This is a genomic window from Armatimonadota bacterium (assembly GCA_036504095.1).
GTDB lineage: Bacteria > Armatimonadota > DTGP01 > JAKQQT01 > JAKQQT01 > DASXUL01.
Window position 1 is genome coordinate 1 of sequence record DASXVS010000002.1, and the last position, 57,671, is coordinate 57,671.

Below are 57,671 nucleotides of genomic sequence, written 5' to 3' on the forward strand. Positions count from 1 at the left end.
CGTCGGGTCGTGGCTGTGGCTCTGGCTTCCTTCAGACCCCACCTCGCGGTGACGCCCTTGCCGTCGCTTAACGGTTCCGATTCCCTTTACCGTAGAGGACTTTCACCTCCGAGAACGGGCGCATGCCCGGCGTACATGAAAAGGGTGGGGGCCGAAGCCCCCACCCTCCACATTTTTACCACTGTTCGTGCGGGACTTTACCGAACGCCGATGAGGTGAACGGTTCCGTCCGGGGAAGTGGCGATCAGGTAGTCCGCGCCAGGGGTCTGGCCTGTGGCGGACATCGGGCCGCGAACCGGGCTCATCACGGCGATCATCTGCTGGTCGTCGCCGTTCAGCGGCTTGCAGGAGAGGATCTCCTTGTTTTCGGTCGCGCGGTAGAGAACGTTGTTCGACGAGACCGGCATGCTCTGGGATCCGCCCGTGTTGTCCGGGTTGAACAGGCCGGGCAGCGTGTAGCCCATGAAGGAGCCGGCGTTGTCGAACGAGGAGATTCGGCCGTCAGACGTTCCTGCCTGAATCAGGTTGGAGCGCTTTTCGTAGAAGGCGCTCAGCGTCAGCGGGCTCGACAGTTCGAATGGATGACCATCGGATACGCCCGTGGCGACGTTCAGCTTGAGGAGCGTGGTGCCGGTGCCGGTGCCGACGTAGACCGCGTCGCCAACGGTCAGCGGGGAGGTGGTGGTCGGGGTGGCGACGGTACTCTGAATGGACAGGTCGGAGTAGCGCACGGTGAACAGGCCGTCGTTGCTGCCGACGAAGATCAGACCGTTCATCGGTACCGAGGCGGCCGATGTCGAGATGGCGCCGTCGCTCAGTTTGACGGTCAAGGGAGCGGTGAGGGTCGTCGGGATCTTGTAGAGAAGGGTCTGGTTCAGGTCAGAGCGGAACACCGGAACCACGATAGTGTCGGTAGGTTCGCCGGTGAGGGTCTTGTCCACGACGGCCATGCCGGAGTAGATGTGGGCGTTCGGGTCCAGCTGTACCGAATTAATCAGGGCGCCCGTCTTGAGGTCGAACGCATAAACTGTTCCGGTGTCGGTGCCCACGTAGAGAGCGTCCTTCAGGACGGCGGAGCGGCCAGGAACCTTGCCGCTCAGGGTTTTGCCGCCTTCCCAGCCGGGGGCGTCATTGCCGGTGGCGGGGTCAAGGACGAACAAAGTGCTGCCGGAGGCAACAATAGCGCGGCGGGCATCATCAGTCTGGGTTGCCGCGGTTGCGGAACCTTCGATTGCGGTGCCGAGCAGGCGGCTCTGGATAGGAACGGTGAGGGTTCCGCCGATCAAGCCGCCGTGAAGCGTGCCGAAACCAACTTGGACCCTGGTGTACTTGCCCGTGAACTTCCCGGGGTTGAACGCGGCGTAGTCCGTGGTGTTGAATGGCGGGACAGAGCTCTCGGCGCCGGCCTTCGCGTTCAGCACGCCACTCAATTGGGCGTTTGCGGCGGCGTCATAAACGGCCACGATGTTGAACGTGCCGGATTCAACGTTGGCGGTGATGCCGCCGGAATATGTGATCCGGAACACGCCATCGTACATCACTGTTGTGCCGATGACCGCGGTTGCGGTACCGTCGAGGACCACGGTGTACTTGCTGAGGTCGCGGTCCAGAAGCGGCGGGGCGCCGACGGCGAGGTATGCGGCAAGCGGACCGCTCGCATGGAACGGGTCGCCCACTTCAGCCTTGTTGACGTCCAGGTTGCCCGGGGCCTTGCTGTTGATGATCGTACCGTCGGCGATGCTGGCACTGAAGCCGAGAACGCCGCCCTGCAGGGAACCGCTTACGATGCCGGTTGCGGAGCCGAGGACAGTGGGTTTGTAGGTACCGGTGAAAACTCCCGGGTTGAAGATCGCGTAGTCTGTGTTGTCCCACGGCGTCTGGGTCGTCGCGTTGCCGTTCGTCGCGATCAACTGCGCCGTGAGCTTCGCTGCCCCTGTGAACGGCTCGTTATAACTCGCCAGGAGACTCAGGCTGCCGGTTTCGATCACCAGGCCGGACGGGAAGTCAGGGGCTGTATACGTCAGCGTGAACGTGCCGACGTAGGTCACCAGAGTTCCCGTGACGTTCGTCACGGTGGCGTTGAACCCGAGGGTATAGCTGCTGAGGTCGTTATTGTTCAGCGGCGGGCCGCCAATGGTGTAATAGGAAGCGAGCGGCGCCAATAGCGAGAACGTATCGCCAACTTCTGCGTGCGCCGTATCGGTGTTGCCGGGAGCCTTCTGGTTCTGAACGGTGGTGTCCGAGATGCTGGTCGCAAATCCGATGTTGCCCGCGTTCAGGTTGCACGCCAGAGAGCCGTGGGTGTAGTCACCAGGGGCCGGCTTATAAACGCCGTAGAACCGGCCGGGATTATACAGGGAAAAATCTGTGTTGTTCCACGGAGCAGGAAGCGGCAGCTTCGCATCCGCGAGCAGAAATCCGGTCAGAACGGCCGACCCGTCCGGCCCGTAGACCGCGCGCACGTCCAGTTCGCCCGTCACAATGGTGAGGGATACGGAACCGGTGTACTTGAGAGTGAACGTTCCTTCGTATCGGACCTGGTTGCCGGTCACTTGTGTGGCCGTACCGGTCAAATCCGCGGTGTATTTGTTGAGGTCATTGTCGTTGATCGCCGGGGCGGCGCCGGACGAGCGATAACTCGTGAACGCTGCACCGGTGACCGTGAAAGTGTCTCCGACTTCCGCCACGTTTACGTTGGTGTTGCCCGAACCCTTGACGTTAGTAACCGTAGCGTTCGCGACCGTGAAGCCGAACCCATCCGCCCAGGCGCGATTAACGCATAACCCGGTCAGAAGGAGCAAGGCAGCGGCCCATCTCATCTTCATCGTCTGACTTCCTTTCGAGTGGCTGGTAAGCACCGGGCGCGCCGTCTTGCGCGCCCGCAATCTGAAAGAACACGTGGACCGCTTCAACCGACATCACGACGGAAGGCAGCCCAACTTGCCGACTATTCCTGCATCGGGAGTTGCGCGCCGCAAACTCAGGGCACGCACTCGCGCAGCGACCTTATATGCGGAAATCAGAGGGTTGGCGAACGAAAGGGACCCGTCGCATTTTGACCGGCCCGGGATGTCACGACGACGCGCTTCTTTGCACGCCGAGTGAACACGCAACCTGGAAGGCTGAGTATGATGTCTGTTCGCTCCGTCCCCGGCCGCGAAAGATCGCCGCCGATCCCGCCCGCTATCTTCAGCGTGACTCCTGCTGCAAAGGTTCCATGTCACGCCGAATGCCATGAGCACACCAGTAATGGTAACGTCTAGCGCCCTGAATGTTCTAATGAAAGCAAAATTTCAGGGAACTATTTGCGCTCACGTCCACGCGTCGGTTGCGCCCGGCGCCGTATCCAACAGTTTGACGCGCCGACACCCCGTGTGGTTCTTCCCTTTTCGCACAAACCCGCCGCAAAATACGGTATGCCCTTCAACACACCCACCTGCCGCCTGATCGACGCCTCCGAGCACGACGCCTGGAACGCCTTCGTCGCCGCCGATCACTCCGGCGACCTTCTCCAGTCAACCGCCTGGGGCGAACTCAAAGCCGCCAGCAGTTGGGAGCCCTCGGTCATCGCCGCGTTTCGCGAATCCCGCATCGTCGGTGGCATGATGCTGCTCCGCCGCGCCCTTCCGTTGGGCAAAGCGCTGTTCTATGCGCCCCGCGGGCCGGTGTTGGATTGGAACGATGCCGCCGTGGTGAACGCCGTCGTGTCGACCGCGCGCGAATATGCGATATCGCGCGGCGGCATCGTCGTGAAGGTGGACCCGCCGTTCGAGGACGAATCGGCGGCCGCGACGCTGATCTCCACGGGCTTCAAGCCGGTTGGTGGTTGCGGCGGGTTTGGAGGCACACAACCACGCTGCGTCATGCAGTTGGACCTCCAGCGACCGCTTGACGACATTATCGCTTCCTTCCACCAGAAATGGCGCTACAACATCCGCCTCGCGGCAAAGAAGGGTGTTACGATCCGGATGTCGCAGGATCGCGCCGACCTTCCCACGTTCTACGCCGTCCTCCGCGAAACGGCCAGGCGCGATGGTTTCCTGGTTCGCTCCCAGGCTTATTTCGAGTCGATGTGGGATGCGCTGGTCCCGCGCGGCTGGATGCGCCTGTTCCTGGGCGAGGCCGAAGGCGATACCGTCTGCGGCGCACTGACCTACCTCTTCGGCGACAAGGCCTGGTACACCTACGGCGCCAGCTCGAACCTGCACCGCGAGAAAATGCCCAACTACCTTATGCAGTGGGAGATGATCCGCTGGGCACACGAACAAGGCTGCCGGTGGTATGATTTCCGCGGCGTCTCGTGCACGCCGGACGATCCGGATGACAAGACGGCCGGCTTGAACCGCTTCAAGAGCGGTTTCAACCCGCGTTTCGTCCGGTATATCGGCGAGTTTGACCTCCCGCTCTCCGGACCGGCTTACTGGGCTTTCACGAAGGCTCTGCCAAAGGCGCGGGCCATGATGAAACGCACCCGCGGCCGCGAATCCGCGGAGGCCCCGGAATGAGCGCCCTGCCTACCGCGTGGGTCGAGGTCGATACCGACGCGATCCGGCACAACTACCGCGAGATCAAGCGATTCGTGGGGCCGGACGTGGACGTCATGGCGGTCATCAAGACCAATGGCTGCGGTCACGGTCTGGAACTCGTCGCCGAAGCCCTCAGGAACGAGGCCGGCTGGTTCGGCGTGAGCACCGTGGAGGAAGGAATTCGGGCACGCTCCGTCGCTCCGAACAGTCGAATCCTGGTCTTTCACCCGTGCGGCCCGTGGAACGCAGCGGCCTTGGTTGAGCACGACCTCATCGCCACAGTGGACTGCGAGACCGGCGCGTCTGCACTTGCCGAGGCCGGCCGCCGGGCCGGCAGACTACCTATGGCGCACCTCAAGATTGACACGGGGATGAGCAGGTTCGGGGTCCGGGCCGGCGATTTCGAGACGATGCTTCGCGTGATCGCGGTTCCTGGAATCGCCTGGGACGGCGTCTATACGCATCTCTCCATCGCGGCCGCGCGAGGCAACGGGGCGCGCCTGCACCTGACGGCGTTCGATGCGGCTCTGGCACGCCTTCAGGAAGCGGGCTTTCAACCTCCGGTTGTCCACGCCCTCAACAGCGCGGGCACCCTGCGGTTCGCCGAACACCGATACAGGCTTGTCCGTTGCGGCACCCTTATCTATGGGCAGTATCAGCCCAACGTTCCCCATTCTCTGAACCTGAAGCCCACCTGGACTCTGAAGGCCAGAATCGTTTCCCTGCGTGAATTGCCGGCCGGTACGGGCGTCGGTTACGGCGCCGAGGGCATCACCAGGCGTCCCAGCCGCATCGCCACGCTGCCCATCGGATTCGCTGACGGCCCCACCCTGCTCCCGAGAAGTGCATTCGAGCGCGAAAGAGGCGTCCGCGCCTTGGTGAAGAAAGCCCTGGGGCGGGACCGGATGATGGTGCAGACCGAGCACGGCGCGGCCCCCGTAATAGGCCGGGTAGCTTCTCAATCCATGATGCTGGACGTCACCGATCTTCCCGTTGTCAAACTCGGCGACGTCGTTGAAGTACCGTCTCGGCGCCTCGTGGTCGGCGAGCACATCCCACGCGTCCCGATCACCGGAGGAACGGGCTGACTGCCGCGGCCTACCCACCCAGTTCGGCCATCAGGCGCTCCTCGGCGTCTTCGTTGGAAAGGTTGTGTTTCGCCCGCAGGACGGAAACGCCCACCACGGGCGGGTATGCCTGGTCAGCCAGCATTCGCGGATGGATGTATTCCATCACTTCATGAAGCAGACGGCATGCCGGCTCGTAGTCCAATCCGGCGAGGCGCTTGATATACCGCGTGGATCGGTCGATGAGTTTCAGGTTGCTGGGGACGACCCAGACCATCGTGTTGCCCATCACGCGCCCCAACCGCACCATCGTGCACGTGCTCAGAGCGTTCAGCATCATCTTGATGCCCGCCCGCGTGACGCCGTCTAGCAGGAGATCGGTCTCAGGCACGGCCAGCGCAACCGCCGCCGTAAGGTCCGGAACCGATTTCAGCGCGTCTGAAACGACGCTCGCCGGTCCTGCCGCGATGAGGCCGATGGAAGCGCCGGTTTGTTTGGCCGTATGGATCTGCGTCCGGAGGAAGCTGCCGGCATCCTTCAGGCCGGACAGTTCACCGGGGGCGGCGATCGCGATGGCGCTGTCACCTGCGTCGAGCTTGCGGTACTGCAGCCCGTCCAGGCCCACTTTGAACTTCATCAGGTCGTCAAACCCGATTTTATGCACGATGTCGATCGTGCGGTCGGCCATTTCGCCTTCCACCATCGATTTGACCTGTTCGTCCGACCAGCCGATGCAGGCCGGGGTGCGTTTCAGGATGTGTTCCCATGCGCGCGGCGTATCCTCGTAGGGCATGAACAAAAATGCCCACGATTCGGATGCCAATGTGTCATCGAAGCGGCGGAACGGCGGGGTGCAGTACGTTGGCGAACGTTCCGTCGTGTCGGTGAGCACATCGATTCCGAATCCGTCGGCGAAGTAGTTGTTCTTGTGGCCGGACCGGTAGACGTCCTCCTCCATCGTCACGAGTTTGGCGAGGCTGTCGCACAGGCCGTCCGAGCACAGCGTCGCGTGCATCTCCCTCAGTTTCGCCAGGAACACCGACGGGACACCGGCCGAATCCAGCGCGCAGGGGCCGCCCGGCTCGATTTCGGACATGAGGTCCCTAACAACCATCTCCAGGACCGTGCAGAGCACTGCGAGTTGTATGGTGGTCGCCTGCATCCGCGTGGAGCCGGTGATGGCCATCGGGCCGGTGGTGAGGTTGATCTTCTCGATGCGCGGTTCCTGAATCACCTCTCGGCTGCGCTGAACGTGTTCGCAAAGGATATCATCCGGGTTGTTGTACACGAAGTAGACCTTCGCGCCACGATCCAGGGCCTCCCACGCGGTCCCGATGACGAACGATGTCTCGCCGCCTTCCGTGATGGCGAACACGACGTCCCTTTCGGACACGTCGAGGTCCGCTAATTGCTGCCGTCCGAACTGGGTGAAGTCTTCAAATCCCTCCACGGATTTGATGAGCGCGAAATCGCCGCCTGCCATCGCCGAAAAGGCACGATCCTCCCACTGGGAAGCCACCGCAACCCCGCGCGCCGCCTGTTTCTGCCAGAAATCGCGCCAGATGGAGTTCAACTGGATGCTCAACCTGCCGGTAGAGCCGCACCCGGTGAAGACGACCTTTCCACCCGCTTTGAGGGCATCGCGCAGTGTGGCCGCAATGCCGTCGAACCGGTCGGAATCCACGAGCGCTTTGTACGTTGCGACGACGTCTGCGTCCACGTCGAAGAGCAGGCGCAGAGCCGCGGGGACGCTGGTGGAGGCCGTGTCGCTCAGATGAAGCGTGATGGGGTGAACGGACTCGGTGACGAGGTCGCCCAGTTTGAACTGCGGGGCGACCTTTAGAAAGTCAGCGGCGCGCTGATCTGAAATATGAGACATGGGTACTCTTTTCTGGAAAACAGGCTGCCTGGCTCGGAGCAGCGAAAGGATGGCTAGTCGTCGTATAAAAAGACGGAGCGGCGGGCACTGTCGTACTCAGCGAGTTCGGGCTGCCATTCCGCGATGATCTCGTCCGGCGCCCTGCCGGCGTCCACATCTTCGCGAAGGCCGGGCCCTCCACCCAGCAGATCGACAAACGGCGGGCGGCCTTCCGTGAATGGAGGCAGCCACTGGAAATCAGCACGGTACTGTGACTTAAGGGTGCTCAGAAGCTTGACCCCGGTAGCTACGGGCTTGAAGGCCTCGCGGTCCACAACGTGCAGCTGGCAGCCGTGACACGGCACTCCCTTGTGCTTGCTGCTGTCGGGGATGAAGTGGAGGGCGCGCCATCGCACGCCGGGAATATTCTGCCCGTTCAGTGCGTCCGCGAGCGCATCGGCGTCAATGTACGGCGCTCCCACGACCTCGAACGGCTTCGTCATCCCGCGCCCTTCGCTCAGCGTCGTACCCTCGATGAAGCACATGCCGGGATAGGCGCGTACGGTGTCCAGGGTGGGGATATTTGGGGACGGCATCACCCACTGCAGGCCGGTTTCTTCCCAGTGCATGCTCCGCTTCCAGCCCTGCATCTTTATGACCGTGAGGTCGCAACTCACACCCAGTGCGTCGCGGTAATAGCGGGCGAGCTCTCCCGTGGTCAGGCCGTGCCGGTTGGCCAGCGGGTGCATCCCGACGAAGGAGGTACAGCCAGGCTTTACGATGTTGCCTTCCACCTCGATCCCGCCGAGTGGATTCGGCCTGTCCAGAACGACGATAGGGATCCCGTTCTCGCCGGCCGCTTCCATGCAGTACGACATCGTATAGAGGAACGTGTAATATCGCGCCCCAACGTCCTGCAGGTCGAAGATCAGGGCATCGACACCCTCGAGCATCTCTGGAGACGGTTTGCGCGTCGGCCCGTAGAGGCTGAAAACAGGAAGGCCGGTGCGGGGGTCGGCGCCGCTGTTCACATGGGCGCCGGCCGCGGCGTCACCGCGGACCCCGTGCTCAGGGCCATACAGGGCGACGATGTTCAGTCCCGCCTGTCGCAACGCATCCACTCCGGATTGGAGCGAGCCGGTAACGGCACTGTGGTTGGTGATGAGGCCAATCCTGCCCGAAGGCGCTTCGCCGGGGTGGTTTAGGAGATAATCCAGTCCGGTGGTCACCATGGTATTCGTGATTCCTTGTTCATGCAGGCAGACTGCGATGGCTCACGTGTAGGTTACCACGCGGAGACACGGTTGTCAAAAGGACGAGGCGCAAACGACCGGCCCAAGGCGCAGGGTACCGGCATTTGCTCAAACGGTTTCCCTGCCGCCCTTCAATCCGGTAGACTATTAGGAGCAAGGCCGTCGCCCCAGGCGTGGAACCCGCGTGAGGGTGCGCTGTTGTGTCCGGAGCGGTCGGCGGGAAAGACCGCCTGATGATAGAACTACTCAACGTATGCGTCCGGTATCCGAACGGCGTCGATGCGCTTCGCGGTATTACCGTAAGCGTGGATCCGGGCGAATTCGTTTTCCTGGTTGGTCCAACCGGCTCCGGTAAATCGACCTTCCTCAAGCTCCTTTACCGCGAGGAACGGGCGCTGTCCGGCACGGTGTATGTGGCCGGTGAAAACGTGGAAACCCTGCACAGGCGGGAGATTCCCCGTTTCCGCCGCCATATCGGCGTGGTGTTCCAGGATTTTCGGCTCCTCCCGTACAAGACCGCCTGGGAAAACGTTGCGTTCGCCCTTCAGGTGACGGGCGCGCGGTCGCGGGATATCAAGGAGCGCGTACCGGCGATCCTGAATATGGTCGGCCTCAGCGCGAAATCGAAATGCCTGCCGGAGCAGCTTTCGGGCGGCGAACAGCAGCGCGTCTGCATCGCCCGTGCCCTCGTGAACGCCCCGCCGCTCCTGCTGGCCGATGAACCCACAGGCAACCTCGACCCGGCAACCTCTCTCGAGATATTCAACCTGCTCGATGCCATTCACCGCGCCGGAACCACCGTGGTGATCGCCACCCACGACGCGCAGATGGTGGACCGCCTGCAAAAACGCGTCCTGGTCTTCGAGGACGGCCTCGTGACCAGAGACGATCGAACCGGCGGCTATGAGGCGCTGGACAGCACACTGGCAAACGGCGGCGCCGTGCAGGCCGGGCGCATCGAGGCGGCCGGTGGAGCACTGGCTCCCGGAGGCGCGATCGAATGAGACTGAACAGCCTCGGTTTTCTGTTGAGCGAAGCGTTCGCCGGGCTGGTTCGCCACCGCCTGATGACGTTGGCCGCGATCAGCACCTCCGCCATCTCATTCACCGTAATGGGCTCATTCCTCGCTCTGCTATTTGCGCTGAACGCGATGTCGTCCTCGATGCTTTCCGATCTCGGCGTGGCGGTATACATGAAGCCGAATACTGATCGGACCGACACCCTCAACACGCGCGAAGCCATCAGCGAGATGCCCGGCGTGGCTTCCGTGATCATCGTCACAAAGGAAGACGCATGGTCGCGCATCAAACGGGACCTTGGCTCGAACGTGCCTCTCGAAGGCGTGAAGGACAATCCCCTTACCGACGAACTGCACGTTCGCCTCGTAGACGTAGACCACGTCGCCGCGGTCTCGCAGGCGGCGGCCAGGTTGAATGGCGTCGACCAGTCCAAGATCATGTCGGATGTGGTCCGTAACGTGCAGGCGACGGTCAAACTGCTGAAGCAATTGGGCATCGCCGCGGCATGTCTTCTGATGATCGCCACTCTGGCCGTGATCGCCAACGTGATCCGCCTTACAGTGTTCGCTCGCCGCCGTGAAATCCACATCATGCAGATGGTCGGCGCAACCAACGGGTTCATCCGACTGCCGTTCCTGTTGGAAGGCATCATCTACGGCGTGGGGGGAGCAGCGGTGGCCGGAGCTATTGTCTTCCACGGCGGACAGAGCGTTCTCCGCCTGATCCACAGCACGCTGCCGTTCCTTCCGATAAACGATTCCGTGGTCCCGGCGAACGCGCTGGCGATTGCGCTGATTTCCAGCGGTGCCCTTGTCGGTCTCCTCGGCAGCGCGGCGAGCGTGCGCAAATTCCTGCTCTCCTAGCCCTATGAAGCGCCTTCTCCTACTGCTCTTATGCATGGTGCTGACGATCGGGACGGTCGGGTTCGCAAAGCCGGGGCGCAACGACGCTCGCAAAGCGAAGCGGCGGGCCCTGGCGGCGAGATTGCATTCCATCAAGGCAAAGAAGATCGCCGTGAAACAACAGCTGCACGCAGCGCAGGTCCGCAAGCGCACCTGGGTAGAGCAGTTGATGGACACCCAGCAGCAGTTGGGTGAAACTAAGGATCGCATCGACACCGCGTCGTCGCGGCTGAGGGCAACCGGACGGGATCTGCGCCGGTCCAAACGCAGCCTCGACCGCGTGCGGGCGCGCCTCAAGGAGCGCAACAGACTCCTCACGCAGCGCCTCATTGCCACCCAGCGCTACGGCACCGTGAGTTACGCCGCCGTGTTCTTCCACTCCACGGACTACTGGGACTTCCTTTCGCGCCGGCGCCTGATGACCAAACTCGTCCAGTATGATGTCCGCCTGGTAAGGGGGATCCGGGAGGACGAGACTGCCGTGCTGCAGATCCGCACCCATCTGCTGGCCAAGCAGGCGGAGCAAAAGGAACTGGTAGCCTACCTCGACCAGCAGCGCGTCCTTCGCGAAGGGTTACGCGAGGCACAGGCAGACCAGGTTCACGAGGCCTCGAAGGATGTTGCCCGTTACGAACAGATGCTGGAAGAACTGGACAGGAACAGCAGCGAAATCGCATCGTTCCTCCAGCGCCTCCAGGCGACTCCCGCGGGGCGCGCGCGCATGGCTATACCGTACCGCGGCGGGCTCATGATGCCGGTCCGTGGGCGCATCACCTCCGGTTTCGGCATGCGGTATCACCCTATCCTTCACCGCTACAAACTGCATACCGGCGTCGATTTCGGCGTGGGAATCGGAACGCCCATCCACGCGGCCGGCAACGGCGTAGTGGTACACGCCGGCTGGTGGGGCGCCTACGGCAACGCGGTCATCATCGATCACGGCGGCGGCGTAACGACGCTTTATGGGCACATGAGCGCCGTGAAATGCCATACCGGCGAGGTGGTGCTTCGCGGCCGCGTCATCGGCCTCGTGGGCAGCACCGGCTGGAGCACCGGCCCGCACTGTCACTTCGAAGTCCGCCGCAACGGCGTGCCTGTGAACCCGTTGGGAGGCTGAACGGGCGGTCGCGAACTGACAATTGAAAGAGGGAAACGCGATGTCTGAATCAATGCATAACACCATCATCGGTGAAGCGCTGCCGAATATCCCGTGGGAGGACCGGCCGGTCGGTTCGAACGAGGTCTGTTGGCGGTACAGCCGCAACCCCGTTATTCCACGCAATCTGCTGGCGGACAGCAACAGCATCTTCAACAGCGCAGTGGTTCCGTACAACGGCGAGTTCGCCGGCGTGTTCCGCTGCGACAACACTGCCCGCGAGATGCGCATCCACGCGGGCCGCAGTCACGACGGCATCAACTGGGACATCGAGCCGGACCCCATCCCGTTCCAGTCCTCAGACCCCGAAATCGGCGTTGTGGAATATGCCTACGACCCGCGGGTATGCTGGATCGAGGACAGGTACTGGGTCACCTGGTGCAACGGATACCACGGCCCCACCATCGGGGTCGCGTGGACCAACGACTTCCATACGTTCCACAAAGTGGAGAACGCCCTGCTGCCCTTCAACCGCAACGGCGTGCTTTTCCCCCGACGCATTAACGGGAAGTACGTGATGCTGAGCCGGCCCAGCGACAACGGGCACACCCCTTTCGGCGACATCTTCCTCAGCCAAAGCCCCGACATGGAGCACTGGGGCGGGCACCGTTTCGTGATGGCAACGACCGGAAAATACCCCTGGCAGAGTACCAAGATCGGCGCCGGCCCCATCCCCATCGAAACGACCGAAGGCTGGCTGATGATCTACCACGGCGTGCTCACGTCGTGCAACGGCTTCGTGTATTCGTTCGGCGCGGCGCTGTTGGACCTGGATGAGCCATGGAAGGTGATACACCGCACCGCGCCATACATCTTTTCGCCGCAAGCGCCGTACGAGCTTGCAGGCGACGTCCCCAACGTCACGTTCCCCTGCGCCGCGCTGACCGACGCGCCGACGGGACGCATCGCCATCTACTACGGCGCCGCGGACACCGTCACCGGCCTCGCCTTCTGCCAGGTGGACGAACTGATAGGGTTCATCCGGGCGAACCGCATGGGCTGAGAACCTAACCCCCGACCCCGTTCCCCTATTCGCTCGCTGCGCTCGCAGGGAAGGGGGAGGAAATCTGCTTTCGGCGCCCTTTCCCAACGCGCGCGGCGCGGAAATGGGGAAGGGGCTGGGGGTTAGGTCTGGGCCGCGCACATAATGACCTATGCGCACGCCTGTTCCACCCGAGCCGCAACCCCTGTACGCCGCCGTCGTTGTGGAGACCGAGACCTCCCGCATCCCGCAGCCGTTCACCTATCGCGTCCCGCCTGCGCTCGCCGGCGAGGTCGAGATCGGCGCGTCGGTGCTCGTGCCATTCGCCGGGCGGGACTTACTGGGTTACATTATCGGCCTGTCCAACGCCGCGCCGGAAGGCCTGGCTGTCGTAAAGGACGTCATCGAGCGGGTCCGCATAGAGCCGCTATTCGATGCCGGCCTTATAGACGTCACGGACTGGATTTCCAAGTACTACCACTGCTCGGTCCGCGACGCCTTGCGCCCGTTGATCCCGCGGTTCATGACCAGCAGCCTCAAGACCATCGTCTCCGTCTCTCCACCGGTTCGAGAGATTCTCGCGTACTCCAAGGTGCTGAACCTCGGCCAGGAGGTCCAGTTGTTCTTCGAGCAGCAGGGCGAGACGGTGACGAACGTCCTGCAGGGCCTGCCGATGAAAGTGACGCCGAAGCAGAAGCAGGTTATGGAACTGCTGACCGCCAACCTGGACGGCGTGGAGATGGAGGACCTGAAGGAGCGCCTGAAATCGCAGCGCCTTAGCGACACGTTGAAGAAACTGAAGGATCGCGGCCTGGTGAACGTGGTGAAGAGCGTAGTGGCGCCGCAGGCCCAGCCCAAACGCCGCAAGGCCTATCGCTTCGTCCGGATGCCGGACGAAGAGGAAGCAAAATCCCTCAATATCACGGCCAAGCAGGCAAGGGTCCTCGCCGAACTGGAGAGGTTGCGCAAGCTGGACTTCGGGCGCGCAAAGCCCGTGTTGCAGCGCGAAATCCGTTGGCGGCTGGGTGTGAGCATGGTCCCGATGGATGCGTTGGTGGAGAAGGGCCTGCTGGAGGTCGTCTATGTGGAGGTCCGCCGCGACCCCTGGCCGTCATCCGGAAAAGCTTCGGCGCCTCGGCAGCTCACCCCGGACCAGGAGAACTCGTACCAGGCCATTTGTTCCAGCGTCGACCGCCGTCGAGGCGAGCGATTCCTCCTGCACGGCGTCACCGCGAGCGGTAAGACGGAGGTCTATCTCCAGAGTATCCAGACCGCACTGGACGCGCATCAGCAGGCCATCGTTCTGGTGCCGGAGATCTCGCTCACGGCGCAAGTGATGGACATCTTCCAGGCGCGTTTCGGCGACCGGGTTGCCGTGCTTCACAGCGCGCTGAGCATCGGTGAGCGATACGACGAGTGGCGCCGCATCCGCAGCGGCGAGGCGAGCGTCATCGTGGGCGCGCGCTCGGGCGTGTTCGCGCCCGTGCCGAACCCCGGCCTCATCATCCTCGATGAGGAGCACGAGGGCAGCTACAAGCAGGACCGCGCGCCGCGCTACCACGCGCGGCACGTGGCGGCGAGGCGGGCACGAGTTTCCGGCGCCACGCTGGTCCTGGGCAGCGCCACCCCTTCGGTCGAGTCGTTCTATCTGGCGGATAAGGGCCGGATGAAGCTGCTGGAAATGCCGACGCGCATCGAAGACCGCCCGATGCCGCCGGTCCACATCATCGACCAGCGTGAGGAGTTCGCTGTTGGGCGCGGCCTCTTCTCCGGCCGACTCGAGGACGCCATCTGCCGCCGCCTCGCGCACAAGGAGCAGGTAATCCTCTTCCTGAACCGCCGCGGCTACAGCTCCAGCATCCTCTGCCGCGATTGCGGGTTCACCGCCAAATGCCCCAATTGCAGCGTGTCGCTGACGTATCACGCGCCAAGCGGGTCGCGCCGACCCTATCTGCAGTGCCACCACTGCGACCACCACGAGCACGCGCCAACCATCTGCCCGCAATGCAGCGGCACGCGCATCAAGTATTTCGGGCTGGGCACGGAGCGCATCGAAATCGAGACGCAGAAGATGTTCCCGGACGCCCGCATCCTGCGCCTCGACCGCGATACCACCAGCCGCAAGGACGCCCACCGCCGCATCCTGACACGGTTCCGCAACGAAGATGCGGACATCCTCATCGGAACGCAGATGGTCGCGAAGGGCCTCGATTTTCCGCGCGTGACGCTGGTCGGGGTAGTGGCAGCGGACACCGGGCTGAACATGCCGGATTTCCGCGCCGCCGAGCGCTCGTTCCAACTGCTCACGCAGGTCGCCGGCCGCGCCGGCCGCGCCGATCTGCCCGGCGAGGTCATCGTCCAGACCTTCAACCCGGACCACTACGCCATCCAGGCCGCCATCAAGCACGATTACCACCAGTTCTACCGCGAGGAGATCGTATTCCGCGAGGCGCTGAAATACCCGCCGTTTTCGTATCTGGCAAACGTCATCGCCACGACCGACAGCTACGACGGCGCCGGAACGGCAATCGACGCCGTCGCCGAGGCCGTCCGAACCGTAGCGGACCCCAACGTCGTCCAACTGTTGGGGCCCGTCGCCGCGCCGATCGCGCGGCTCCAGAACCGCCACCGCCGGCACCTGCTGTTGAAGGCGCCGGACGCCGCCGTGTTGAGCGCCACACTGGAGGACGCCTTGAATCGCCTGGATGAAAGCGTGCTCGACACCCTGACCGTGGACGTGGACCCGCAGAGCCTGTTGTAGAACGATGAAGTAGGAACGATGAACGATGAATTCCCGGACGGAGTGGTACAATGTGCGTGGGAGGGACGGCGATGGTTGAAGCGCTACAGGAATTCGAGGGCACTTGGGAAGAGCTGGCGGAGCACGCCGAGGAATTCAACGGCCGGCGCCTGCGCGTTGTCGTGCTGCCGGAGCCGGAACCCGCAGGCGAAGGCGACGGGCTCACGATCGAGGAGAAGATCGCGGCCCTCTTCGCGGACGTGCCGGAGTCTGAGTGGGCAAAACTACCACCAGACTTGACCGATAACCTCGACCACTACATCTACGGCACACCAAAGCATTGAACACCGTCTTAGCGGATACACTTTATTGGATCGCTGCTAGCCGAGCGTCAGACCCCTGGCATCGACCGGCGACGGCAGCCCGTCAGGCGCTTGGAGATGCACAGATCGTGACCACGGAGGAAGTGCTCACGGAATATCTCAATGCTATGTCCGGCGCGGGCGCCGCCCTTCGTTCGCGGGCAGCGCGAGCCGTCCGTGAGATATACTCCAGCCCGGCAATCCATGTCGTATCACAGTCGCAGCAGACCTTTTCAGACGGCCTCGACCTCTACGAACGACGTCCTGACAAGTCGTACAGCCTTACGGATTGCATTTCCATGAACGTAATGCGGGCTGAAGGCATCACAGATGTCTTAACGAATGACCGCCACTTCGCGCAAGAGGGCTTCAACGTCCTGATCGAGAGATAACCTCGCACCCAAATCCGCATTCATCGTTCATCGCTCCTCATTCATCGTTTCCACTGTCTCCTGGCTCCTGATCAATGCCAAAACTAACGCTAGAACTACCGATATACACTTTTCAGATCGACTTCTCCGGCCACGTGAGCAACCTGGTCTACGTTCAGTGGCTGGAGGTCTGCCGCCTCACGCTGCTGGAAGCAGCCGGCATTCCGGTCCACAAGGCGGCTATGGACGGTGTGCTGCCGGTGCTCACCGACACCGTTATCGCGTACAAGGCCCCGCTTTACCTCGGTGACCGGATGTGCGCGGAATTCTGGGTTTCCGAGCTACGGGGTGCTTCCGCGTGGGTTGATTACCGAATATACAATCAGGGAGGCGTGTTGTGCGCCTCCGCCCGGCAGCGCGGGCTGTGGATTGACGCGGAGACGAAGCACCCCACGCGCATTTCCGCGGAGCAGCGCGCGCTGTACGCGCCATTCCTCGGCGAAGAGTGACCGCTTATGACGCAGAAGATACCGTGTCCCGAATGTGCGGAACTGAACTACGAATCGTCACCGGCCTGCTGGAAGTGCGGCGCCACCCTGAAGCGCAGGCCGCCGGTTCCTCCCGCGGCTGAGACCCCGGAGCCGCCGGAACCCCCAACCGCCCCGTCGCCAACCGAACCTCCAACGCCCCCCGAGCCCCTTCCCGAACCGCCTGGTTGGCCGGGCAACCCCGCCGCAGCGGCGGAACCTGATCCAACCCTTATTCCCCCACCACCCTCCGATGGCCCTCAGCCCTCAGCCTTCAGCCCTCAGCCCTCTCCAAAGCCCGCCGAACTCGAGGCCGCGGCGCTCAAGGAAAAGGACTTCGTCACACCGCCGGTGGACGTGGAAGAAAAGCCAGGTTCCCCAGGCGAGTGGCTCGCCTATGCGTGGGCCGGCGTCATGGCGTCCGGGTCGGCGTTCCGGGAATCGCTGAACGAATACGACGCCCGGCGCGGGCGCAAATCGGGCGGCGTGTCGTCCTACGGGTGCGTGATGATCGTGCTGGTCTGTGCGGCCATCGCGGTGCTGGCCGGCATCCTCGTGCCATTCCTGACGCGGGCCGCGCGGTAGGCCGGGAACGTTCGCTCCGAGCAGGTCGTCTGCTTTCATAAGGAGATCCCAACCCCCTCACGCCGTCGGCGCAGCGGATAAGGGCATCGCGCGCGACCTGTACGGCGGAGGCGGCTGCTACGTTTTCTGCGACGGCCATGTCGAGTTTATGGCGATCAAGGACAGCGTGGGGTTGGGGAAGGTGGTTCGCACAATAGCGATCACTCCACCGAACTGCTGGGCGGGGGGCAACGTGCACAATCGGTGGAATCCCCGCTAAGCGCGCCACGAACTTGATCTTCGGAAGATGGAGGTTGGATGCCGTCCTGGCGCATCCAACCTCCGACTGTGCCGGGCAGAGCGGCCCGACCTACCAAGCTGGAAGTTGGAGAATGGATGTTGGAGGTTGGATGCCTCGACAGAGCATCCAACCTCTCGTCTCCTGTCTCCTGTCTCCTGTCTCCCCTCTCCTGCTTCCTATACTGTCCGTATGACACAAGACACTTCATTCCGCGCCTTCCTCGAAGGCCACCTGAACACCGTGATGCCCCTCGCGAAGGAGCTGAACCTCGTTTCCTGGGACGCCGCCTGCACCGGATCGCCGGAAGCCGAGGCCAGCCTGGAAAAGCTCGATATCGCCTACCAGACCATCTACGCCGACCCCGCCAACTACAAACGCCTGAAAGCGATGGCGGCCGGCCCTTGGGACGATCCGCTGCTTCAGCGCCAGCACAAACTGCTGCTCGATGAGTTCACCGGACTGCAGATCGCCCCGGAGGACATCGTGGCCCTCGCGGCGCTGGATACGAAGCTCCGCACACTTTTCAACACGCACCGCGGCAGCGTGGGCGGCAAGCCGGTATCCGACAACGAAATCAAGCAAATCCTGCACGAAAGCGATGACTCCGCGCTGCGAAAGGAAGCGTGGGAGACGAGCAAATCCATCGGCGCCCTGGCCTCGGAAACGATCCTTGAGGCGGTTTGCCTCCGCAACAAAGTGGCCCGCAAGCTGGGTTACCCGGATTTCTACACGATGCGGATTTCGTTGGACGATCTGGACGTGGAGAGCGTGTACACTGTCCTTGGCGAGTTGGAAGCAGCTTCGGACGGTCCGTGGACGCGCGCCAAAGCCACCCTGGACCAGCGGCTGAGCAAGCGGTTCGGCGTGCCGGTCGACGGCCTCTGCCCGTGGCACTACCAGGACCCGTTCTTCCAGGAAGCGCCGGCCTCGGATGCGGATCTCGACTCGTTTTTCCAGGGCAAGGATCTGGAGGAAGCCGCGAAGGCCTTCTTCGGCGAAATGGGCCTGCCCGTGGATGCGATCCTCGCCCGCAGCGACCTCTATGAGCGGCCCGGCAAGAATCAGCATGCCTTCTGCACGGATATCGACAAGCGTGGAGACATCCGCACGCTCTGCAATCTGACTTCCAATGCGCAGAGCATGGGAACCCTGTGCCACGAACTGGGCCACGCGACCTATGACGACGGCCTGAACAAGGACCTGCCGTGGGTCCTCTCCGGCGCCGCGCACGGCCTGACCACCGAAGGCATCGCGATCCTGATGGAGTATTTCCCGCGCAAGGGGAAATGGCTGGAGACCTACGTCGGCGCCGATCCGGCCGCCGCCGCGCGGGCTGAAGCGCTTTCAGCGCGCAGTCAGGCCGTCGCCGACCTCGTAACCGTGCGCTGGTTCCTGGTCATGTGCCACTTCGAGCGAGGGCTGTATGCTAACCCGGATCAGGACGTCAACGCCCTCTGGTGGAACCTGGTGGAGCGGTTCCAGCGCGTGAAATGCCCCGACGGACGGAATGCGCCGGACTGGGCGGCAAAGATCCACACTGCGCTCTGGCCGGTCTACTACCACCTGTACCCGCTTGGCGGCGTCGCGGCCAGCATGTGGCGCGCCGTGATGCGCAAATCGTATCCGATGGCGGCGGAAGGCCTGGCCGATCCCGCGTTCGGCGCCTACCTGCGCGAGGAGGTCTTCGCACCGGGAGCCAGCGTGAACTGGCAGGCCCTGATCGAATGCTCTACCGGTGAACCACTCACCACCCGGCATTGGGCCGAGGAGTGGGATTCCGCCGTCTAGGGTCCGGAGGCCAGTGAACAAACCGGAACCATGTTGTTAAAAACGGATAATCCCATCCGCAAGAGCGCAATGGTCTGGGCCGCCTCGCCGCTGCTCCTGTTCTTTCTGGCTTACCGTGCCCTAGGGCCTGACCCCAGGCATACAGCCACGTCCCTCCCGATGCTGGGCGTCCTGCTCGGCATACTTCTGGTAGTCTACGCCGCGCGGTGTGTGCGCCTCCTCCGGATGAGGCGAGAGGATGCGGGCAACTGGGTCGGGTTCCTCTTCCTCTCGCTGTTCGTCCTGTGCGCCCTGCTGCTCAGTTTCACGACAGTGTACCGGACCGTCGGCCTGTACCCGCCGGCCTCAGACGCCCCGGTGAAGTCGGGGGCAGCCGTTGCGAAAGCCGACGGTTCCCCCGTCTGCCGGGAACCCGGACCCTGCCTCTACTTCGCCGTTACCACGTGGACAACCGTGGGCTATGGCGACTACACACCGACCCCAGCAGCCCGAACGTACGCTGCACTGGAAGCCATGATTGGCTATCTCTTCATGGCTTTCTTCATCCCCACCCTGATCCACGCCACGACGACATTCGGGTGTCCCGAACGGGATTAGCCCGCTTCAACCGCGAAGCCTCACCATCACGCGGAACTACTAGACCTTCTTTATGATTGCTATAACACGGGTCTATAACCCGTGGCCATGCGCCCAACCGGCAAATGGCACAGATTTGCAGCAAGTTCACTCAGAGGAGGTTTGATATGGCGAGTTATATGCTCGTACGGCATAAGGTTCGAGACTTCTCGGAATGGAAACCGGGATACGACGCACACCAGCCAAAGCGCCTGGCAGCGGGTCTCACCGACAAGAAACTGCTCCGAAGCGCGGATGATCCGAACGAGGTTATTCTGCTGTTTGAGGCGGCTGACCTCGACCGCGCGAAGGCCTTTGCGGAATCCGCCGACCTGAAGGAAACCATGCAGAATGTCGGGGTGATTGATAAACCGGACGTTTACTTCCTCAACGGCTGAACAGGAGATGGGTATGTCAACGGAAGACGAAGTGCGAAATGCGTCCGAGCTGTTCTACGCGGCGTTGAATTCTATGGTGAATGGGGATGCGACTCCCCTTGCGGGCATTTGGTCTCACAGCGCGAGTGTGTCCGCGATGCATCCCATCGGCGGCCGGCACGTTGGGTGGGATCAGGTTCGCGGATCTTTCGAGCAGGTTGGCCGGATCGCTTCTCAGGGGAAGGTTGGCCTGGAAGATCAGATTCTTCAGGTCGCCGGGGATGCGGCCTGGGAAGTGGGGATTGAGCGCGGTCAAGCCATGATGGCTGGCCACCATGTTGATATCGACCAACGCGTCACGAACATCTATCGCCGCGAAGGCGGGGTGTGGAAAATCGTCCATCACCACACGGATGTCTCTCCGGCGATGCTGGGTGTTGTCAGCGGCTTGTAGGGGCCGCCCGCGGGCCCGGCCGTGGTAATCATCATTCTGAGTGTGGCGCCTGGTACCAGGCGCCACACTCAGCCCCGCCGGATGCACCGGTGTCTGTACAGACAACCTGCCGAAGGAGCACTCAGCGCTCATCGTTTCCCGGTCATTCCCCGATGCGTTTCAGGAACTCCGACACCGGTTCCCCCTCGCGGATCTGAGTAATGCCGTACAGCCTGATTTTGGCGGCCAGCGTCTTGCCAATCGGTTCCGTTGCCCCGGAAGGAACGTAAGTCGCCCCCCGGCGCATGCAGAGCACGTACTCCAACGCGAGGCGCGCGCGGTCCACCTCTTCAAGAACGGGAGGATTGCCCGCGGCAGATTTCTCCGCGTCGTTGAACAGTCCGATCCCCTTGTCCAGCGTTGCGTCAGCCAGGTACGCGGCGGTCGGTGGGTCGTAAATGCGGACTTCCATCTTGCGGTCGGCGCGCGGTCCGGCGTGCAGCAGGTCGAGCCATTCCTTGACCATTGGCGCGGCGGGTCCATAGACGCCATCCAGGTATTCCGAAATGAGCGGCTTCGCCTTCAGGGATGGGTTCAACATCAGCTTCGCCGTCAGCCACGCCTTCAGTTCGGCCATCTCTCCACCGCCGCCCGGAGCGTAGGCGCCTTCATAGAACAGGCCGACGACTCCCGTCTTCTTGAACAGCGGGATATCCGCCGCGAGTTCGTCGAGGTCCGGCAGCGGTTGCAGGTAGTTCGCAAAGTTGGTGCAGTAGTGCCATACGTAGAGCTGGTCGGTGATCTTCGCCCATGCCTTGAGATTGGCGAGGGCCGACTTGTTCGCGTCGCACCCGTCCAGCCCGTGTCCGAAACAGGCGCTGATGGGGGCGATCCGGATTCGCACGTTGGCGCGCGGCTTCACCAGTGTGGGCGGCTTTTCCGACCACTGGTAGGCCAGCGTGTCGATGAGAATGTTGGGATACTCCTTGCCCACCTCCTCGGCCACGTCGTTGACGAACCGGAGTAGCACGCCGCTGGGCGCCCCTTCCTCAGTCTCCACCGCCTTGCAGACCGGGCATTGGCAGTTGCCGTCCGTATCGTTCTGGGACACAGAGAAGATGGTAGCCTCGGGGTGCTCGCGGACCCACGTTTTCACCTGTTCGACCGCGATCTTGAGCACATCCGGGTTCGTCAGGCAAAGCTGCTTGTCCGCGACGCGCTTGCCGCCGATCATACTGAAATACTCGGGGTGGCCAGCGAAGTACTTGTCCGGCGGGACCAACTGGCTGAACGTGTGCACGAACGGGTAGTAGACCATCCGGCCGCCCTGCGCATCGGTAAGACGCTGGCTGTTGCCGTTAGTACGGTTGCGCGCCGCCCATGAGGCGTCGAAAGCCTCCGTCCAGAACGGCTCCCGGTACTCAAAGGCCGGCTTCTGGCGGATGTTGAGCGTTGGGACGGTGATGGTGGCAGCCTTTGGGACCTTCGTCACGCGCGTGTTGTACCAGCGCACACCCAGAACTTCCTCCAGGAGGGCATAGCAGCCATACAGGGCGCCGCGCTTGCCGCCGCCGGAGATGACTATGGAGTTCCTCTCCGTGCGGATGCGGAACTCCTCTTCGCCAAGCTTCGAGTCCGCGTAAACGATGATGCTTGCGGAACGGCGAAGGCTTTCCTGTTCCTTGGGATCGCCTGGCACATTGCCATCGATAATAGTAACCGTGGCGCCGGAGATCTCGTGGATGAACCGCTGGATTTCCTCCGCGCCGAGGCGCATCGAAGGCGTCCGGTCGGAGGGCAGGGCAATGTAAGCGGCGGGCACGCCGTCCTTCACTATGGTGATCCCCTTCGCCGCGACCGGCGCGACGGCGAGGCAGACGAACAACTGCAACATCAGCAGGCGTGTCATCGAGCTTATCCCCTTTCGCTTGCGGAACCCGAAACTCTACGAGCGTGGTATAATAATGCTATCGGTTGCCAGGGAAGCCCATCAGGAGACCACCGATGATCGAAACAATAGAAAGACCACCCAACCCGGAGATTCCCGAAACGAACGGCGCCATGCCGGAACGCAGGTTCACGCGCGCGGAATACCACCGCGCGGCGGAGACAGGCGTGTTCGCGCCGGACGAACGTCTTGAACTCCTGTGGGGAAGAGTGGTGACGAAAATGAGTCCGATGAGCAGCGCCCATGCGATGGGTATTCGCGCGGTTGCGGAAGCACTCGACGAAGCATTCGGAGAGGGCTTTGACATCCGGCAGCAACTGCCGGCCTTCGCGGGGGAGAAGAGCGAACCCGAGCCGGACATTTGCGTTCTGCCGGGATCGTGGCGGGACTACCCCGCCCATCCCCAGTTGAACCGAGCCGTTCTGGTCGTCGAAATCGCGGACACCTCGCTCCGCTTCGACCGAGGAATCAAGGCGGCGCTCTACGCGGAAGCCGGCGTGCGCGATTACTGGGTGCTGAACCTCACCAACCGTACGCTGGAGGTATTCCGGGACCCGGCCCCCTTGCCGGACACGCCAAGCGGATTCGCCTACCGTACCTGCACAGTGTATACGACAGACCTCACTGTATCCCCACTGGAGCGCCCGGACGCCGTCATCCCCGTGCAGAGCTTGTTCCCCGGCGAGTGAAGCGGGTGGACGGAGCGATCTGCCACCGTTGTTCCGACCCGTACGGGCCGGAACCCCCAACAGGCTACGCGATCGCGCGGCGGGCGCGTCTCTCAGCAATCTTCGCGCGGATGGCGCCGGCTACCCAGACTCCCATAAGCGTCCAGGCGATGTAGATCAGCAGTTCCAGAATGATCATCCAGTCGCCATAGACTACGTATTGGGGGTGTAGCGTGGACGAGGTCCTTACGCTGAACCCGGACTGCCAACCGTTCCAGATGTGACCCGACCATTCTGAACCGGCGGTCCGGCGTAACATGCCAACCAGCTGCCACGAATCGAAAGCGCTCAATACCGATGCTACGAGGCCCCCTGCCAGAACAGCCCGCCGTGGGAAAACCGCAGTCACGACGAAACCAGCGATGAGGAAGACGGCCAAGCCGCCTATCATCATTTCCCCCATAAGCGCGTGCATGACGCCCAAGCGCGGATTGATTGACACGTAGTAGATGCTGTACACCCGCTGCGCGATCAGAAGAAGCGCCACCGTCCACGCGATCACCTTCATCGGCTGAAGATACGCCAGGCGGAACCGCAGCGCCACACGCCAGGCGGGGCCGAATTCTGCGACGGCCAGGCTTTCGGCTTCGCTGCGACCCATGCCGTTCGACATGTGAGCCGATGCCCGATCCTGAAGATGCGCTTCAGTTTCGGCGATGATGCGTTCCATTACCTCCGGGCGAAGGTGCAGCCGGTTACGAAGGTCGGAAACGTAGGAGGCGATGTCGTTCTGTGTTTTCATAGTGCTCCTTGAAGTACGGCGTCCACGCCTTTGGAAAATGTGCGCCACTCTTGACGCTGTTTCGCCAGCGATTTGTGCCCGGTTGTGGTGACCGAATACACGCGGCGTTTGCGACCGGCCTCGATGGACCAGTCGCTCTCCAGTAGACCCAGCCGCTCCAGACGGTGCAGAGCCGGGTAGATGGTCCCTTCCTGGAGATCGAACGCCCCGGCGCTCCGCGCGCGAAGCCGCTCGATGATTGCATAGCCGTGTGCAGGCTGATGCTCGATGGCCGCCAGGATCAACGCGTCCAGGTGACCTTTCAGTGATTCGTTGCTCATACCTGAGATTATAACACTTGGTAACGCTAGGTGTCAAGGACTCTCCAACATTATCAAATGCTGCGCTTATGGACCGCACTCAACACAGGTTTTGACATGCCCACCCCCCTTTGCCACAAAATGGGAAGTTGTGCCAGAAAGGGTCTGGGGTATAGGGTCTAGGGTTTAGCGCCCATACCCTAGACCCCATACCCAAGACCCTTTACCCTAGACCTGTGTTCGAATCATTAACCGAAAAACTGAATGGCGTGTTTGGCAGGCTCCGCGGGCGCGGACGGCTGTCCGAAGACGATGTGAAGGGCGCGCTTCGTGAGGTCAAGTTGGCATTGTTGGAGGCGGACGTCCACTTCAAGGTCGTGAAGGACTTTATCGAGGCCGTGCGCGTTCGCTGCGTAGGGGCCGAGGTGTTGGAGCGTCTGGGCGCCGTCGAGACGGTCGTCAAGATCGTCAATGAGGAGTTGACCAGGCTGCTCGCGGGAGACGGCACGAAGCCGTCGGCGCTGCAGTTCGCGCCGAAGGGCATCACGGTCTACATGCTGGTCGGCCTTCAGGGCTCCGGCAAGACGACCACGGCGGCCAAGATCGCTGCTATGCTCCGAAAGAAGGAAGCCAGGCGCCCAGTCCTGGCCGCCTGCGACGTATATCGTCCCGCCGCTATCCAGCAGTTACAGACGCTTGGCAAGAGCCTGAACGTCCCGGTCTTCAGCCTCGGCGACAAGGCCGATCCGGTGGATATCGCGAAGGCGGCGATAGAGGACGCGAAGGAACGGGGCGCCGACCTCGTGATCCTGGATACCGCAGGCAGATTGCACATCGACGAAGTGCTCGTGAAAGAGATACAGCGCATTGAAGAGGCTGTCCAGCCAACGGAAATTCTGCTGGTCGTGGATGCGATGACGGGGCAGGACGCCATCAACGTGGCGCAGCATTTCTCCGAAGCCGTGGGAATCACCGGCCTCGTGATGACGAAAATGGACGGCGATGCGCGCGGCGGCGCGGCCATCAGCATGCGCGCGGTGACCGGCGTGCCGATCAAAGTTGCCGGCGTGGGCGAGAAGCTCGATCAGATCGAGGGCTTTTACCCCGACCGCATGGCCGGCCGGATCCTGGGAATGGGCGACGTCCTCTCGCTCATCGAGAGGGTCGAATCGGAGATCGATGAAGAGCAGGCGCTCGCGATGGAGAAGAAACTCCGCGAGGCCCGCTTCGATTTTGAGGACTACCTGGCGCAGCTTCAACAGGTGAAGCGTTTGGGGCCAATCGAACAGGTACTTGGCATGATACCCGGTCTTGGCGCCAAGATGAAGGACGTGCAAGTGGATGAGAAGCAGCTCGTCCGCATTGAGGCCATCATTCAGAGCATGACGCGGCAGGAGCGGCGGCACCCGGACCTGTTGAACGGGAGCCGAAAGCGCCGCATCGCCATGGGCAGCGGGACGTCCGTTGAAGAAGTGAACCGCCTGCTGAAGCAGTTCACCCAGATGCGGCAGATGATGAAGAGCTTCGCCGGGATGGAGAAGCAACTCAAAGGGAAGGGCAAACGCCTTTCGAAGAGGGTCTAGGGTTGAGGGTATAGGGTCTAATTCGGAAAGTAGCGCGGGCGCCTCGCCCGTATTCCGAAACCCTAGCCCCTGAACCCTATACCCTAGACGCTAGACACGGTTCGGATCGCCAGGGAAGGTGATCCCAACATATGACTCTCCCGCCCGTCTGGGCGGTGACTTAGGAGGAGACACAGTTGGTCAAGATTCGCCTTAAGAGGCTGGGCGCCAAAGCGCGCCCGTTCTACCGCATTATCGCCGCGGACAGCAAATCGCCGCGCGACGGTCGCTTCATCGAAACGCTCGGCACCTACGATCCCCTCACCGATCCCTCGACCATCAAGGTCAAGGTCGATCGCGTGCTGCACTGGATCGGCGTTGGCGCACAGCCCACTGACGGCGCGAAGAGCGTTCTCCGGACGGCCGGGATCCTGGACGAAAAGGGCAAAGTGAAGCCGGCCCCGCAGGGCGTAACCGAATAAGGTTCCGAGTTCCTGGTTCCTAGTTCCGAGATGCGGAACTCGGAACTAGGAGCTCGAAATCCGGAACCAAAAACTATGGAAGAACTCGTCGAATATATCGTTCGGTCGCTGGTCGATTACCCGGATGAAGTGTCCGTGGAAGCCGTTGAGGGCGACGGCGGCGTGACCTATGAAGTCTCCGTGGCGCAGGGCGACGCGGGGAAGGTCATCGGCCGTGGCGGCCGCATCATCCAGAGCATCCGCGCGGTTGTGAAAGCTGCCGCCGCAAAGACAGATCAGCGCGCATACGTTGAAGTAGTCGGATAGGGCTAATGGACACGGGCTGAGGGCTGAGGAGGGACATCCCCTCCGCCCTCAGCCCGTGTTCATCAGCCGTCACAATATGGAGAAATACATGCAAGTTAAGCGTCCTGTTACGGTGATCGCCATCGTCACGGAGCAGTTCAAGCAGCAACTCATCAAGGAGATCGAGGAATCCATTGGTCAGGTGGACGCGGGTGTGCAGGCGCTGGATTCCCAGGCCCGCCGCTACCTCCTTCAGCTTCAGACCGCGGACTTATCCCAGGCATCCGCGTTCCGACGACAGGTGGATGCCGAAAAGGCGAAGCAGGAGGGCATGAAGACTGAACTTCAGGCGCGCCTGAAGGAAGCCGAAGCCCTCACCCTGGATAGTGAGTTCCCGCGCGGCACCCTCGAATCCTACGTTGAGATCCAGACCGGCGATAACCTGATCGAAAAGATCGGCCGCGCCGAAATCATCGTAAAGGATGACGTTGTCATCGAAGTTCGAGGATAAGTCGAAGGGCTGAGGGCTGGGGGCCGAAGGCTGAGGTGGAATACCTCGGCCTCAGCCCTCAGCCCTCAGCTCTCAGCCCTACCATGCTGGAATCTGAAGTCGAAATTGGCCGCATCGTCGGCGTGTTCGGCATTAAAGGCGAGGTTAAACTCGAGCCGTACTCGGACTCGCCGAAACGGTATAGCGCACTCCGCACCGTTACCGGTTGCTGGCCGGACGGATCGCGGCGGCCGCTCATCGTGGTGGCGGCTCGTAAACACAAAGTCCACATCCTTCTGCAGATTGAAGGCGTGAACGATGCCACCGACGCAGACGGATTGCGCGGTGTGACACTGACGATTCCGCTATCGGAACGGCCCGCCCTCCCGCCGGGACAATACTATGTTTCGGATCTCATCGGTTTGATGGTCGTCACTACCGCCGGCGATGAGATCGGACCGATTACGGACGTACTCCAAACACCGGCCAACGACGTGTACGTAACCGAACGCGGAATGGTGCCCGCCGTGAAGGAATACATCAAGGATGTGGACCTCGAGAGGCGCCGCGTCGTGGTGGCTGCCATCACCGGCATGTTCGAATAACGGTCGCCGGGTCAATGGGTCATTGACCGTTCACTGCACCGCTGACGCGTCTACCCATTGCACCGGAAGCTTATTGACTCATTTACTCATTTGACCACTTTCGTGGATTGGAGACTGCATCCATGACAACGCGCATTGATCGCATCGGTGTGGCCCTGGCGGCCGCCTTGCTGGCGGGCGCATCGCTCGCCCAGACTGCCTTCCAGCCCATCCCCCCGGAAGACCAGCCCAAATATCGCTTCGATTTCAAGAAGAACTTCTTCCCCAATGACGCCGCCTTTCAGAAGGCCGTGAAACAGCTGGGGACTGACGTTGCGGAGATCGAGAAATTCAAGGGCAAGGTCACCGACTCGCCCCGGAACCTGTACCGCGCCACGAAACTCAGCGACGATTTTGGCGTGCTGTTCGGCCGTGTGTACGTGTATCAGTACCTCCAATACGCCATCAACACGAAAAACACCGGGCCTCGAGACCGCGCCGCCGAACTGGAGACGCGCATCATCCCGCGCCTGGCATTTCTCGTGACCGAGACTCAGAAACTCACGCCCGCGCAACTGGACAAGTATGTGAAGGCGTATCCGCCTCTGAAGCCGTACAAATACGCGATCTCCGAGGCGCTCCGCTCAAAGCCGCATACCCTGAGCCTGAAGGAAGAGGAGTTGCTGGGAAAGACTGCCAACCTGATGACCAAATGGCAGGAAGATCAGTATGACCTCCTGCTGGACCGCTACGCATGGGGGAAGGTCAAGGACACCGATGGCCGGGAACTGGATGTGCGCCAGGACGCCCAGCAGATCGGGAACAGCAAGAGTCGAGAGGTTCGCAAAGAGGGCTATGAAAAGGGACTGGCCGGGTTCCAGGCGCAGCGCGACCTTTTCGCCTTCGACCTTATCAACCGCGTAACCACGCGCAACAAACTCGCCCAGATTCGCGGGTTCAAGAACAACCCGGACAGCCGCTACTTTGACATGCACCTGTCGTACGCCGATGTGGACACGGCGTTCAACCAGATTCTGGAAAGAGGCGCCCTACGCAAACGGTTGCAGGAAATGCAGCGCGCACGCGTGAAGTCATTCACCGGTTATGACACGGTCCACTCCTACGACATGTCGCTCGTGCCGCCGGGCGTTGACCGTCCCCGCTTCACCATCGCGAAGGGAACGCAGGAAATCGAGGACTCAACGCGATACCTTGGCAAAGAGTGGAACAACGAGCTTCACAAGCTGCTTGATCCGGCAAACGGCCGCCTGGACATCGTCGCCGGTCCGAACCGCGTGCCCGGCGCGTTCACCTATCCCATGCAACGTGGGGAAAGCCCGTTCTTCTCGTATGGTTATGAAGGCTACCTTCAGGATGTCAGCACGCTGGCCCACGAAAGCGGCCACGCGGTCCATATGAGCCTCATGAACAACGCGGGCGTGCTGCCGTCGAACATGGGTGGCCCGTCGTACTTCACCGAGAGCTACGCGATCCTCGATGAGATCGTGCTGAGCGACAAACTCTATCGCGAAGAGCAGGACCCGGGGCGCAAGGTCTACTACCTCGAACAACTGCTGTCCCAGATGATGTCGTTCTACAGCAACGTTCGCATCGCGGCCATCGAGAAAACGGTCTACGAGAAGGTCGACAAGGGCCAGGTAAAGACCGCCGACGACCTGGACAAGATAACCCATGACATCGGGGCCAAGGTTTCCATCTGGCACGATCTTGAGCCCGACACCAACGCGCTCTGGGAACAGGTGGAGCATTACTATCGCTCCGGCACCCAGTACGAGAATTACGTGTTCGCCGACCTCCTTGCCCAGACCTACTTCACGATGTACCAGAAAGACCCGGCAGGATTCGCGAAGCGTTTCACCGCGCTCGAACGCAACGGCTTCAACGACACGCCCGCGAACCTGCTCAAGAAATTCATGGGCATCAACATGAGGGACCCCAAGACCTACGCCGCGGTGTTCCAGACGCACGAGAAGTACCTGAACGACCTGGAAGACCTGTACAAGAAGGTTCCCGTCCAGAAAATGCCGGCCGAATAGGACGCGGCACGCCTGAACCCGAACCGGCCCGCTTCCTTACTGGGAGCGGGCCGGTTTGCGCCTGTGGTCCGTAGGGGCGGGAATGTCGTTTCGCATATACTCACGAATCCTGCCCTCGCTACCTGGGGTGGCGAATCTGACTCACCACTCCCCAAACACCGCGTAGGCGTTTGCCGAGGTGGCCTCGGCCACGGCTTCTATCGGAAGGCCCTTCGCACCCGCGACGGCATCCGCAACGAGCGCGGTAAAGGCCGGTTCATTGCGCTGGCCACGGTGCGGATGGGGCGTCATGTAGGGGCAGTCGGTTTCCAGCAGCAATCGGTCCATGGGAATAAAGCTCACCGCTTCGCGGAGGGCTTCCATCTTCTTGAATGTCACCGCGCCGCCGATGCCCAGGTAACAGCCCAGGTCCAGCCATTTGCGCGCCCAGGTTATGTCGCCAAGGAAGCAGTGCATTAACACGGGGCCTACCCGCCCCTTCCCGCCGCCCTCCGCGGGACCGTTGTCAGCCAGCGCCGCCTTCAGCACAGCATACACGTCGTCCTCCGCCTCGCGCGTGTGAACCACCACCGGCAAGCCGCAGGTTGCGGCGAGGCTCGCCTGGCTCTCAAAACACGTCTTCTGTACCGCGCGAGGCGAGAAGTCGTAATGGTAGTCCAGCCCGATCTCTCCGATCGCGCGAACCCTTGGACGAGCGGCCAGGGTCTTGAGTTCGTTCAAGTCGGCGTCGGTGAACGATTTCGCATCGTGCGGGTGCACACCGATGGTGGCGACGATGCCGGGCCAGCGTTCCGCGAGCGACACGGCGGCGCGGCTGGACGGCATGTCGGCTCCGATGGCGATGATGCGCTCCACTCCGGCCTCGATTGACCTTTGCAGGACCTGGTCGCGGTCATCATCATACTCGGCTGCCTGGATGTGCGCGTGGGTATCTATCAGCAAGGTCCCGTGCTCCTCCGGTACCCGGCGCGATTCGGCGTCGCTTGCCCGCGTCGGCACTCTCCCGTCATGATAGGCAGGTGGACATCTTTCATTCTTACGTAACGCGCGAGATACCTTCGGCCGGGCTGGGCTTGCTCCTCGCAGCGGGCAGCGTGGAGACCTGGCAAGGCGACGCCCCGCCCCCGCGCGCCGAATTGCTGGAGCGCATGGCCGAGTCCGATGCGCTGCTCTGCCTGCTGGCGGACTGCATCGACGCCGAGGTCATGGACGCCGCCCCGCGCCTGAAAGTCATCAGTAACTACGCCGTCGGCACCGACAATATCGACGTGGAAGCCGCATCGGAACGCGGCATTTGCGTCTGCAACACTCCCGGCGTTCTGACGGACGCGACAGCCGATCTCACCTGGGCACTCCTGATGGCGGCCGCGCGCCGCGTTGTGGAGGGCGACGCCCTCGTCCGCTCCGGCAACTGGATATCGTGGGATCCACAGCTCCTTCTGGGCCAGCCCTTGTCGCAGCGCACGCTGGGAATCGTCGGTCTGGGGCGCATCGGTTCCGCGGTCGCCAGACGCGCCATTGGATTCGATATGCGAGTGCTCTATACCGCGCGCCATCGCAACGAGGGGGCGGAGCAGCAGACCGGCGCCTCTTACACCGATCTGGAAACGCTGCTCCGAGAGAGCGATTTCGTCTCCATCCACTGTCCGCTCACCCCGCAGACCCGGGGGATGATCGGCGCGCCCCAACTCGCGATGATGAAGCCGACGGCCGTCATTGTGAATACTGGGCGCGGGCCGGTGGTGGACCAGGTGTCGCTGGTTGAAGCGCTGAGGGAACGCCGACTGTTCTCCGCGGGGTTGGATGTGTACGACGTGGAGCCGCTGCCACCGGAACACCCGATTCTCAAGCTCGAAAACGCCGTACTGCTCCCTCATCTGGGTTCAGCGGACGTGCCGACACGCCGGAATATGGCGCGGATGGCGGCGGAGGCAATCATCGACGTGATGTCCGGCAAGATGCCCGCACACCTCGTCAATTACGACGTCTGGGACCATCGGCGATAGCGATGAACGTTGAAGAAGGTTTGGCGCGCAACATCGTCGACATTCATGGAGAGACCGGGGCAGAATGGGTCAGCCGGGTGCCGTCTCTCCTCGCGGAGATTGGCAAGCGCTGGTCGCTCACGTTCAGTGCTCCGTTCCCCAACTTGTCCTACAACTACGTCGCGCCGGTAACGCTTCCGGACGGCGCACACGCCGTGCTCAAGCTGGGCGTGCCGGACCGGGAACGCCTGGCTGAATTCGCCGCCCTGCCGCACTACGGCCCGGCGATGGTGCGGGTTCTGGCTTCGGACGCCACCCTCGGAGCGCTGCTCCTGGAACGCCTCGAGCCCGGCGAACCGCTCTCCAGCCTCACGGAGTCGGGAAGGGATGACGACGCGACCATCATCGCGGCCCACGTGATGCGCGCGCTCTGGCAGCCCGCCCCGGTCGGCCTGACTGTCCCCACCGTGAGCGCCTGGGCCACGGGATTCGCGAAGCTGCGGGAACGTTACGATGGCGGAACCGGGCCGCTGCCATTGGATTTCGTGGAGCAGGCCGAACGTGATTTCGCCGAACTGATCGCCGCCGAACCTGCCGTCCTCTTGCACGGCGATCTGCACCACGGGAACGTCCTCTCGGCGGGGCGGTCGCCCTGGATCGCCATCGATCCGAAGGGCCTCGTTGGCCAGCGCGGTTACGATGCGGGCAATTTTCTGCGAAGCTACGTCGAAACGCTGGCGAACCCCGCCCGCGCGCTCAAGCGCCGGATGGACATCCTCTCGGACGAACTGGGTATGGAACGCGAGACGCTTCGGCGCTGGGCCATCGCCCAGGCGGTCCTGTCCGCGTGGTGGAGCATCGAGGACCACGGTGACGGCTGGCAGGGGGCTATCGAGGTGGCGCGGGTACTCGCGGGGATGGGTGGATGAATGGGAACCGCGCCCACGCGGCGATGAGCGCCTGGCCACCCCAGTAGAGCGCCATGATTGCGATGCCCGGTGCGGAGAAGCCCAGCCTCCACTGGGCGAGCGCTATAAGCGTGTCACTGGCCCCAAACAATACCGCCCCCAGCAAGCCGATCCACGCCAGGGGATGGTTCGTCGATGGCCACGCCTGCGCGGCGGATCTCCACATCATCGCGCAGATGACCGTCAGGTAGAGCGCCACGGGGAGGGTCATCCCGCCCAGAGCCGGCAGGATGGCGAAGAAGGCGATCGCGCCCCACACTATGAACGGCGCCGCATACCCGGGCCGGAGACTGCGGTCGGCTTTTATGAAGGCGCTGATATACAAAGCGTGTGCCAGCATGAAGGCGCCGACGCCGGGAAGGAACCGGCCCAAATCCAGCAAGGCATCACCGACGGCGGAGGCCGCAAGTCCCAGGCATATGAGCGGTGATCTTCGCCCGACGATGGCCGCCAGGCACATCACCGGAGTCACCTTCAGCGCAACGCTCCACGTTCCACCGATTCCCGCCACATAAGCCCAACCTGCGCCGGCCGCGAGCAGCATCAGAAGCAAACGCGGAAACGAGGAAACCGGGAATCTGCGCTTGAGTTTCCCGGTTTCCTGATTCCCCAGTGCCACTACTTCTTTGCGCACCATTTCACGGCGTTATACAGGATCTTCCGGACGTTCTGGTTGAAGAACGTGGGAACGCTCTCGTGCCCGGGGCGGAAATAAAAGACGCGCCCAATGCCTTCGCCCTGGCCAACGCCCTTGCCGGGGCCTGAGGTGAAGTCAGGGTCGATGCCTTTGCCCACCGTCCAGCACGCACCGCTGGGGAAATACTCTCCTCCGAACGGGAAGTATGACTGCAGGACGACCACTGATGGCGGTGGAACGGCGAATGGCGCCCCGTACATCTCCTCACCGTCCAGCACGAAGTCGTCCACACCGGCCGCGATGGGGTGCTTCGGGGCGCAAACGGTGATCTCCTCCACTTCCGGCGGCTCGTTCTCGCGCCATCCGCCCTTCAGATGGCCGGGCGCTTCCAGAATGGCGCCAAAGGTCTTCGAGTAGTGCGCGGAGTGCAACGCGATGAAGCCCATTCCGTTCTCGCGGACGGCCTTCTTCACGATCGCCACGGTCTCATCGCTTACCTGCGAATGGCGGACGTGCGCCCACCAGAGGAGGACATCGGTGTCAGCGAGCGCTTCGGCTGTGATGCCCTGGTTCGGGTCATCAAGGTTGGCGGTCTTGACCACGATTCCGTCTCCGCCGAGTGCGCGAAGGCCTTCGGCCACAGCGCCGCGGATGTTTTCAGGGTAGATCGCCTTAGGCGCGTGGCCGGGGTTCTCATCCCAGACCAATACGCGAATCTTGTTTGCCATCGTAATCGTTCTCCTCATCTAGCGCGGACGCCTCGCCCGCATTTATGAAACTCGGGCACAGAGGCCCGACCTACCACACTGGACGTTGGAAAACGGAAGTGAGACGATGGATTCCGGTGCCAGTCACCCAGCCTCCACCTCTGTTCATCCAACCTCCAAGTTCAAACTTCTCACGTCCAGCTTCCGGCCGCGTACGTAGGCAGCCACCGTCATGCGGTCGTCGCCGCGCCAGACGCACAGCGATAACACTTCGTCCGCATCCATCGCCTCCACCGCGGCCTCCGGCGGGGCAACCGCCGACGGATCCACAACCAGTATATCCGCCTCCTTGCCTTCGGCCAGCGAGCCGGCTGTATCCGTAACGCCCAGCGCCTGCGCCCCGCCGAGCGTCGCGAGGTGGAAAGCGTGGCGCGCGAGCAATGGCGCGACGCCTTTCGTGAGCGCGGACCGCGCGTTCCTCGTCTCGATGGCGCCGCGCATAACGCGCCACATATTGAGGTCGGGTCCGCCCGCCACATCGGACCCCAGTCCTACGGCAACTCCGGCGGTGCGCAGCGCATCGAGCGCCATCATCCCGCTCGCAAGATAGAAATTGGAGGTCGGACAGTGCGCCACCCGTGTGCCGGTGACGCCGAGGGTTTCCCGCTCACGGTCGGAGAGATGGATAGCGTGCCCCATCACGGTTCGGGGTCCCAGCAGGCCGCAGCGGGCGTAAACGTCGGTGTAGTCCAGCGCATCCGGGAATCGATCTGCGATAGCCTTCAGTTCATCGATATTCTCGGAAAGGTGCGTTTGAATGCCGGCGTCATACCACGCCGCGATCTCGGCGGCGCCGCGCATCAGCGCCAGGGAGCACGCCACGGCGAAGCGGGGGCTGACGGCATATCGAATGCGGCCGCCATCCTGTCCATGCCACTTGCGGCACAGTCGGTCGGTCTCCTCGAGGCTCTGGTCGATGACACGGGTGGGCGCGGTGTCGGAATACGTTTCGTCATCCATCATCACCTTGCCCATGGAGACGCGCAATCCGGCGGCTTCCGCGTGCTGAAAGCACACCTCGGCGCTGTCTTCCCAGACCGCGAGGTAGATTCCCGCCGTGGTGGTGCCATTGGCGGCCAAATCCCGGAAGAAAAGGGGCGCGAGGGCTTCCGCCTCAGCGGCGCGGAATCGGCGTTCCATTGGGAAGATGTTGCGGTGAAGCCAGGGAAGGAGGTCGCCCGAACCGGCGCCCGCCGCGGGATACTGCGGCAGGTGCGTGTGGGCGTCTATGAGGCCGGGCAATACGAGCGCGGGGCGCATGTCGTCGATGCGTACATCGGGGTGGCGCGGCAGGAGAGACGCCGCGTGCCCCACGTCCACGATGCGCCCGGCGCCGTCCCACAGGACGACGCCGTCGCGCCACTCCTCCAGAGCGCCGTACACCGGCGCGTGGATCATGCGCCCGCGCAGGCCGGTCAATTCGGTTGTGTCAGTCGGTGACACGCACTTTCACCCTGTCTGATCTCTTGTTGGCTTCGCCTCGGCGGACCGTATTCGGAACACCCGATGCGCCACCCAGTAATCTCTCCAGCGCCGGTAGCAAGGTGGAAACACGCCGCGCCCGGATCAGCAAATCCCATATGGGCTCGCACTTCTTCCAGCCGCCGGCATAGATGGCGTGGCGCAGTCTATCGGCCCACCGTTCGTGAGCGCCGGCCCCCTTCAGGATAGCGCCCCATCGGTAGAAATCGCGGTACGCCCTCCAGTATCCACGCTCCAATGTGCCGGCGTCCATTCCCGCCGGCCGAAACACGGCGTGACGGGTATCATACAGGTCCCAATCACGATGCAGGATACGGCCCTGCGCGACCATACGACACCAGGTCGCGGTGCCCGGGTAAGGAGTCAGGACGTGAAACGTCGCAGTCTCGATTCCCTGCCCAACCGCCCACTCCACAGTGCGGTCGAACACTTCCGCGTCGTCATGGTCGAGGCCGAACACGAACGATGCGTTGACCATCACGCCAAGATCGTGCAACCGGCGGACGGCCTCATCATAGTCCCGCTTGAGGTTCTGGTATTTGTGCTGTTCGCGCAGGTTCTCCGCGTTGAGTGTTTCAAAGCCGACGAACAGGCTTCTGAGGCCGCAGGCGACCGCCTGCTCCAGCAGTCCAGGCTCCAGAAGGGTCTGCACGGTTCCCGCCGCCTGCCAGACCCGGCCCGCGCCGCGCATGCCCGCGAACAGTGCCGAGGCGAAGCGGCGATCGCCAAACAGGTGGTCGTCCAGAAAGTACAGATGGCGGCCGGGCAGGCCGGCGATCTCCTCCAACGCCGCATCGACGGCCTGTGTGTAGAACGACCGACCGCCGGCGAAGAACGACTCCTTGTAGCAGAAATCGCACGTATGCGGACAACCGCGGGATACGACGATGGAGTTGGGCACAAGGTAGAGATTGCGGCGGATGAGGTCGCGCCGGGGCCGCGGGGCCCCATCCAACGTTCGCACGGTCGACCGGTACACCTTGCCTGGGCGGCCCGCGCGAAAATCGGCCAGGAAGGCCGGCCAGGTATCGTCGCCGGGCCCGAGGAAGACGGTGTCGGCGTGGCGGGCCGCCTCATCCGGCAGGGAGGTAACGTGCAGGCCACCAAGAGCCACATGGACCCCCTGCGCGCGATAGTGGTCGGCGATCTCGTACGCGCGCCGGGCGGAAGTGATATAGACCTGGATCGCAACCAGGTCGGGCCTGTCGTTCAGTTCCAGCTTCTCGACATGCTCATCGCAAATTTGGATTTCGTCTGCATCATCCAGGTAGGCCGCCAGTGTCGCGAGTCCAAGTGGCGGAAACAGGGAGTATTTGACCGGCCGAAAGAAAGGGCTATGCGCTTCAGTTAGCGCTGGCAGGATCAGTTTTGCGTGCAAAGGGCGTCTCCCGTGTGAGTGGAGGGCGCTGGGTTGCGCCCTCCACTGAGGAGAACGGGCCGTTTCGGAACAGTGTCACGCGCGACAGAATGCTACAGCACGCGCGCTCCGCCGGAGGCCGATACGGCGTACAGGTGCGGGACCAGGTCGCTTTCCTTTGGCAGAACGCTGATCGCTTCCTGGTACAGGCCTGGAACCTCGGCCATGAACTGGGCCAGCGATTCCTTCCGGAGCAGCGTCACGGTGCAGCCGCCAAAGCCGGCCCCTGTCATGCGACTGCCGAGCACGCCCGGTATGCTCCGTGACGCGGTCACCATCGCCTCGAGGTGCGGTCCGGCGCATTCGTAGTCGGCCACCAGGCTGTCGTGGCTTGCGTTCATCAGCGCGCCCAGACCTTCATACACGCCCGCCTTCAGGGCCTCTCGAGCCCCGAGAACCCGCGCGTTCTCGGATACCACGTGGCGTGCCCGGCATCGGATCACATCCGGCAGGTGGGGCTGGTGAATCTGGAACTCATCAAACGTCACGTCCCGCAGGTTCTTCATCCCCGGTATGAACTGCTTGAGCAGCCGAACGGCTTCTTCGCACTCTTCGACGCGCTTTGCGTAGACCCCCTCCGTCAGGCCGCGATGCTTGCTCGTGTCCGCGACGACCATCGCCAGGCCGGCCGCATCGGGATCGAAAGGAATGTGCTCGAAGGAGAGGTCGCGGCAATCCAGGAAAAGCGCATGGCCGTCCTGCCCCACCGCCGATATGAACTGGTCCATGATGCCGCTGGGAACGCCGATAAACTCGTTTTCCGCCCGCTTGCATATCTGCGCCATCTCCGGGCCCGGAATCACGTGCCCTGAGTTGTGGGCGAGGGAGAGGCACGCCGCGACTTCCAGGGCGGCGCTGCTGCTGAGCCCGCTGCCGACCGGCACATCGCCTTCCAACGCCACGTCCGCGCCGCGGAGCGGGTAGCCGGCCTCCTGCATCGCCCACGCCACCCCTTTGATATATTGCGCCCATTTGATGCCACTCTTCTCGATATCGTCCAGCGGAAACGATGCGTCGCCGGGGAAATTGGCGGAGTGCAACACGACCGTCTCGTCGGGACGCGATCGCACCGCCATCAGCACGTCGAAGGACAGCGCGCACGGCATCACAAAGCCATCGTTGTAGTCCGTGTGTTCACCGATGAGGTTGACGCGGCCTGGTGCGCGGGCTATGAAGGCTGGTTCGCCGGAGAAACGCCGCGAAAATGCGGCGGAAACATGAGTCAAGCGTTCTTCTGTCATGGTTGTCCGTTTGGGTGCAGGGGTCCGAGGACCGGGAGTTCATCAACCATAGGTTAGCGCTAATGAGCGCCGGGTGAAAGGGACGTGACGGGTTTCGGGTGTCAGGTGTCGGGCCTGCCACCCATCACCTGACACCCGGCACCCCCTCACTCGGGGCCGTAGATATCCGTATAGTAATCCCAGTCCGGATCCGTGGCGCAGCGGATGAACGCCACCTGACCCGAGTGGTATAAATCCTCCGAGGACAGGGCCGCGACGCCGCTCACCAACGGCATCGACATGCCATAAATGGACACCTCGGTGTCGAGCGGCGAACCGCTCCATTTCCCGGTGATGAAATCGCACAATTCGCGATGCGATGCGTCAAGCATCGCGAGCAGCTTGTCGCGATCGCGCTCGGGCTCCGTGAGGGAATCGTAGTCCGGTTCCTTGCCGGACTGCAGCGATTGCAGCGCCGCCCGGTCATCACAGATCAGGTGCGCGATCGTTTCCGTAATGCTCTTGCACTCCTGATAAGGCTTCCAGTCCCATTGATCCGCCTTGAGGCCCTTCAAGTGCTTCAGAAAGGACTGCCGGCTCTTCCGGAGTCCCTGGACGGCATCGGCAACGGTGTAAGGCATAGTTCATACCTCCTGCTCGGATGGAACGAGGAAATGGGGAAATGAGGAAACGGTTCCGGGTCATTTCCCCATTTCCTCGTTTCGCGATTTCCGTCTTCTCAGTGCATTTCCTTGTCGCCGTACAGCGTCTGGATGTAGTTCACCTGGCCCAGGTGATATGTCAGGTTCCAGAAATGCATGGACATGACCGCCGCCAGGGGCATGTCGAACCCGCCGCCAAACGGCAGGTGAACCATGGTCATGAACTCGGACTCCGGTACGGCGCGCAGCGCCGCAAACAGCTTAGCGGTGCCTGCCTGGCAGACCTTCTCACACTCGTCGATGGTCTTCCACTGCTGGCGGGCTTCACGGCCCTTCTCCATATCCCCCGGAGTGATATCCGGAAACTTCCGGTCCGCCACCAGAGGGGTTAGCCAGGAGGGCGCCTGAGCGCATTCCTGCAGGATTCCCAAAGTCGTTCGTCCTTCGCCCAGTGGGCTCCATTCGAGTTTGTCCGCCGTCGTCGCGCGCGCCGAACGGAAGAGATCCCCCATGGCTTTCTCCGTGGCGCCGATGATATTGTCCTGGTAACTCATCAATGTCTCCATATGTGAGCGTTGTCGGTGGGCCGGGAGCGGCGCCGCTCAGATCGCCGGTCCGGACAGCAACAAAGGGCGCCCGTTGAGGGCGCCACCATCGGAAGCCCATGATAGCACATACGTTCGTGTTTTTTCACCACAGGATGCCGCCGAAATGCACCGCTGATTGCAGGGCGGGGCCTTCTGCATCGGCAGAAACCGACGCCTGGCCGACAAATCCGGTTGAATCCGGCTCACATGGAACGGCCCATCGGCGTGCAACCGGCTCCAGCCGGTTTCGTCCCGCAGCCGTCGGCTTCAGGCGATGCAGAAGTGTGCGATTTCTCTCCACAATCCTGACGAGCGCCACGGTGGCCGCCTTCTTCGGAGCCCGCGGGCAGTCCCCGCCGTACGCGACGATGTCTACTACAATTCATCGCGCAGCCGGAAGTAATATGAACAGCGATGTCGTTAACACTGTGGAGGTGAATGATGCTAGAGGCTTACCTGAGCGTACTGGAACTGGACTTTTTCGAGGTGACGGAGGCCTTCAGAGGGCTGGCAGACGGGAACGTCTGGAAGCGGCCCGCCGAAGGGCTTCTCTCGGTGGGAGAACTCGCGGGGCACATCGCATACTGGGAAGCAGCGAGGCTGGCCGGCGAGGGCAAGGAAGGGACGTGGCGGCCAGACCTGACCAAATGCCGGGTGAGCAGCCCGCTCATCGATGACCGGTTCGCCTATTACCCGATGACGATAGCGGCGCCTCCTTCGGAGGAGCATCTGGCGATGAGCGCGGAGCAGGTCTGCCGGGAGTTGCTGCGGGTGAACGAGGAAGCGGTCGCGTATTTGCGGGCGCTGAATCCCGATCTGGACAGCCCCGCGCCCGGCTGGCCGCCGGAGTGGACCTATGCCCAGACCCTGAAGTATCAGGCGTTTCACGTAGCCTACCACACGGGCCAGATGTACACCGTAAGGCACCTTCTGGGCGAGGAAACGCCGGACAACTGAGGGTGCTGCCTTTGTCGATGGATACCCTCCAGTAGTCCGTTCCCGAACCCGGTGCGCACCAGTATCGTGCCCTAGAGCACATCCACTGGGATAGCTCAAGGGCTGCGCCCCAACTTACGGACTACGCAACAGGTGGAGTTGGCGGGGGATCACATCCCCTGCGGGCCAGGCCTTCGCGAGCCTCACGCGCAGTGATCTCGTCGGGATCATCCAGGCGTCGCACCAGGGCCTCACGGATCTCCGGCATGTCAAGATCGATCCCTGCCAGTCCCGTTGTCGCCCAATCGCGTACGATGATCTGTTCGTCCTCCGACAGCTCGATCAAGGTCTGCACGGTCTGGTCGTCATCTAGGCCGCACAGGGCGAACGCCACGGAATATCGCACACTTCCGCTCCAGTGGTTCTTCAGGGCAACCAGCGGCGGAACCATTCGGGGGTCGGTCTCGAGATCCATTGAATCCATACTGGCTTTGAGATGTCCCAGCCCGATTCCGGCGGAGTTCAGGACACACGCACGCTTGTCCTTCAGGAGATTGAGCAGGATTTGCAGTCGCTCCTCCAGAAAGGGCAGCTTATCCCATCCGAGTTGACCGAGAACGTCCGCTGCCAGCGCCCGCTCCGCCGCAACCTTGCTCTGGCTGTATCGCACGGCGACATCGAACACCTCGCGGTTGCCGTGGGCGTGCAGGACACAGAGAAAGGTCAGGTATTCCTCCACGTCCTTGGTGAGGTTGGCTCGCTGGAACAACTCCGCCACCGGCTGTGGATTCTCGTCCATGAGACGTTGAATCCAGGCAACGAACTCGGCAGTAGCCACTTGCCACCTCCATTCTTAACCGCAATCGCCCCTTGGGCCGTCGACCAGGGACCAAGCGGCGGAGATATCGTGACCCAGGCCGCCCTACTCGCTCTCAGCCTTGTCCCGTGTGGGCCGGTCGTTCTGGATGCGGCTGCCGGTGGGGCCGCGCTGGCCCTGGTATTTGCTTTTGCGTGACGGGTGGCCGTACGGCAGTTCCGACGGGCTGGAGAGACGGGTGAACGAGATCTGGCAGACGCGCATGTTGGGATAGAACGCCACGGGCATTTTGCCCACGTTGCTCAGTTCCAGCGTGATGTTGCCCTCGAAACCGGGGTCGATGAACCCGGCGGTGGCGTGCACCAGAATCGCCAAGCGGCCGAGGCTGCTGCGTCCGTCCACCTGGCCGACGATGTTATCCGGGATCTTCACGTATTCCTTGATGCTGCCCAGCACGAACTCGCCGGGGTGCAGCATGAAGACGCCGCCATCGGGGACGTGGATAACCTCGGTATAGTCGTCGGTATCGTCCTTGAGCGGGTCAATGAACGCTCTTTGCGCGTGCTTGAACACGCGGAAATCGTTGCCGAGGCGGAGGTCGATGGATGCGGGCTGGATCTGGACGCAGGGGTCCTCGAGCGGCTCAACGACGATGGTCCCCGCCGCCAGCGCCCCCTTGATGTCTTTATCGGATAGCATACTGCATTGTAAAGCATTCAGCATCCAGCATCCAGCATTCAGGTCCGAAACCTGGATGCTGAATGCTGGATGCTGAATGCTGGATGCTGAATGCTGATATCCGCTGAGGTTACTTGGTGTCCGGCACGACGCGCGTGGTGATGAAGAGTGTGACGTCCGAGTGGGTCTTGCTGGTCTGACGGTGCTTGAACAGCTCACCGAAGATCGGAATCTTGCTCAGGTATGGCACCGACGTCATCGTCTTGATCTCGTCTTCGCGCATCAGACCGCCGATGGCGACCGTTTCGCCGTCCTTAACCCTGATGGTCGTGTCAACGCTGCGCTCCGAGATACGGGGCAGGGTCACGTTGCCGTAGGTGTCGAGGGAGACCAGCGACGATACGGTTGGGTGAACTTCCAGCGTGATATCACCTTCCGGCGAGATCTTGGGCACAGTAAGAAGCGTGATGCCGACATGCGCCTTTTCGGTCTGATAGGTCAGCTTGGCAGACGCAGAGTCATAGGTCTGGCTGATGACGTAGGTGATCGTGTCGCCGATGAAGATCCGTGCGGGCCTTCCGTCAACGGCGGCGACCTTGGGGTCAGCCAGCAGGCGGGAGTTCTGCAGAATCTGTTGGAAGTCCGGGTCGATGCCAACGTTGAACGGCAGGCGGGAGAACTGGCCGAAACTCAGCACGCGGCCAGCGGTAGCGCCCGCGCTTTCGGACACGCCCGTCGGTCGCGGCGTGTACTTCAGTCCCAGTTTGAAAGCGTCGTCGTCGTTGAGGTCCATCACGCGTGCGGTGATTTCCACCTGGCGCGGGGCAACGTCCATTCGTTCCAGGAGGGCTTTGGCCTTGGCCAGGGCGCTGGGATAGCCCGTGAGCAGGAGCGATGTAGGCTCTTCTCCGGCCGTGAACGAGACCTTGGTGTCGGTTACCGAGGCGCCAGGGGTGAGTACGGCGCCCGAGGATTCCGTCTTCTCGTTTGCCAGCGTCACTTCGGTCGTGGCGTTGCTGCTGCTGCCGACTTTACCTTCACCGGGCAGGCGTCTGCCGGGTCCCGGGGTAACCATGATGTCCGGTATCAGGCTGGTGAGCGTGCGGGTTGCCTCGAGTATGTTCAGGTACTTGCAGTCGTAGACGATGGTCTGGCGCTCGCTCTCGCCGCTGCCGGAGGCGCCTTCCATCCGCGAAAGCAGTTCACGGCCCTGTGTCACCTCCTCCACGGAACCGGTGAGGGTTACCATGGAGGTCCCCTGCGGCTGCGCCAGCAGGGAAGGTATCATTTTGGTCAGGGTGACCACCGCATCCGCCGGTTTCAGCGATGTGAGCGTGTAGATGGAGGTTTCCGACGCGCCGGGGTACATTTCCTTCAAGCGCGCGGGTGAAGCCACCACATAGGTACCGCCGATGCTCTGGTAGCCCAGCCCGTTCAGGCGGGTTACCATGTCCAGCGCCGACGCCAGGTCGACGCTCTTCAGGGAGACGCTGATCTGCTTGTCCTTGGCCTCCGGTCCGGCGACGATGTTGCTGCCGGTCTGGGTGGCGAGGGCCTTCAGTACGTCCACGATGTCCGCGTTGACGAAGTTTACGGTCACGGTGCGACCGGTTTCGGGTGCCGCCAGTACGCGGGTATGCGGGCCCGAAATGATCAGCGCAACCGCCAGAGCCGCGCCGGCCAGAGTTTTTCGTGTCATTCGATTCATTGCCATCTCCGATTCCAGGGATACGGTCAGGGTCTTCGGTATTCGGTCAAGGGCTGGGCGAGCCGGCCCCCGTCGCGTTATTCCGATGTCCTATTTCTTTGCCGGCGTCGCGGCCGGGGTTTCTCCATCGAGACGAAGTGTCTTCTTCTCTCCGCCGCCTTCCAGGACCACGGTGGTTTCCTGAATCGCCACAAGGCGGAATTTGGGATCGAGTATGTCGCCTACTCTCGCGATGCGGCGGCTGCCGTCGAAGTGCTTCAGCACTGCCACATCCGGATTGCCCTGCACGACGCCGGACAGCACGTACGGCATCGGGGGCGCAACCGGCGCCGCGGCCACCAGTGTTCCCGGTTTGGTCACCAGCGGCGATGGCGCAGTGACGGGGGTCGGGGTCCCAAATGAATGCAGCATCGGGTTGACCGTGGGCAGAGGCGTCATGTTCGGCAGTTCGGTCACCAGCACGGGCTTCGAAGTCGTTCCCGCCGGCGATGCGGACGGCGCACCGGTCTCAGCCAGTTTGACGGTCTGGACGAAGGGATCCCTGTCGCCCAGCGGCACCTCCACGATTCGCTGCTTCTCAAGGGACATGACCGGGCCCACCGCCGCCGCCACGGCCGGAGCGGCCTGCGCTACTACCGGAGCCGGCGGCGCCTTGGGCGGGGGAGCCGCCACCGTCGTCGTCTGGATTCGCCAGAGGAAGAATCCCAGGCACAGCGGCAACGATGCGAGGGCGATCATCTTCTTCTTGCGTTCTCTTGTTTCTCGTTCTAGACTATCCATCGTCTTTTCCCTCTCGTTGTGCTATCCACGGGCAACCGCTTTGGAGGCGGCCATGCCCTGGCCTTCGGCCACTTTGGCTCCGGAGGTCGCTGCCGGTGCGGGCGTTGGGGCCCCGGCCACGCTTGCGCCAGGCGCCGCGGGCGTCGCTGCTGGTGAAGGCGGCAGAACGAAGGCCGTAAGCGAGAGCGCTGCCGTAAGCGATGGCGACTGGCTGGTCTTCGGGCCCGCCGCCGGTTGCAGTTTGATGCTGCTGAGCGCGAGGATCTTGCGGAATCTGGTCAGATTCTTCAGGAACTTCTGCACCGTGCCATAGCTGCCGGTAACGTTCATTTCGAACTGATATTGAGTGGTTCCGCCGGCGCTTGCCGCGGGTGCGGCGCCCGTTGGAGCCGCGGCTGTCTTCGGGCGGAACTCCAGGATTTTCACGCCGCTGCTAACCGCTGTCTTCTCAATGTCGCCCAGGAGCGTCGGGATGTACTGCGGTTGCGGCAGGCCCTTCTCCAGGAACTGAACCTGAGCCTGCATATTCCCGTACTGCGCCTGAAGAGCGGGCAAGCCGGCGCTGACGGTGCGGACGTTGTTCAGCGCGGTTTCCTTGCCGGCCAGCGTCTGTTCCATAGCGGCCTTCTTGTTGTGAACGCTCATCACCAGGCCGGCGCAGACGATTGTCTGCACGCCAAGCACGATGCCGAGTACACTCAGGGTACGCTTGTCCAGGCGGCTTCGTTTATTTGCCATCGGTCGCTCCCTCCAGCGGTACGAGTGCGCCGGCCATCTCGAAGTTTACGAGCTTGTCCTTGCTGCTGGCCTGCGTATAATGCAGTTCCACGCTCTGCACGTATGGTTTTCCGTTCAGGTGCAGCATCGCTTCGCCCACCGACTTCTGCGAGATCGTTTGACCGGTGACGATGAAGCTGTCCGCGGGCTGCGCCTGTGTAGCGAAGGATGTGAGCCACGCCTTCGCCGGCAAACTGGCTCCCACTTCCTGGAGAACCGCGCGCCAGCGATTGGTGGAGTTCTGCGCAGCGAGCAGGGTGGCAACCCGGGGCTGCACCGCGGCCATGTCCGCCTGCAATTGCTCCACCTTCGCAACGGTGGTTTGCAGCATCGCCGTCTGGGCATCCACGTCCCGGATGCGGCTGCGGGTGGTCTGGATCGAGAACGTCATGAAAACCACGCCCATGACCGTCAGCGCGCCCACCGCGAACATGCAACGTGCAAGTACTCCGCGTATGAACTCCAGTTTTCGCCGCTCCGCGCGCCGCGCGGCGATCAGGTTGATCAATAACATCTCAGGCTCCTCAAGGCGATTGACCGCCAGGGTGGGCAACACGCCCTCATCGTGCGGTCGCGGCGGGTTCTTTCGCCGCCTTCGAATTCGACTTCAGTTTGGGAAGGCCCTGATTGGAGGCCTTGGTTCGCGGCGTCGCGGCAACATACCGGCGCGCCACTATCTCGCGAAGCGCCAACCCGGCGGCAAGCACCATGGAGGCGGCGTCCGCGGAAAGGAGATTGGCGCGCGCTTCGTCCAGGTTTACAAAGCGCTGATGGAATACGTCCGCCATTTCGACCGGCATATCCAGGATGGAATGCAGGTAAGTATCCAGGCCCTTCAGTTTTCCAGTGCCCCCGCTGATGATCAGCCGATGGACCAGGCCTTCCTGGCCCCCCTCGGGGAACTGGCTCTGGTAGAAGTTGATGGACCGGCGAATCTCCTTGACCACCTCTTCGAGCAGGGGCACCACGGCGCCGGCCACTTTGTCTGTCCGCAGCAGGCTGCGGTCTGCAGTGGCCTGAGTGACGTCCATGGACATTTTGATCCGCTCGGCTTCATCCGTGTCGCAACCCAGCGCCTGGGTGATCGCGCTTGTGATTGCATTCCCGGCGGTGCCGATGGTGCGGGTGAAGACGCTGCGGCCGTTCTTGACGATGTTCACGTCCGTATAGGACGCGCCGCTGTCAACGATCGCGATGGTTTCATGGAAAAGCTCCGGGTTCGGAGCCGTGTCGATGAGTGCGCGCATCGTGGCGAAAGAGCCGATGTCCAGAGCGAGTGGCTCGAGCCCCGCCGCTTCCATCGCGTTCACATAGCCGTCCACCAGCGCTCGGGGCGCCGCGACCAGCATCACGTTCATTTCCGTGGGAAGCAGCCCCGCGTCGTCCGGCAGGATCTGGAACTCCACGACGGAGTCCTCGATGGGGAACGACACGTATTTCTTTGCTTCCCAGGCGATGGTCTTGCGGAGCACGGCTTCAGGAAGCCTGCCCATCTTGATCTGGCGCACGATGACCGCCGGGCCCGACAACGCGCCCACAGCGCCGACCGTCTCAATGCCGGTCCCGTCCAAAAGTCCGCGTATGGCCGCCGCCGTCGCCGCGACGTCCATGACGCCGGACTCCGTGACTGCGCCGGGCGGTGTGGGCGCGATGCCCACCAGGCCCAATTCCACGCCGCGGCGTGTTTCCGTAATCTCCGCAACTTTGATCGAGTGCGTGCCAATATCCACGCCCAGGGTCTTGTTGCTCTTCTTTGTTCCGAACAGAGAAATCTCCATTGCCGCCTCACTTAGGGGGTCCGAGATCCGGGTTCCCGCGCCCGACACAATTGATTCAGCGCCGCAGACGCCGGCCCCGGATACCAATCCGGATTGCACATCACTTATGCCATGCACCGCATCGGATTTGGGACTACAAAGTTTAACCGCCATCCCGAGGGCCCGTGGGCCTTCTCACCGATGCAGGCCAAAAAGAGGCCGGGAGGCATCGCTGTCGATGCCTCCCGGCCTCCTGCGCAGCCTTTTAAGGCTGGAGCATTCAATTATGCGGCGGTCACTTCGCCGGCGCTTTGCGAGCGCCCTGCCACCCGATCGGATGAGGGTTTGTGGTGGGGGCGGGGCGGAGCCTGATGGGCCGCCGGCCCGCGCGGGACGTTAAGCTCGCACAGACGGTTTCCGGGATTTTGGCGGCCACCACGCGGCGGAAAAGGATAGCGTGACCCGCGTTATTCGGGTGCGTGCCGTCGCTGGAATACGCCGGCAACAGGCTTCCATCCGGCGTTCCGTAACCGGACATGAAGTCAAGGGCGTTCGCGCCGAAGGTTCGGTTGATAAAGGCCCTCAGTTGCGCCATCTGGGCGCGCTTGTCGGCGGTGAGGTTCCGGGGCTGCGGCGTGGACACCCAAAGGGGGATTCGCGCAACCCTCGCCGCGGTGGCGATGGTCTCGAAATTGTGGTACGCCTCTTCCAGCGAATAACCGCTCGCAATGTCGTTCGAAGGGAGGCTGAGGATGATGGCGTTGGGCTTGAGCGCTATGGCGGAGGTGATGTTATGGGCGGGATCCGGGGCCGGCCGGTTGGCGCGGGGCACTCTGCCGGTCGGCAGCACCTGATACGTCGTGTACCCGCTCACCGCCAGGTCTATGACCTTGTTGGCGGGGCTTATGCTCTGAAGGTAGGAATTGTACTGATTGACCCAGGACATGGACACCGGGGCCGCCCCCGCGCCGGCAGCGGTGGAAGACCCCAGCACGACCACCGTGAAATGGGTCCGGCAGTCATTGTAAGCGGAGGTGTTGCGAGCATTGGGCGCCATGGGCGGAGCGGCATGGGCCGCCGCCACGACGGCGAACGCAACCGCGATCAGCAATCTGCGAATCATAGGGGGACACTCCTCTTCTTTGCCGTGCCGCTTTGTCAGCGGACACGCCGGATAGAGACCCTGGCGGTTCCCCTCCGGACAAACCCCAGTTGATGCGCCACGTCGCGGCTGACATCAATCTCACGCCCTGGGACGAAGGGGCCATAGTCGCGGCAGACCGCGTGAACGGTGCGGCCGCCATAGGAAATCGCGAAGGTGTGCCCCCGCCATTCGCGGTGGCGCGACGCAAACGAGGAACGCGACGGAGCGTCGTAGAACGACGCCTTGACGCTTCGAGCCTGGGCAGCGCTCGAAACAAGCGCCAGTAACAACAGAATCCACTTCATAAGCAACAGAATTAGGGGTTGGCGCCTTGCGACACGCAAGACGGAATCGAGAGGCTGATTGCCTGGCGACGAGGCAATTCCCCTGCCCTTCCCTTTATTATACCACACTACGCCCGAGACCGAAACGAAGAGGCCGCCCGGGCGGGCGGCCTCCAGGATTCCAGACAGCGGTTGTCCGCTAGTTCTTGCGCCCACCTGCCTGCGGAACTTCCAGGATGACGCCGCGGGCATCGACGTTCACATCAGTGTACGCGCCGGTGCTGTCCTGCACGAAAACCCCGTGGAAAACCGCCCGAAGACGGGCCTGCGCCACTCCGACGCCCCCAAAGCGGCCCTCGATGACGCCTGTCAGATCGCCGAAGTTCTCGTTGACGGCTGTCATCGGTCCGGTGATGAACTTCCTCGTGTTCGGGGCAAACATCGTAATCACGCCGTCCGTGAGCCCGTCGCCGTTCTTATTCAGCACCGTCTGCGTGCGCAATTCCACTTCGACGGGGATGATGATGGGCGATACCGCAGCGTCCGCACTGGTCACGATGAGGATCGTGCTGCCCTTGTAGAGGCCGGTTGAAGTCACATCGTCCAGTGTTTTTGTGGAGATCTGCTTCAGGGTGAAGGAGAACGCCGTGACCTTGGAGATCACGGGAGCCGGCATGGTTGAGGGCTTCTTGCAGTTTGCCTGTGCAAATGAAGCGGTTCCGATGGTGGCCGCAGCCACGGTAAGGGCGATTGAGCGTAACAGTTTCACGAGCTTGCCTCCTCTGTCCTCATGCTGCGGCGGTGGACGCAGATCGAGATGATTGGCCCCCGATTGGAGCTGTTCCACTCAGATTATGTCGCCATTCCATTCCCGGCGCCATCGTTGAGAAGCCGGATAAGTGTGCGAACCAAATTGGTTGGAGCACCCGACCTACGCTTCCCTGAACGCCCCGGCCGCCTGTTTCCCGGCGCTGCGGATTCAGCTTCCGGGAAGCAGTGCCTCGGCGTTCGAGGACCGGGCGGGCAAGAGGATGCCGGCATCCGCGCGAAGGCGCTCCAGCATAAGGTCCCGCATTTCGGCGGCGTTCACCAAGCGGCAGACCGCGTCGCCCACCGTGCCGATGCGCTGGATTCCGCATTCCGTCATCTCGCCGTCGAGCCGCATAAAATCGCGCTGTTCGCCCCAACGGTGGAAACGACCCGGCAGTTCGTGCACCTGCCCTTCGGAATCCGTGATACGCATCATTCCGCTTCCCGGAAGCATGTGATACGGCACGTCCGCCAGTTCCTCGACCATATGGATGCTGGTGTTGGATTCGTGGTCGCACCCCAGCAGCAGGATCTTACCCCCGGCCGTGCAGAGCTTGTCGTAGGGGCTCCCAGGGCCGCACGGCGTGGCGCAGAACTCGTGCCCGTCAGTGAACCACGCAGCGCGCGCGCCGATGGCGGTAACGGAATGCGTGGGCTGAAGGCTCCGAAGCGCCCCCCGAAATTGGCGGGCGGCCTCCGGGACGGCGCCGATGTTCAGGGTGGGCGATGTCCGAACATCGAATACCGGCGGGTGTTCCGGCGAGATACCCGGGTGCCCGGTGTGCGCCGGGAACAGGGCTGTGCCCTGCGGCCCAACCGCTTCCACCAGCGCGCGCACCACGGTCTCCGCTCCGCCTTCCACGTACCCGATACGCGATAGCGAAGCGTGCGTGAGCACGGAATCGCCGGGCATGATGCCGAGGTTGCGGAGATCGGTTATCAACCGCTCAAGCGGCACAGTCTGTTTCGATTGCATACGAGAATGGTAGCGCCGTGGGCATTCGGCATCCAGTATCTGGCATAAAGGTGCGAATGGCAGACGCCCATTAGCGAATATACAACCGCAAGGGGCCCATTTTCTTGGTGCAGATATTGGTTAGTCTTCCGGCAATCAATCCGTTCACCATGGGGGCATGAAAACCACCACGTTGTTCCTGTTGGGCGCGCTGTGTGTCGTCCCCGCTCGCGCCGCCGTTTGCCATAGTGATTCCGTTCGTGTTGATGCCGTGGGTGGCAGAATCCGCGTTTCGGTGAAGAGTGGAAAGGGGTGGCTGCCGGTCCTGGAGTCGGCCGCGTCTCGCGGCGGGGCGCGGATCAACACGCTGGAGTACACTTCGGCCGACGTGACCGTCCCGATGGTGTCTATCTCGCGGCGACTCCCCGATGACGGCGCCGTTTACACTCACCTTCGGCCGGAAGGCAACCGCCTTCACGTTGAGACGACCGTCAATCTCAACCCCAACGGCCCGACGGATGTGGAGGCATTCGACGCCGGGTGGAATTTCCTGGGCGGAAAGCCGGACGCCACCTGGACGCCGAACCTGACGCCCAACCCGGACGAGGTCATCGGCAGGCACGTTTTCCGCAGCCCCGCGGTGGTGGTCCAGCGCGGCAGGCTGGCGGCCGTCCTGCTGCCGCAACTGGATGGTGACCTGGGCGCTGTACCGCTGCCCCCAACCCTGGGCCTGGACGTGCGGGACCCGAAGGGCGCGCGCCTCGATTTCGACCTGCAGGAGCACAACGTGGTGCGCCACGTGTTCTGGCGGCACGAGACGGGTAAAACAACGCGCCACAGCGGCACGCGGGAGTTCCACTACTCGTACGACATCCTTCTGACCGCCAATGCCGAGCCCCGCCGGGCGTACCGCATGGCCACGCGATGGTGGGACCGGTTGATGACCGCCGATAATGTGCGCGCGCAATCCGTTCCGTGGGCACGTTACGCGGCGACGGGCATCGATCAATATATGCTGCCGGTCATCTGGCGCCAGGGGGTAATGGACGGCGAAGTGGTGGGCGGGGCGACGATGAACTCCTGGGGCTATGCGAACGCGACGTGGTTCCAGTGCTGGTTCAATGACCTGCGTTCCGCGTACGGCACGTACCTGTGGGGGAAGCGCCTACAGCGTCCGGATCTGGTTGAGAAAGCCCGGCAGACCCGCCAGTTGCTGCTCCACAGCCCGCAGAAAGACGGGCTCTTCCCGGTGATCTACGATTGGGACAGCGCAACATGGCACCAGTTCACCGCCGGCGGCGGGCCGGATATCTGCCACGTGGTGGACTGCGCTTGGGCCGCCTACTGGCTGCTGATGTGGGACCAGGACCTGGAGACGGACCCGGCCTCAATTGCCTTCGCTCGGCGGTTTGGCGACTACCTCGTGGCGAACCAAAAACCTGACGGCAACTTGCCGGCCTACGTCACGATGGCCACCATGCAGCCGACCACTCACCTCGCCGAAGGCGCCGAGTCGGCCGGGTGCGGCATGTTCCTGGCATTCCTGGGACGCGTGACGCACGAAGCGAAGTACACGGAGGCCGCGCGAAGGGTGGCGGCGTATGTGCGGCGGGACATCATACCGCGCAACAAGTGGTTCGACTATGAGACGTTCTACAGCTGCAGCGGCAAGCCCGAGACCTTCTACGACAGCATCACCGATCAGAACCCGCAGAACAATTTGAGCATCCATTGGGCCGCCGAGATGTTCCGCCAGTTGTACCTCGCCGGCCATAAGCCCGCCGATCTCAAGGAGGGCGAGGCGCTGATGGACTACCTGAACCTATATCAGCAGTGCTGGTCGCCGCCCTGGATGACGTTCGAGGGCTACGGGGGCTATGGTGTCCAGAACACGGACGCAGAGTGGAACGACGCACGCCAGGCGCAGTTCGCCTGCACGAACCTCGACTATTATGCGCTGACGGGGAAGGCGGCCTACCTGAATCGCGGAATCGCGGGCCTGCGCGCCGGGTTCGCGACGACGTATATGCCCGAGAACGCCCTCATCTCCCCGCTGGCCTACACCAAGAAACCAACCGGCCACGCCGATGAGAACTATGGCCACGGGGGGGTGAACGGGCCCGCCGGCCCCACCTCGTGGGACTGGGGAACGGGCAGCGCGCTGGCGAGTGTAGCCTACGCTCGGCAGAAATACGGCGACGTGTGGGTGGACTGGAACACGAAGCAGGCGTTCGGCATCGATGGCGTTTCGGCAAGGCTCTCGGAAGATTTCCCTCAGATCACGCAACCGGGCGGGACGCATCCGAAGCTGATCATCGGGTCCGGCGTCCGGACCGTTTCGCCAGTCGTCGTGAAGGGCAAGGGCAAGCCACGCGCGGACGTGCTGATAAATGGGAAGCCGGTGAAACTGAACGCGTACCAATGGAAGAACGGCTTCACGGTGACACCGGCCGTCGGTGCGGTGGTCCACCACCTTGCGCCGGTATCTCTGACGGCGGACAACGCCGTCATCCGCTACGAGGTATGGCCGCTGAAGGGCGCCAAACCGCGCCGGGTCGTCTCGTCCGTCTCGCCGGGACATATCGGGCTGACCGCGAAGGTGACCAAAGTCGCGGACGGCACGTTTGAGGCGCGTTGGGATGCGGCCTCGTTCAAGCCGAGTACCCAGACGCTGACGTACCAGTTCAACGACGACAACGGCCGCGTGCTGGGGCCGTTCCGCGTGCCGGTGGTGCGGTTCGGCCAGGAGACGCCGCTGTGGAGCGATGATTTCGCGGGACCGGCGGCCCTCGGGCAGGTTGGCATGGACCCGGGACCGGACTGGACCGTCCTCAAGCCGGCGCCCGGACCAACTCTCTCTGTGAGTATGGGCCTCCGCCTGACCATACCGGCAACCCAGGCCTATGACCTCTGGAACAACGCATGGGACGGGCCGAGGGTGATGCGAAAGGCGCCGGAAGGCGATTGGTCGTACACCGTCACGATGGAGGTCCCGGGCATCCGAGGCGACGGGCAGGCGGGGCTGGCGGTCGGGCTAGGGTCCGGGGCCTACGCCATGTTCGGTCCGTTCCAGGGGACATCCATAGCGCTGGAGGCCAGCGGGCGCAACGGCATGGGGTCGATTCCGCTACCGGCGCCTGGGACGAAGATCGAGCTGAGGGCGAGGCGGGCCGGCGACACGCTGTGGTTCGACTGCCGGCCGGACGGCGGGCGGTGGTCGGTCGCCGTGCCGCTGCGGGTTGAGGCTGCGCCCGGCGAGGTAGGCCTGTTCGCGAAGACGTGGCAGGCGATACCTTTGAGCGTTACGTTCAACCGGGCGGCGATGGCAAAGCTCGACTGAACCGTCGAGTCCGGCACTCAGGCCAGTGCGGACTTGGCACGGTGGGCGCCCATTGTGTGTGTATGCTAACATAGCAGCCATGGGTGCGGCCCGCACGGACCGCTTATGCCCCCACCGGAGGGAGGTATGCGATGTGCAGTCGTTTCTTTCCGCAGCCTTGGACCGTCGTGCCGGTGCTGCTACTTGGCATCATTCCTATACGGATCGAGGCCCAGACGCCTCAATGGAAACGCGTCTCGTTGACCGGCCCGCGCTCGCGGGACGGGTCCGCAATGGCCTACGACATCGCGCGAGGCCGTACCGTCCTTTTCGGCGGTCACTATTATGACACCGCCCACCGCTATCTTAGTGATACGTGGGAGTGGGACGGCACGACTTGGACGCAGGTAGCTTCCACTGGCCCCCCCGCGCGGTCCGATCTGGCGATGGCGTACGATAGCGCGAGGCATAAGGTGGTCTTGTATGGCGGGTCTTTCTACGATACCGCAAATCGCTACCTGAATGACACTTGGGAATGGGACGGCTCAGTGTGGAAACAGGTTGCTGTGACCGGTCCCGGCCAGCGTGCAGAGCACTCGATGGCGTACCACCCCGGCCGGGGCAAGGTGATCCTGTTTTCTGGAACATCAGCCAGTGCTTCCCAACTGGCAGACACCTGGGAATTCAATGGGACTGCCTGGGCGCAGCTGCCCCCGACCGGTCCATCCGCACGCCTGAGGAGCGCGATGGTGTACGACTCCATAAGGGGGCGTTTGGTCGTTTTCGGAGGATACCATTACTCCACGGCTTGGACCGACCTGGACGATACCTGGGAATGGGCGCCGGCCAGCGGGTGGACTGCAAAATACCCCAGCTCATCGCCCCCCGCCCGCAAGGCGCATGCGATGGTGTATGACTCGGCGCGCGGAAAGACTGTTCTATACGGCGGCAGCGCCTCGACCTCGCTTCTGGGTGATACGTGGGAATATGACGGCACAACCTGGACCGAAGTAAACGTCACCGGCCCGTATCAACGCCACGGCCACGCCATGGCATTTGATTCGGCGCGGCAGACTGTGGTGCTTTTCGGACCGGGAAACGACACGTGGGAGTACAGCGTGGTGGTCGCGCCATACACGCTGACGGATGTGCAACAAGCCATCCGCGCGGCCGGCGGCAAGATCGCTCTGACCGCGGAACTCAAGGCGCGACTGAACCTTGTCACAACCGGCGCCTCCGCGACACGGGTGGATCTGGCCGATGCCGAGCGCATCGCGCGCAAGGTGACCGGGCTGGAACCGAATCCCTGACTTTTCCAAACAGACTCGCAGCGGGCTCGGGTCGCCCCGCATTGTGTTGCACCTCTATGCCGCCGGCTTCACAGCGGAGGACGCGGCGAGCATAGACTGAGGGCGTAACGGCCGGCACGATAACCAAACGTTCAGGCTGCGGGCGCCTGTCCGCGCCACACTGCGAGGAGCGAAAAACATGGACAAGTCGAATTCGGTTGACCTTGAGGCGATTGCGCGTCAGGCGATGTTGGAGCGCGGATTCCGCACCGATTTTCCCCAGAAGGTGACGAACGAGACGGAGCGCGCCGCCGAACCGGATTTCAGCGCCGTCTCCGTGAAGGACCTTACCGGACTCCTCTGGTCGTCCATCGACAACGATGACTCGCGCGATCTGGACCAGATCGAATACGTAGACCTGAGCGATCCGAAGCGGCCGCGCCTCTACGTCGCGATAGCCAACGTGAACCATTTTGTGCCGATCGGCTCCGCCACCGATGATGCGGCAAAGCAGAACACCACCTCCATATACACCGGAGTGCTTACTTTTCCGATGCTGCCGGAGCGCCTGTCCACCGATCTGAGTTCGCTCAACGAGGATGCAAAACGCCTCGCAGTGGTCATCGAGATGGAGATTCAGGGCGACGCGGTCGCCCGTTCCACCGTCTACCCCGCGGTCGTCCAGAACAAGGCCCAACTCACGTACACGGGCGTTGCGACGTTTCTGGAGGCCCGGACCGGAGCGATTTCGCCGGTGACGGAGGGGGTGCTGTCGAAGATCAATGCGAACCCCGCGCTTGCGGATCAGCTCCGCGCTCAGGACGGCATCGCGCAAGCGCTTCGCGAAGCGCGCTTCGCCGCCGGCGCACTGGATTTCCAGACGCCGGAACTGCGGCCCATCCTGAACCCCGACGGCAGCATCGAACTGTCCGGCCACGAGCAGAACCACGCCACCGAGCTCATCGAGGAGTTCATGATCGCGTCAAACAAATCCGTTGCGGCGTACCTGGAATCGAAAGGCCTGCCGTGCATCCAGCGCGTGGTGCAGACCCCCAAGAACTGGCCGCGCATCGTAGCGCTCGCCGACCAGCACGGCTGGAACCTGCCCGCGGCCCCCGATGGAGAGGCATTGCAGGCGTTCCTCGCCGATCAGAGGAAGAAAGACCCCGACCGGTTTCCGGACCTTTCGCTGGCGGTCATCAAACTGCTGGGGCGCGGCGAGTATGTGGTAAAGGCTCCCGGCGAATCCGGAGTCGGGCATTTCGGCATCGGCGCCGCGAACTACCTCCACGGCAGCGCGGCAAACAGGCGGTATCCGGACCTTGGTGACCAGCGGATCCTCCTGGCGTCATTCGCCGGAAAGGGCGCCCCCTATTCGGCCGGCCAGCTGGAATCCCTCGCCGGATGGTGCACACAACGCGAAGGGGACGCCAAAAAGGTGGAGCGCCAGGTCCACAAGAGCATCGCGGCCGTCGCGCTCGCCCCGCGCATCGGCGAGGTTTTCCCGGGTTTCATCACCGGCGCATCGGACAAGGGTGTGTACGTACGAATCGCCAACCCGCCCGTGGAAGGCCGCGTTGAGGGCAAGGGCGGCGGCCTGGAGGTGGGGCATAAAGTCCGCGTTCGACTGACCCACACCGATCCGTACCGGGGTTACATCGACTTCGAAGTAGTGGACCGGTGAACAGGAGATAGGGAAATGAGGAAATGGTGAGCATTAACCCGTTTCCCCATTTCCTCATTTCCCTATCTCCTGTTCACCGGTGTCCCTATCTGGGCGCAGGCGGGGGAGGCGTCTTGGCCAGTAGGTCCTTGAGTTTGTCCCTCTGCGCGGGCGTGAGCACCCCGAGGATGCTTTCGCGCAGCGCCTTCTCGATAGCCTGCAGTTTCACGCGCTTGTCGGCGGGTCCCATATTGGACTCGCGGACGATCTTAACCTTGGCCTCGGCGTCCATGATGAAGCCTCGGATCTGGGACCGCTGGGCAGGCGCCAGGCCCAATTGCCCTAGAAGTGCCCTGATGCGGGCGAGCATTCGCCCTGGGCCGACCATGCCACCGGCGGCCATCAGGCGGCGGGCCCTGGCCTTCTGCTCCGGAGTCAGGATGCCCATAATGCTTTCGCGCAGCGCCTTAACGATCGCCTGCATCTCCGTGCGCCTCTGGACCGGCGTCAGGCTGGTATTGTCGCGGACGGTTTTCGCCTTGGCCTGTGCATCACTGAGAAAGCCCTTTACCTGCCCCTTCTGTGCCTCTGTAAGGTTCAGTTGGCTTAGCACAAACGCCAGCCTGCCGAGCAACGGGTTGCGCAGAATGGGCCCGCCGCCCACAATCGGGCGCTGCGGAGTGCCCTGGGAATGCGCGGGAACCGCGCACCCAACTGCAAGGAACCCCGCCGCGCCTGCGGCCAGCATCCACTTCGATATTGCCATCGGTATCTCCTTTCACGGGCGTATCTTCGCCCCTTCCGCAACTAAGACGGAGCATGCCTGGTTGGGGTCGCGCGACGCTTGAAAATTGAGAGTTGAAGCCTGAGAATTGGGATTCGGGTCTCAATCCTCAATTCCCGGTTCTCGAGTCTGCTTTCTGCCCCATAATGGAACAGGAGGTTCGATAGTGCTCAAATGGTTCAACAAAGTCGCCCAGGTCCTTCTGGCGCGACCGGAAATAGACGCGG

54 protein-coding genes and 1 pseudogene (1 of these 55 running past the window's edge) are annotated in these 57,671 nt (G+C 62.7%); 29 read left to right on the forward strand and 26 right to left on the reverse strand.

The annotated features are described in order from the left end of the window. Window positions 1-197: 197 nt before the first annotated feature. On the reverse strand, window positions 198-2,825 hold the full coding sequence (locus tag VGM51_00145) for a hypothetical protein (GenBank protein ID HEY3411443.1): 2,628 nt from the start codon (window positions 2,823-2,825) through the stop codon (window positions 198-200). 591 nt (window positions 2,826-3,416) lie between these two features. Here VGM51_00145 and VGM51_00150 point away from each other — a divergent pair. Next, complete coding sequence (locus tag VGM51_00150; GenBank protein ID HEY3411444.1) at window positions 3,417-4,505, forward strand: peptidoglycan bridge formation glycyltransferase FemA/FemB family protein; 1,089 nt, start codon at window positions 3,417-3,419, stop codon at window positions 4,503-4,505. After that, window positions 4,502-5,614 carry an alanine racemase gene (gene alr, locus VGM51_00155; protein ID HEY3411445.1) on the forward strand — a complete coding sequence of 371 codons (1,113 nt, stop codon included), beginning with the start codon at window positions 4,502-4,504 and terminating at the stop codon, window positions 5,612-5,614. Before VGM51_00150 ends, alr begins: the two co-directional genes overlap by 4 nt. Window positions 5,615-5,624: 10 nt before the next feature. Here alr and VGM51_00160 read toward each other — a convergent pair whose 3' ends face one another. Both VGM51_00160 and VGM51_00165 read right to left on the reverse strand, forming a co-directional pair. Beyond that, window positions 5,625-7,472 (reverse strand): hypothetical protein, encoded by a 1,848-nt coding sequence (locus VGM51_00160; protein HEY3411446.1) that lies wholly within the window; start codon window positions 7,470-7,472, stop codon window positions 5,625-5,627. 53 nt (window positions 7,473-7,525) lie between these two features. Next, a complete protein-coding gene (locus VGM51_00165; protein HEY3411447.1) occupies window positions 7,526-8,683 on the reverse strand; it encodes a DUF1343 domain-containing protein in 1,158 nt (385 codons plus the stop codon). Window positions 8,684-8,937: 254 nt separating this feature from the next. Here VGM51_00165 and ftsE point away from each other — a divergent pair. From ftsE to VGM51_00230, 13 genes and pseudogenes are all read left to right on the forward strand, one after another. Continuing rightward, window positions 8,938-9,594, forward strand: a pseudogene (ftsE, locus tag VGM51_00170) (cell division ATP-binding protein FtsE). A gap of 110 nt (window positions 9,595-9,704) precedes the next feature. Beyond that, complete coding sequence (ftsX, locus tag VGM51_00175) at window positions 9,705-10,586, forward strand: permease-like cell division protein FtsX (GenBank protein ID HEY3411448.1); 882 nt, start codon at window positions 9,705-9,707, stop codon at window positions 10,584-10,586. 4 nt (window positions 10,587-10,590) lie between these two features. Continuing rightward, window positions 10,591-11,742, forward strand: a complete 1,152-nt coding sequence (locus VGM51_00180) for a peptidoglycan DD-metalloendopeptidase family protein (GenBank protein ID HEY3411449.1) — start codon at window positions 10,591-10,593, stop codon at window positions 11,740-11,742. Window positions 11,743-11,782: 40 nt separating this feature from the next. Continuing rightward, complete coding sequence (locus tag VGM51_00185) at window positions 11,783-12,784, forward strand: glycoside hydrolase family 130 protein (protein HEY3411450.1); 1,002 nt, start codon at window positions 11,783-11,785, stop codon at window positions 12,782-12,784. A 151-nt stretch (window positions 12,785-12,935) separates the two neighbouring features. Beyond that, window positions 12,936-15,524: a primosomal protein N' gene (priA, locus tag VGM51_00190; GenBank protein HEY3411451.1), complete on the forward strand. Its 2,589-nt coding sequence runs from the start codon at window positions 12,936-12,938 to the stop codon at window positions 15,522-15,524. A 71-nt stretch (window positions 15,525-15,595) separates the two neighbouring features. Next, window positions 15,596-15,847: a hypothetical protein gene (locus VGM51_00195; protein HEY3411452.1), complete on the forward strand. Its 252-nt coding sequence runs from the start codon at window positions 15,596-15,598 to the stop codon at window positions 15,845-15,847. Next, window positions 15,844-16,257, forward strand: coding sequence for a PIN domain-containing protein (locus tag VGM51_00200; protein ID HEY3411453.1), 414 nt, complete (start codon window positions 15,844-15,846; stop codon window positions 16,255-16,257). The genes VGM51_00195 and VGM51_00200 overlap by 4 nt, the downstream gene beginning before the upstream one ends. A gap of 74 nt (window positions 16,258-16,331) precedes the next feature. Continuing rightward, window positions 16,332-16,745, forward strand: coding sequence for a thioesterase family protein (locus VGM51_00205; GenBank protein HEY3411454.1), 414 nt, complete (start codon window positions 16,332-16,334; stop codon window positions 16,743-16,745). Window positions 16,746-16,751: 6 nt separating this feature from the next. Then, window positions 16,752-17,348: a hypothetical protein gene (locus tag VGM51_00210; protein HEY3411455.1), complete on the forward strand. Its 597-nt coding sequence runs from the start codon at window positions 16,752-16,754 to the stop codon at window positions 17,346-17,348. Window positions 17,349-17,817: 469 nt separating this feature from the next. Continuing rightward, window positions 17,818-19,416 (forward strand): M3 family metallopeptidase, encoded by a 1,599-nt coding sequence (locus tag VGM51_00215; GenBank protein ID HEY3411456.1) that lies wholly within the window; start codon window positions 17,818-17,820, stop codon window positions 19,414-19,416. Window positions 19,417-19,446: 30 nt separating this feature from the next. Further along, the gene (locus VGM51_00220; protein ID HEY3411457.1) at window positions 19,447-20,013 is read left to right on the forward strand and encodes a potassium channel family protein; all 567 of its coding nucleotides are present in this window, start codon (window positions 19,447-19,449) and stop codon (window positions 20,011-20,013) included. Window positions 20,014-20,159: 146 nt separating this feature from the next. After that, complete coding sequence (locus VGM51_00225; protein HEY3411458.1) at window positions 20,160-20,429, forward strand: cyclase; 270 nt, start codon at window positions 20,160-20,162, stop codon at window positions 20,427-20,429. Window positions 20,430-20,442: 13 nt separating this feature from the next. Further along, entirely contained in the window at window positions 20,443-20,862 is a 420-nt protein-coding gene (locus VGM51_00230; protein HEY3411459.1) for a nuclear transport factor 2 family protein, read from the forward strand. A gap of 142 nt (window positions 20,863-21,004) precedes the next feature. Here the strand turns inward: VGM51_00230 and VGM51_00235 are convergent, their stop codons facing one another. Continuing rightward, entirely contained in the window at window positions 21,005-22,750 is a 1,746-nt protein-coding gene (locus VGM51_00235) for a DUF4838 domain-containing protein (GenBank protein ID HEY3411460.1), read from the reverse strand. Between the two features lie 95 nt (window positions 22,751-22,845). Between VGM51_00235 and VGM51_00240 the strand changes: the two genes are divergently transcribed. Further along, window positions 22,846-23,478 (forward strand): Uma2 family endonuclease, encoded by a 633-nt coding sequence (locus VGM51_00240; GenBank protein HEY3411461.1) that lies wholly within the window; start codon window positions 22,846-22,848, stop codon window positions 23,476-23,478. A 64-nt stretch (window positions 23,479-23,542) separates the two neighbouring features. Here VGM51_00240 and VGM51_00245 read toward each other — a convergent pair whose 3' ends face one another. Beyond that, window positions 23,543-24,259: a permease prefix domain 1-containing protein gene (locus VGM51_00245; GenBank protein HEY3411462.1), complete on the reverse strand. Its 717-nt coding sequence runs from the start codon at window positions 24,257-24,259 to the stop codon at window positions 23,543-23,545. Further along, window positions 24,256-24,579: a helix-turn-helix transcriptional regulator gene (locus VGM51_00250; GenBank protein HEY3411463.1), complete on the reverse strand. Its 324-nt coding sequence runs from the start codon at window positions 24,577-24,579 to the stop codon at window positions 24,256-24,258. The genes VGM51_00245 and VGM51_00250 overlap by 4 nt, the downstream gene beginning before the upstream one ends. Before the next feature lie 215 nt (window positions 24,580-24,794). Between VGM51_00250 and ffh the strand changes: the two genes are divergently transcribed. The 6 genes from ffh to VGM51_00280 all read left to right on the forward strand — a co-directional run bounded on the left by ffh (window position 24,795) and on the right by VGM51_00280 (window position 30,018). Beyond that, window positions 24,795-26,141 (forward strand): signal recognition particle protein, encoded by a 1,347-nt coding sequence (gene ffh, locus VGM51_00255; protein ID HEY3411464.1) that lies wholly within the window; start codon window positions 24,795-24,797, stop codon window positions 26,139-26,141. 176 nt (window positions 26,142-26,317) lie between these two features. After that, window positions 26,318-26,602 carry a 30S ribosomal protein S16 gene (gene rpsP / locus VGM51_00260; protein HEY3411465.1) on the forward strand — a complete coding sequence of 95 codons (285 nt, stop codon included), beginning with the start codon at window positions 26,318-26,320 and terminating at the stop codon, window positions 26,600-26,602. Window positions 26,603-26,677: 75 nt separating this feature from the next. Next, on the forward strand, window positions 26,678-26,908 hold the full coding sequence (locus tag VGM51_00265) for a KH domain-containing protein (GenBank protein HEY3411466.1): 231 nt from the start codon (window positions 26,678-26,680) through the stop codon (window positions 26,906-26,908). Between the two features lie 88 nt (window positions 26,909-26,996). Further along, entirely contained in the window at window positions 26,997-27,398 is a 402-nt protein-coding gene (locus tag VGM51_00270) for a YlqD family protein (GenBank protein ID HEY3411467.1), read from the forward strand. Window positions 27,399-27,481: 83 nt separating this feature from the next. Continuing rightward, the gene (rimM, locus tag VGM51_00275; protein ID HEY3411468.1) at window positions 27,482-27,982 is read left to right on the forward strand and encodes a ribosome maturation factor RimM; all 501 of its coding nucleotides are present in this window, start codon (window positions 27,482-27,484) and stop codon (window positions 27,980-27,982) included. Between the two features lie 122 nt (window positions 27,983-28,104). Continuing rightward, a complete protein-coding gene (locus VGM51_00280) occupies window positions 28,105-30,018 on the forward strand; it encodes a M3 family metallopeptidase (GenBank protein ID HEY3411469.1) in 1,914 nt (637 codons plus the stop codon). A 141-nt stretch (window positions 30,019-30,159) separates the two neighbouring features. Here VGM51_00280 and VGM51_00285 read toward each other — a convergent pair whose 3' ends face one another. Continuing rightward, window positions 30,160-30,960 (reverse strand): TatD family hydrolase, encoded by an 801-nt coding sequence (locus VGM51_00285; protein ID HEY3411470.1) that lies wholly within the window; start codon window positions 30,958-30,960, stop codon window positions 30,160-30,162. Window positions 30,961-31,037: 77 nt separating this feature from the next. Between VGM51_00285 and VGM51_00290 the strand changes: the two genes are divergently transcribed. Beyond that, window positions 31,038-32,024 (forward strand): D-glycerate dehydrogenase, encoded by a 987-nt coding sequence (locus VGM51_00290; GenBank protein ID HEY3411471.1) that lies wholly within the window; start codon window positions 31,038-31,040, stop codon window positions 32,022-32,024. Between the two features lie 2 nt (window positions 32,025-32,026). Then, on the forward strand, window positions 32,027-32,932 hold the full coding sequence (locus VGM51_00295; GenBank protein HEY3411472.1) for an aminoglycoside phosphotransferase family protein: 906 nt from the start codon (window positions 32,027-32,029) through the stop codon (window positions 32,930-32,932). Here the strand turns inward: VGM51_00295 and VGM51_00300 are convergent. The 7 genes from VGM51_00300 to VGM51_00330 all read right to left on the reverse strand — a co-directional run bounded on the left by VGM51_00300 (window position 32,892) and on the right by VGM51_00330 (window position 39,710). After that, on the reverse strand, window positions 32,892-33,608 hold the full coding sequence (locus VGM51_00300) for a lysoplasmalogenase (GenBank protein ID HEY3411473.1): 717 nt from the start codon (window positions 33,606-33,608) through the stop codon (window positions 32,892-32,894). The genes VGM51_00295 and VGM51_00300 overlap by 41 nt on opposite strands. Continuing rightward, window positions 33,590-34,336, reverse strand: a complete 747-nt coding sequence (locus tag VGM51_00305; GenBank protein ID HEY3411474.1) for a ThuA domain-containing protein — start codon at window positions 34,334-34,336, stop codon at window positions 33,590-33,592. Before VGM51_00305 ends, VGM51_00300 begins: the two co-directional genes overlap by 19 nt. A 144-nt stretch (window positions 34,337-34,480) precedes the next feature. Then, window positions 34,481-35,818 (reverse strand): guanine deaminase, encoded by a 1,338-nt coding sequence (locus VGM51_00310; protein ID HEY3411475.1) that lies wholly within the window; start codon window positions 35,816-35,818, stop codon window positions 34,481-34,483. Continuing rightward, entirely contained in the window at window positions 35,805-37,235 is a 1,431-nt protein-coding gene (locus VGM51_00315) for a radical SAM protein (GenBank protein HEY3411476.1), read from the reverse strand. Before VGM51_00315 ends, VGM51_00310 begins: the two co-directional genes overlap by 14 nt. 92 nt (window positions 37,236-37,327) lie before the next feature. Further along, complete coding sequence (galK, locus tag VGM51_00320; protein ID HEY3411477.1) at window positions 37,328-38,515, reverse strand: galactokinase; 1,188 nt, start codon at window positions 38,513-38,515, stop codon at window positions 37,328-37,330. Window positions 38,516-38,661: 146 nt separating this feature from the next. Beyond that, a complete protein-coding gene (locus VGM51_00325; protein ID HEY3411478.1) occupies window positions 38,662-39,135 on the reverse strand; it encodes a DinB family protein in 474 nt (157 codons plus the stop codon). A 98-nt stretch (window positions 39,136-39,233) separates the two neighbouring features. Then, entirely contained in the window at window positions 39,234-39,710 is a 477-nt protein-coding gene (locus VGM51_00330) for a hypothetical protein (protein ID HEY3411479.1), read from the reverse strand. A 471-nt stretch (window positions 39,711-40,181) separates the two neighbouring features. Between VGM51_00330 and VGM51_00335 the strand changes: the two genes are divergently transcribed. Beyond that, window positions 40,182-40,700, forward strand: a complete 519-nt coding sequence (locus tag VGM51_00335) for a DinB family protein (GenBank protein HEY3411480.1) — start codon at window positions 40,182-40,184, stop codon at window positions 40,698-40,700. A 121-nt stretch (window positions 40,701-40,821) separates the two neighbouring features. Here the strand turns inward: VGM51_00335 and VGM51_00340 are convergent, their stop codons facing one another. The 11 genes from VGM51_00340 to VGM51_00390 form a co-directional block, all read right to left on the reverse strand. After that, window positions 40,822-41,517 carry a HEAT repeat domain-containing protein gene (locus VGM51_00340; GenBank protein HEY3411481.1) on the reverse strand — a complete coding sequence of 232 codons (696 nt, stop codon included), beginning with the start codon at window positions 41,515-41,517 and terminating at the stop codon, window positions 40,822-40,824. An 84-nt stretch (window positions 41,518-41,601) separates the two neighbouring features. After that, window positions 41,602-42,195, reverse strand: a complete 594-nt coding sequence (gene dcd / locus VGM51_00345) for a dCTP deaminase (protein ID HEY3411482.1) — start codon at window positions 42,193-42,195, stop codon at window positions 41,602-41,604. A gap of 109 nt (window positions 42,196-42,304) precedes the next feature. Continuing rightward, window positions 42,305-43,882 (reverse strand): hypothetical protein, encoded by a 1,578-nt coding sequence (locus VGM51_00350; GenBank protein HEY3411483.1) that lies wholly within the window; start codon window positions 43,880-43,882, stop codon window positions 42,305-42,307. Window positions 43,883-43,972: 90 nt separating this feature from the next. Next, complete coding sequence (locus tag VGM51_00355; GenBank protein HEY3411484.1) at window positions 43,973-44,662, reverse strand: hypothetical protein; 690 nt, start codon at window positions 44,660-44,662, stop codon at window positions 43,973-43,975. 21 nt (window positions 44,663-44,683) lie between these two features. Then, window positions 44,684-45,400 carry a type 4a pilus biogenesis protein PilO gene (pilO, locus tag VGM51_00360; GenBank protein HEY3411485.1) on the reverse strand — a complete coding sequence of 239 codons (717 nt, stop codon included), beginning with the start codon at window positions 45,398-45,400 and terminating at the stop codon, window positions 44,684-44,686. Beyond that, window positions 45,390-45,953: a PilN domain-containing protein gene (locus VGM51_00365; GenBank protein HEY3411486.1), complete on the reverse strand. Its 564-nt coding sequence runs from the start codon at window positions 45,951-45,953 to the stop codon at window positions 45,390-45,392. The genes pilO and VGM51_00365 overlap by 11 nt, the downstream gene beginning before the upstream one ends. A gap of 46 nt (window positions 45,954-45,999) precedes the next feature. Beyond that, a complete protein-coding gene (pilM, locus tag VGM51_00370) occupies window positions 46,000-47,217 on the reverse strand; it encodes a type IV pilus assembly protein PilM (protein HEY3411487.1) in 1,218 nt (405 codons plus the stop codon). Between the two features lie 274 nt (window positions 47,218-47,491). After that, on the reverse strand, window positions 47,492-48,319 hold the full coding sequence (locus tag VGM51_00375; protein ID HEY3411488.1) for an SGNH/GDSL hydrolase family protein: 828 nt from the start codon (window positions 48,317-48,319) through the stop codon (window positions 47,492-47,494). A 35-nt stretch (window positions 48,320-48,354) separates the two neighbouring features. Continuing rightward, complete coding sequence (locus tag VGM51_00380; protein ID HEY3411489.1) at window positions 48,355-48,645, reverse strand: RlpA-like double-psi beta-barrel domain-containing protein; 291 nt, start codon at window positions 48,643-48,645, stop codon at window positions 48,355-48,357. 178 nt (window positions 48,646-48,823) lie between these two features. Then, a complete protein-coding gene (locus VGM51_00385; GenBank protein ID HEY3411490.1) occupies window positions 48,824-49,393 on the reverse strand; it encodes a hypothetical protein in 570 nt (189 codons plus the stop codon). A gap of 210 nt (window positions 49,394-49,603) precedes the next feature. Beyond that, window positions 49,604-50,410 carry an AAC(3) family N-acetyltransferase gene (locus VGM51_00390; protein HEY3411491.1) on the reverse strand — a complete coding sequence of 269 codons (807 nt, stop codon included), beginning with the start codon at window positions 50,408-50,410 and terminating at the stop codon, window positions 49,604-49,606. Window positions 50,411-50,567: 157 nt separating this feature from the next. Here VGM51_00390 and VGM51_00395 point away from each other — a divergent pair, with 157 nt between their 5' ends. From VGM51_00395 to VGM51_00405, 3 genes are all read left to right on the forward strand, one after another. After that, window positions 50,568-53,729 carry a hypothetical protein gene (locus tag VGM51_00395; protein HEY3411492.1) on the forward strand — a complete coding sequence of 1,054 codons (3,162 nt, stop codon included), beginning with the start codon at window positions 50,568-50,570 and terminating at the stop codon, window positions 53,727-53,729. Window positions 53,730-53,860: 131 nt separating this feature from the next. After that, window positions 53,861-55,018 (forward strand): hypothetical protein, encoded by a 1,158-nt coding sequence (locus tag VGM51_00400; GenBank protein HEY3411493.1) that lies wholly within the window; start codon window positions 53,861-53,863, stop codon window positions 55,016-55,018. 178 nt (window positions 55,019-55,196) lie between these two features. Continuing rightward, on the forward strand, window positions 55,197-56,681 hold the full coding sequence (locus VGM51_00405) for an RNB domain-containing ribonuclease (protein HEY3411494.1): 1,485 nt from the start codon (window positions 55,197-55,199) through the stop codon (window positions 56,679-56,681). 85 nt (window positions 56,682-56,766) lie between these two features. On the opposite strand, the gene VGM51_00410 is transcribed toward VGM51_00405, so the two are convergent. After that, the gene (locus VGM51_00410; GenBank protein HEY3411495.1) at window positions 56,767-57,426 is read right to left on the reverse strand and encodes a Spy/CpxP family protein refolding chaperone; all 660 of its coding nucleotides are present in this window, start codon (window positions 57,424-57,426) and stop codon (window positions 56,767-56,769) included. Between the two features lie 184 nt (window positions 57,427-57,610). Here VGM51_00410 and ftsY point away from each other — a divergent pair, with 184 nt between their 5' ends. After that, window positions 57,611-57,671: the start of a signal recognition particle-docking protein FtsY gene (gene ftsY / locus VGM51_00415; GenBank protein ID HEY3411496.1), read on the forward strand. Its footprint extends 917 nt past the window's final position; 61 of the gene's 978 nt are visible here — the first part of the coding sequence; its start codon is at window positions 57,611-57,613; its stop codon lies beyond the right edge, outside the window.

Coding starts and splice junctions, on each gene's coding strand:
- VGM51_00145 (HEY3411443.1), bottom strand. CDS start 2,825: ATGAAGATGAGATGGGCCGCTGCCTTGCTCCTTCTGACCGGGTTATGC.
- VGM51_00150 (HEY3411444.1), top strand. CDS start 3,417: ATGCCCTTCAACACACCCACCTGCCGCCTGATCGACGCCTCCGAGCAC.
- alr (HEY3411445.1), top strand. CDS start 4,502: ATGAGCGCCCTGCCTACCGCGTGGGTCGAGGTCGATACCGACGCGATC.
- VGM51_00160 (HEY3411446.1), bottom strand. CDS start 7,472: ATGTCTCATATTTCAGATCAGCGCGCCGCTGACTTTCTAAAGGTCGCC.
- VGM51_00165 (HEY3411447.1), bottom strand. CDS start 8,683: ATGGTGACCACCGGACTGGATTATCTCCTAAACCACCCCGGCGAAGCG.
- ftsX (HEY3411448.1), top strand. CDS start 9,705: ATGAGACTGAACAGCCTCGGTTTTCTGTTGAGCGAAGCGTTCGCCGGG.
- VGM51_00180 (HEY3411449.1), top strand. CDS start 10,591: ATGAAGCGCCTTCTCCTACTGCTCTTATGCATGGTGCTGACGATCGGG.
- VGM51_00185 (HEY3411450.1), top strand. CDS start 11,783: ATGTCTGAATCAATGCATAACACCATCATCGGTGAAGCGCTGCCGAAT.
- priA (HEY3411451.1), top strand. CDS start 12,936: ATGCGCACGCCTGTTCCACCCGAGCCGCAACCCCTGTACGCCGCCGTC.
- VGM51_00195 (HEY3411452.1), top strand. CDS start 15,596: ATGGTTGAAGCGCTACAGGAATTCGAGGGCACTTGGGAAGAGCTGGCG.
- VGM51_00205 (HEY3411454.1), top strand. CDS start 16,332: ATGCCAAAACTAACGCTAGAACTACCGATATACACTTTTCAGATCGAC.
- VGM51_00210 (HEY3411455.1), top strand. CDS start 16,752: ATGACGCAGAAGATACCGTGTCCCGAATGTGCGGAACTGAACTACGAA.
- VGM51_00215 (HEY3411456.1), top strand. CDS start 17,818: ATGACACAAGACACTTCATTCCGCGCCTTCCTCGAAGGCCACCTGAAC.
- VGM51_00220 (HEY3411457.1), top strand. CDS start 19,447: ATGTTGTTAAAAACGGATAATCCCATCCGCAAGAGCGCAATGGTCTGG.
- VGM51_00225 (HEY3411458.1), top strand. CDS start 20,160: ATGGCGAGTTATATGCTCGTACGGCATAAGGTTCGAGACTTCTCGGAA.
- VGM51_00230 (HEY3411459.1), top strand. CDS start 20,443: ATGTCAACGGAAGACGAAGTGCGAAATGCGTCCGAGCTGTTCTACGCG.
- VGM51_00235 (HEY3411460.1), bottom strand. CDS start 22,750: ATGACACGCCTGCTGATGTTGCAGTTGTTCGTCTGCCTCGCCGTCGCG.
- VGM51_00240 (HEY3411461.1), top strand. CDS start 22,846: ATGATCGAAACAATAGAAAGACCACCCAACCCGGAGATTCCCGAAACG.
- VGM51_00245 (HEY3411462.1), bottom strand. CDS start 24,259: ATGAAAACACAGAACGACATCGCCTCCTACGTTTCCGACCTTCGTAAC.
- VGM51_00250 (HEY3411463.1), bottom strand. CDS start 24,579: ATGAGCAACGAATCACTGAAAGGTCACCTGGACGCGTTGATCCTGGCG.
- VGM51_00265 (HEY3411466.1), top strand. CDS start 26,678: ATGGAAGAACTCGTCGAATATATCGTTCGGTCGCTGGTCGATTACCCG.
- VGM51_00270 (HEY3411467.1), top strand. CDS start 26,997: ATGCAAGTTAAGCGTCCTGTTACGGTGATCGCCATCGTCACGGAGCAG.
- rimM (HEY3411468.1), top strand. CDS start 27,482: ATGCTGGAATCTGAAGTCGAAATTGGCCGCATCGTCGGCGTGTTCGGC.
- VGM51_00280 (HEY3411469.1), top strand. CDS start 28,105: ATGACAACGCGCATTGATCGCATCGGTGTGGCCCTGGCGGCCGCCTTG.
- VGM51_00295 (HEY3411472.1), top strand. CDS start 32,027: ATGAACGTTGAAGAAGGTTTGGCGCGCAACATCGTCGACATTCATGGA.
- VGM51_00300 (HEY3411473.1), bottom strand. CDS start 33,608: ATGGTGCGCAAAGAAGTAGTGGCACTGGGGAATCAGGAAACCGGGAAA.
- VGM51_00305 (HEY3411474.1), bottom strand. CDS start 34,336: ATGGCAAACAAGATTCGCGTATTGGTCTGGGATGAGAACCCCGGCCAC.
- galK (HEY3411477.1), bottom strand. CDS start 38,515: ATGACAGAAGAACGCTTGACTCATGTTTCCGCCGCATTTTCGCGGCGT.
- VGM51_00325 (HEY3411478.1), bottom strand. CDS start 39,135: ATGCCTTACACCGTTGCCGATGCCGTCCAGGGACTCCGGAAGAGCCGG.
- VGM51_00330 (HEY3411479.1), bottom strand. CDS start 39,710: ATGAGTTACCAGGACAATATCATCGGCGCCACGGAGAAAGCCATGGGG.
- VGM51_00335 (HEY3411480.1), top strand. CDS start 40,182: ATGATGCTAGAGGCTTACCTGAGCGTACTGGAACTGGACTTTTTCGAG.
- dcd (HEY3411482.1), bottom strand. CDS start 42,195: ATGCTATCCGATAAAGACATCAAGGGGGCGCTGGCGGCGGGGACCATC.
- VGM51_00350 (HEY3411483.1), bottom strand. CDS start 43,882: ATGAATCGAATGACACGAAAAACTCTGGCCGGCGCGGCTCTGGCGGTT.
- VGM51_00355 (HEY3411484.1), bottom strand. CDS start 44,662: ATGGATAGTCTAGAACGAGAAACAAGAGAACGCAAGAAGAAGATGATC.
- pilO (HEY3411485.1), bottom strand. CDS start 45,400: ATGGCAAATAAACGAAGCCGCCTGGACAAGCGTACCCTGAGTGTACTC.
- VGM51_00365 (HEY3411486.1), bottom strand. CDS start 45,953: ATGTTATTGATCAACCTGATCGCCGCGCGGCGCGCGGAGCGGCGAAAA.
- pilM (HEY3411487.1), bottom strand. CDS start 47,217: ATGGAGATTTCTCTGTTCGGAACAAAGAAGAGCAACAAGACCCTGGGC.
- VGM51_00375 (HEY3411488.1), bottom strand. CDS start 48,319: ATGATTCGCAGATTGCTGATCGCGGTTGCGTTCGCCGTCGTGGCGGCG.
- VGM51_00380 (HEY3411489.1), bottom strand. CDS start 48,645: ATGAAGTGGATTCTGTTGTTACTGGCGCTTGTTTCGAGCGCTGCCCAG.
- VGM51_00390 (HEY3411491.1), bottom strand. CDS start 50,410: ATGCAATCGAAACAGACTGTGCCGCTTGAGCGGTTGATAACCGATCTC.
- VGM51_00395 (HEY3411492.1), top strand. CDS start 50,568: ATGAAAACCACCACGTTGTTCCTGTTGGGCGCGCTGTGTGTCGTCCCC.
- VGM51_00400 (HEY3411493.1), top strand. CDS start 53,861: ATGTGCAGTCGTTTCTTTCCGCAGCCTTGGACCGTCGTGCCGGTGCTG.
- VGM51_00405 (HEY3411494.1), top strand. CDS start 55,197: ATGGACAAGTCGAATTCGGTTGACCTTGAGGCGATTGCGCGTCAGGCG.
- VGM51_00410 (HEY3411495.1), bottom strand. CDS start 57,426: ATGGCAATATCGAAGTGGATGCTGGCCGCAGGCGCGGCGGGGTTCCTT.